Origin of the sequence: Streptomyces sp. NPDC059477, from assembly GCF_042749375.1 — a bacterium.
GTDB lineage: Bacteria > Actinomycetota > Actinomycetes > Streptomycetales > Streptomycetaceae > Streptomyces.
Map to the genome: position 1 here is coordinate 1 of NZ_JBHYUG010000051.1, position 42611 is coordinate 42611.

A 42611-nucleotide genomic window follows, 5' to 3' on the forward strand; every position below is an offset into this window, starting at 1 on the left:
GGTCGGGAATGGGGAGGGGTGGGTGGGGTGGGGCGGGGGGGGGGGGGGGAGCCGTGGGTGGGGTGGGGCGGGGGGGGGGGCGGCGCCGCTGCGTGGTCCCCCCCCCCCACCACCGGCGTCTCTTGGGGCCCGCCGGATCCGGCGGGCCCGGTGCCGGCGGATGCCGTGCCGGCGGAACCCCCGGCGTCAGCGCTCCCGCCGCCGGACCCCCCGCCGCCGGACCCCTCGTCCACGCCGAGCTCCGCCAGCAGCCGGGCCACGTCCGCGCCCACCTCCGACGGGTCGCCGACCAGGGCCATCGGGGCGCCGACGGCGACGGTCGTGCCGCCGGGCACCAGGGTGCGCAGCAGCATGGCGTCCGTCTCGGCGGCCACCTCCACCAGCGCCTTGTCCGTCTCCAGGACGACGATCGGATCGCCGGTCCGGTACGGGGTGTGCTCCTTGACCAGCCATTCGGACAGGACGGCTTCCGTCGCTCCGGCGGCGACTTCGGGTACCCGAAGCAGCGTTGCCATGGGTCTTCTCCTACCTGGGTCTTGGGCCGTGGGCTCAGTACGCGGCGATCTCGCGCAGCGCGGTGACGACTTCCTCGGTCCGGGCGATCGCCGCCCGCTCCAGGACCTTGCTGATGTTGGGCGACGCCTCGCCGCCGGTGACCCGCTCGATCGGGGCGTCCAGCCAGTCGAACAGGCGCCGCTGGATCTCGTCCGCGAGCCAGCCGCCGTACGACGTCCCGCGCGCCCCCTGTTCCACGATGAGGACCCGGTTGGTCTTCCTCACGCTCGCCTCGATGGTGTCCCAGTCGAGGGAGGCCCGGTCCAGCCAGCGCAGATCGATCAAGTCGGCCCGGATCTCCGGCACCTGGTCGAGCGCCTCCTGGCAGTGGCGGACCATCGAGAGGTACGAGATGACGGTGAGGTCGTCACCCTCGCGGCGCAGGGCGGCCCTGCCGACCGGGATGCGGTAGTCGAGGTCGTCGACGGGTGCCGGGCCCGTCGAGGTGTACAGGTCGACGTGTTCCAGGACGACGACCGGGTCCTCGCAGGCCAGCGCGGTGTTCATCAGGCCCACGTAGTCGAAGGGGGTGGAGGGGGCGACCACCCGCAGACCGGCCGCCGTGGTGAGCACGCCCGCCGGGTCCATCGTGTGCTGGGAGCCGTATCCGGAGCCCGCCGCGAGCTTGGAGCGCAGCACGAACGGCACCGCCTCGTTGCCGCCGAACATGTGCCGGGCCTTGGCCACCTGGTTGAACAGCTGGTCGGCGGCGACCCACATGAAGTCGGCGTACATGAACTCCACGATGGGCCGGAACCGCCCGTCCATCGCCATGCCCCCGCCGAGCCCGGCGAACGCGTTCTCGCTGATCGGCGTCCCGAGCACCCGCTCCGGGGCCACCTCCTGGGCCCGCTTGGTGGCCCCGTTGGTGCCGCCGCGCAGCCGGTCGACGTCCTCGCCCAGGACGACGACCCGCTCGTCGGTCTCCATCCGGCGCCCGATCACCTCGCTGACCAGGTCGATGAAGCGCCGCTCCGCGAGCTGCCCGGCGAACGTCCCGGCCTCCTCGTAGCGGCTGTCCGCCAGCTCGCTCAGATCGCCGCGCACGCCGACGTCCACCAGCGCCGGGTCCGGCCAGGCCGAGGGGCGGATCCGGCGTACCCCGGGCTTGCCCGCGGGGTCCTGCTCCAGCAGGGTGTCGCCGATCTCGCGGAGCACGGCGGCGACCTGCTTCTGCGCGGCGGTCACCTCCCGCGCGGTGGCCAGCTTGCGCCGTACGACGTGGCGGCGCAGCTGGTCCAGCGGGTCACGCGCCCGCCATGCCTGCTCCTCCGCCTTGTCCCGGTAGCCGAAGGCGCTGCCCGGGTACGGGCCGTTCTGGTGGAAGTAGCGGTAGACCTCCGCCTCGATGACGGTCGGGCCGTGCCCGGCGCGCATGTGCGCGAGCGCCTCGGTCATCGCCAGCTGCACGGCGAGCGCGTCCATGCCGTCCACCCGCCAGCTGGGGATGCCGAAGCCGGGGCCGCGGCCGGACAGCCGGGCCTCGGCGGTCACCTCGCCGATGGGGGTGGAGACGGCGTACAGGTTGTTCTCGATGAAGAAGCAGACCGGCAGCTTCCAGGCCGCCGCCAGGTTGAAGGTCTCCAGGACCGAGCCGATGTTGACGGCCCCGTCCCCGAAGTAGGTCACGGTGACCGCGTCCGTCCCGGCGCGCAGCTGGTTGAAGGCGAACCCGGCGGCCTGCGGGACCCCGCCGCCGACGATGGCGTTGGTGCCCATCGCCCCGGCCTCCCGCCACTGGAGGTGCATCGAGCCGCCCCGGCCCAGGCAGAAACCGTCGGCGAGGCCGCAGATCTCGGCGAGGGTGCGGTGCAGCACCATGCGCACGTCGTCACTCAGCTCGGGCAGCCCGTCCGACTTTTTCGGCAGTACGTGGGTGAGGGCCTTGGCGAGGAACTGGTGATGGCCGCGGTGGGAGCCGTTGACGAAGTCGTCGCTGCGCAGCGGCAGCACCGAGCCGACGGCCCCGCCCTCCTGCCCGACGCTGGAATGCACCGGACCGTGGATCAGGCCCTGACCGGCCAGTTCGAGCGCGTACTCCTCGAAGGCCCGGATCCACAGGCCCTGGCCCAGCATCCCCAGCAGCAGGGCCGGGTCGGCGGCGTCCCAGTCCCCGGTCGAGGCGCTCAGCTCCACCCAGGGCGAGCTGGGGGACAACGGATCACGGCTGGGCATGGGCCCTCCCTGGAGATGACTGACCGATGAGAAACAGTGGGGAACGGTGGAGAACGGTGAGAAACAGCGGGGTCGGCGGCAATGGATTGGATCCATTGCAAGATGGCCGAACCACACTCGGGGGTTGTATGACCTAGACTATGCGCCCAGTGAGACATGATCGCAAGACCAAATGGATCCAATCGTTCGGATCCATCGAAGAAGGCGGAGGCGACACCATGGCGATTCCCGGACTGACCCGGCTCGATCACATCGGGCTCACCGTGCCGGATCTGGACGAGGCCCATACGTTCTTCGTGGACGTGCTCGGCTGCGAGTACATGTACGCGCTCGGCCCCTACAGGGACGACGGCCACTGGATGAGCACCCACCTGGACGTCGACGACAGGACCGTGATGCGCCGGCTGCACTTCTACCGGCTCGGCGGCCAGGCGGTCTTCGAGGTCTTCGCGTACGAGGCCCCGGACCAGCGCGCCAAGGGCCCGCGCAACAGCGATGTCGGCGGCCACCATGTCGCCCTGTACGTGGAGGACCTGGACGCGGCGGTGGCCGATCTGCGCCGGCGTGGGCTGCGGGTGCTGGGTGAGCCGACCACCAGCCGGGGTGCCAGCGAGGGACAGCGCTGGGTCTACTTCCTGGCGCCCTGGGGGATGCAGTTCGAGCTGGTTTCCTATCCTGGCGGCAAGGCCTTCGACCATGATCCCGGAGCCTTCGCCTGAGCAGGGGAGTGAGTGAGCCAGTGTCCGACGGCAAGGGCGACAAGGTTGGCAAGGCCGATAAGGGTGACAAGGGTGACAAGGGCGGCGGCAACGGCGCGCTGCGGGCCGGAGTGGCCAGCCAGCGGATCGCCGATCAGCTGCGCGAGCGCATCCTGGCGGGCCGGCTGGCCCCCGGGACGCGCATCATCCAGGACGACCTCGCGGACGAGCTGCACACCAGCCGGCTGCCGGTGCGCGAGGCGCTGCGCATCCTCCAGTCCAAGGGGCTGGTCACCCTGCGCGCCAACCAGGGCGCCTGGGTCACCCAGATGGACATGCGCGAGTGCGAGCTGAGCTACAAGATGCGCGAGCGCCTCGAACCGCTGCTGCTCGCCGAGTCCGCCCCCCGGCTCACCGGGGCGGACATCGCCGAACTGACCGGGATCCAGGACCGGATCGAGGAGACCCGGGACGTGGAGGAGTTCCTGGTGCTGGACCGGCAGCTGCACTGGGCGACGTACCGTCACCACCGGGCGGACGAACTGGCGGGGGTCGTGGCCCGGCTGTGGGACACCACCCAGCACTACCGGCGGGCCTTCACCCGGCTGACGCTGGGCCAGCGCGGCTGGATCATCAACGCCGAGCACCGCCTGCTCATCGAGGCCCTGCGCGACGGCGACGGCCGCTCGGCGGAACGCATCCTGGAACTGCACATCCGCCGGACACGGGTGGAACTGGCCCAGCATCCCGACGTGTTCCGCGGCGAGGAAGCGGGCCGCTGAGGCGAGCCGCCCCCCCGGGGGGCCCGCCTCGGCGGGGTGACTCAGGCGGCCTGGTAGGGCGGCGGCTCCTGGCCGGCCGCCCACTGCTGGGCGCCGGCCTTGTCCCGGATGTGGTCACGGGACGCCTCGGCGAGCCGGGTGGCCCGCTTCAGATCGGGGGCGATCAGCGCACCGCCGTACTTGAGCACCCGGCCGTTGACGAGGACCGTGTCCACCTCGGCGCGGCTCGCCTGGAAGACGATCTGGTGAACGGCGTTGGTGAGCGGGACCATCGAAGGGGTGTCGGCCCGCAGCATCACCAGGTCCGCCAGCTTGCCCGGGGTGATCGACCCCAGTTTCGAGCCCAGGCCGAGCGCGTCGGCGCCACCCTGGGTGGCGTAGTGGAGGACGTCCTCGGTACGCAGATCGTTGTTGATGACCGTCTTGCCCTCGGCATGGGCCGCCTGGTGGTCGAGGCCACGGTCGGCGTTGAGGGTGGCCCGCATCGCGGAGAACATGTCCGAACTCCACCACACGCTGGTGTCCATCGACAGCGACACCGGGATGCCGTGCTCGCGCACCTTGCCGGTGGGCGGGTAGCCCTGACCGGCGTTCAGCTCGCTCTCGGCGGAGATCGAGACGTTGCCGCCGGAGTCGGCGATCATGCGGTAGGCGCTGTCCGTGAGCGTTCCGGCGTGCACATAGGTGTTGGTGGGGAGCAGGAAGCCGTTGTCCCGCAGGATGCTGATCCCGGCGTCCGTCGAGAAGTCCCACACGCCCGCGTGCTGGGTGACCATCAGATCGCGGTCGCGGGCGAACTCCCAGGCCGGGCGCTCCGGGAAGGCCGGGTCGCCGGGCGGGTCCCAGGCCAGTTGCAGGGTGACCAACTGGTCCTTGGAGGAGAAGCGGGCGCGCAGCAGCCGGTCCACGTCACCGTCGACGGCCCACTTCTGCGGACCCGCGCTGATGTCGCCGAACGCCAGCCGGGCCCGCCCGCGCGAGTCGAACAGGGCGTCGGCGGCGGCCTCGGCGTGCTCGTAGGTGTACAGGGCGTGCGACCAGTCCAGGCTGGTGGTCACCCCGCTGTTGATGGCCTCCACCATGGAGAGGTAGTTCCCGGCGTACACGTCCTCGGGGCGCCAGTACGGGCCCCACTCCTCGTACATGAACCGGAAGTAGTTCGCGATCGTCCACTCGGCGCCGACCCCGCGCAGCACGGTCTGCCACATGTGCCGGTGGGTGTCGATCATGCCGGGCATCAGGATGCGGTCGCGGCCGTCGACGACCACGGCGTTCGAGGGCGCGGCCAGTCTCGGGCCGACGGCCTTGATGGTCGCCCCGGTGACCAGCACATCGGCGTTCTGCCGGGTGCCCAGGCGCGGATCGCCGGTGACGACGGTCGCGCCGCGGAACAGGATCGGGCGGCCGGGGGCGAAGGACGGGACCGGCGCGGGCGCCTGGGGCCGGGCGGTGGCGGTGGCGGTGGCGCCCAGTCCGAGGCCGGCGGTTCCGAGGCCGGTACCGGCTCCCACGAGGAAGGACCGGCGGCCCAGTCGGGACCGTGAGCGGTGCATGGCGAACTCCAGGTCTGTACCGGCCGTCTGACGGGCCGGAGGGGAAGGGGGTCGCCTCGGACGCTAGCAAAGGTAGTTGATCGTTCATAAGTTGAAATTTGCACTAAGACTTTGGTCGGACGGGTCCGGGGGCGGACCTAGGACCGGGAGCGGTACGGCGGTCCGCGCGCTGCCGGTTCGGTCCGGCGGGCGGTCGCGCGGGGGCCGGCGGGCGGCGCGTGTGCCGGGCCCGCCGGCCATCGCGGGTGGATCGGTGACCGTCATGGGTGGATCGGTGACCGTCGCGGTGGATTGGTGACGTCGCGGCGGATCGGTGACCGTATCGCGGGGGATCGGGACCGTGTCGCGGTGGATCAGTGACCGTGCGGAGCCTCCTCGCCCGTGTCGCCCGACGGCTGCCCCGACGGCTCGCCCGCCGGGCGTTCCCCGGCGCTGACGGTGAAGGCCGCCGTGTGGACCTCGCCGTCCGCCTTGAAGTCGAGGAACAGGCGGTAGTCGCCGGTGCTGGGCGCGGCGGCCGTGAAGGTGACGTCCGGGCTGCCGGACAGGGCGTCGCCGCTCGCCTCGTCGTGCGGGTGGACGTGCAGATACGCCAGGTCGCCGGAGCGCAGGGCGACCAGATGGCCGTAGGCGCCGAGGTAGGGCTCCAGGTCGGTGACCGGCTTGCCGTCGCGGGTGACGGTGAAGGTCAGCTCGCTCTGGGCGCCCGCCGCCAGGGTGCCGGTCAGCGTCACCTCGTAGCCGTCGACCGTCGCGGTGGCGGCGGCCGGGGGCAGCGCGGCGGGTTCGTACGCGCCCGAGACGGCCAGGTCCGCGCCCAGGGTGAGGCCCTCCTTCTCGGCGGCCGGGCGGAAGTCGGCGAAGACGCGGTAGCCGCCGGGCTCGGAGAGCGTGGCGGGTGTGCTCCAGGTGCCGTCGGCCGCGCGGACCGGGTGGAGATGGCGGAACTCCGTCAGATCGCGCGAGGCGACGATCAGATGCAGCTCCTTCTCGTGCTCACGGGCGAACTCGGTCACCGGGCGGCCGTTCGCGTCGCGGATGGTCAGTCGCAGCTCGGTGGGGTCGCCGGCCGCCACCTGCCGGGTGGCCAGGTCGAGGGTGTAGCCGTCCTGGGAGATCTGGAGGCCGCCCGGGGTGGTGTCGGCGGCGGTGGCCTCGGCGGTGGCCCCGGTGGTGTGGCCTTCCTGGTGCGCGGCCGGCTCCGGGTCGGCGTTGATCGGAGAGACCGCGGTGCCGACCCCATAGGCGGCGGCGAAGCAGACGGCGACGGCCGCGCCGAAGGTGCCGATCTTCTGGAGGGGATTCATCTCGGACTCCTGAGGTCGTTGCCGAACGGGGAACGGGTGGTTCCGTGCGGCCGGGTAGTTCCGTGCGTTCCTTGCCTTTGATACCCATGGGGGGTATACATGGGTGGAGCTTATACCCCTAGGGGGTATAAAGTGAAGAGCAAGCGGTCAAGGAGGAGCGATGAGGAGTGAAGTCGCCGTGAGCCCCACCACAGCACCTGGCGCCACCGAGGTCGAACTCGCGATCGGCGGGATGACGTGCGCCTCCTGCGCCGCACGCATCGAGAAGAAGCTCAACCGCATGGACGGCGTCACCGCGACCGTCAACTATGCCACCGAGAAGGCCAAGGTCAGCTATGACGGCGAGGTCGCCGTCGCCGACCTGATCGCCACGGTGGAGGCCACCGGCTACACCGCCCGTGAGCCCGCGCCGCCCCGGCAGGACGGCGGGCCGGGGGAGGGGGCCGCCGAGGCGCCGGACGAGCTGCTGCCGCTGCGCCAGCGGCTGATCACCGCCGTCGTGCTCTCCGTCCCGGTGATCGCCATGGCCATGATCCCGGCGTTGCAGTTCGAGTACTGGCAGTGGCTGTCCCTGACCCTGGCCGCGCCCGTCGTCGTGTACGCCGCCTGGCCCTTCCACAAGGCCGCCTGGACCAACGCCCGGCACGGCGCCGCCACCATGGACACCCTGATCTCGGTCGGCACGTCGGCGGCGATGATCTGGTCCCTGTGGGCGCTGTTCTTCGGCACCGCGGGCACCCCCGGCATGACCCACCCCTTCGAGCTGACCATCGCGCGCAGCGACGGCGCCGGGAACATCTATCTGGAGGCGGCGGCCGGTGTCACCGCGTTCATCCTGGCCGGGCGCTACTTCGAGGCCCGCTCCAAGCGCAAGGCGGGCGCCGCGCTGCGCGCCCTGATGGAACTGGGCGCCAAGGACGTGACCGTCCTGCGCGACGGACGCGAGACGCTCATCCCGGTCTCCGAGCTGGCGGTCGGGGACCGCTTCCTGGTCCGCCCCGGCGAGAAGATCGCCACCGACGGCACGGTCGTCGAGGGCACCTCCGCCGTGGACGCCTCCATGCTGACCGGCGAGTCCGTGCCGGTCGAGGTCGCCCCCGGCGACGGCGTGACCGGCGCGACCGTCAACGCGGGCGGACGCCTGGTGGTCGAGGCCACCCGGATCGGCGCCGACACCCAGCTCGCCCGGATGGCCAGGCTGGTGGAGGACGCCCAGAACGGCAAGGCCGCCGCCCAGCGCCTCGCCGACCGGATCTCGGCGGTGTTCGTGCCGATCGTGATCGCCCTGTCCCTGGCCACCCTCGGCTTCTGGATCGGCAATGGCGCCGGGGCCGCCGCGGCCTTCACCGCCGCCGTCGCCGTACTGATCATCGCCTGCCCCTGCGCGCTGGGCCTGGCCACACCGACCGCGCTGATGGTCGGCACCGGGCGCGGTGCCCAGCTCGGCATCCTGATCAAGGGCCCCGAGGTGCTGGAGACGACCCGCAAGGTCGACACCGTCGTGCTGGACAAGACCGGCACGGTCACCACCGGCAAGATGACCCTGCTGGCCGTCCGCACCGCCGAGGGCACCGACGAGAAGGACGTCCTGCGGCTCGCGGGCGCCCTGGAGCACGCCTCCGAGCACCCCATCGCCCAGGCCATCGCCACCGGCGCCGCCGAGCGCACCGGCACCCTCCCGGTGCCGGAGGACTTCGCCAACGTCCCCGGACTCGGCGTCCAGGGCGTGGTGGACGGACACGCGGTCCTGGTCGGCCGGGAGAAGCTGCTCGCCGAGTGGGCGATGGAGCTGCCCGCCGAGCTGAAGCTGGCCAAGCAGCAGGCCGAGACCGCCGGCCGGACGGCCGTCGCGGTCGCCTGGGACGGTGAGGCACGGGCCGTCCTGGAGGTCGCCGACGCGGTGAAGGACACCAGCGCCGAGGCCATCACCCGGCTCCGCGCGCTGGGCCTGCGCCCGGTGCTGCTGACCGGCGACAACAAGGCCGTCGCCGAGTCCGTCGCGGCCGAGGTCGGCATCGACGAGGTGATCGCCGAGGTGATGCCGGAGGACAAGGTCGACGTGGTCAAGCGGCTCCAGGCCGAGGGCCGCTCGGTGGCGATGGTCGGCGACGGTGTCAACGACGCCGCCGCGCTGGCCCAGGCCGACCTGGGACTGGCGATGGGCACCGGCACGGACGCCGCGATCGAGGCGAGCGACCTCACCCTGGTCCGCGGCGACCTGCGCGCCGCCGCCGACGCCATCCGCCTCGCCCGCAAGACCCTGGGCACCATCCGCACCAACCTGTTCTGGGCCTTCGCCTACAACGTGGCGGCCCTCCCGCTCGCCGCCGCGGGCCTCCTCAACCCGATGATCGCCGGAGCGGCCATGGCCTTCTCGTCGGTCTTCGTGGTGGGCAACTCCCTCCGACTACGAGGCTTCCGCCCCACCGGCTGACCCCGGGACACCCTCGCGCCCGCCACCACCCGACGCTCCGGTGCCAACAGGCCCGGAGCGTCGGGGTGTTCCCCCGTCCGTCGCAGGGCGGGGGCTCGGGGCGTTCCCCCCGGTCCGCCACAGGCTGGTCGGCGCGTTCACCCCGTCGGCGGAGTATCGGGGCGTTCGGCCCGTCAGCCGCAGGCCGGGGCCACCGGGCGTTCGCCCTCCCCGGTACGCCCCGTGCCGGGGGCGTCGCCGCCTCAACCCCGTCGGCCACCGGCCCGGAGCGGCTGCGTGTTCGGCCTGTCCGTCACCGGCCCGGAGCGGCGGGATGTTCCCCTAGGGAGCGGAGCCGACCCGACCCGACCCGACCCGAGCCGAGCCCGCCCGCGTGGCTCAGCCCTCCCGTGCCCGGCACAGGACATCCACCCGGTTCGTCGTGATCGAGTCCACCCCCATGGCGATCAGCCTGCGCATCGAGCGCCGGGTGTCTGGGGTCCAGCAGGAGACCAGGAGCCCGTCCCGGTGGACGGCGGCCACCAGCTCCCGGTCCAGCAGCGTGAAGCGGAAGTTGAGCCAGCGCGGCTTGATCACGGCCAGCAGGGCCGCCCTCGGTGGCGCCAGGGTCGACCGGGTCAGCGCGATCTCCGCCGCCGGGTCGGCCCCGCGCACCGCCAGCATCGCCCGGGCGTCCGCCGTGTAGTACACCCGCTCCCCGGCACCGCGCTCGCGGACCACATCCACGATCCGGCGGGCCGCGCGGACGTCCGACAGCCCGGGCAGATCCAGCATCAGCCGGGCCTCGCCGGTCGCCGTCAGCGCCTCGGCCAGCGTCGGCACCCCGCCCCCGGTCAGCTCCCGCACCTCGTCCGCCGACAGCGCGGACAGCGGCCGGTCGTGCTCCCACAGCCGTTTGAGCGTCGCGTCGTGCAGGACGACGGGCACGCCGTCGCGGGTCAGGCGTACGTCGATCTCCACGGCGTCCGCGCCCCGGGTGAGCGCGGAACGCAGGGAGTCGAGGGTGTTCTCGCGGAAGCGGTAGGGGTCTCCGCGGTGGGCCACGGCGGTCACGTTCTGCATGGCCCTATTGTGGCGGCCCCACCCTTCCGCTCGCGGCTGCTCCCCTCAGGGCGCGAGCCAGGCCGTCGTGTACGTGTCGATCTCGGCCATGATCCGCTCCTTGCCCGCCCGGTCCAGGAACGACGCCTCGACGGCGTTCTTCGCCAGGCCGGCGATGCCGCGCTCGTCCAGGTCCAGCAGACGCGCGGCGACCGCGTACTCGTTGTCGAGGTCGGTGCCGAACATCGGCGGGTCGTCCGAGTTGACGGTGACCAGGACCCCGGCGCGGACGAACTCCTTGATGGGGTGCTCGTCCAGCGTGGTCACCGCGCGCGTGGCGATGTTGGAGGTCGGGCACACCTCCAGCGGGATCCGGTGCTCGGCGAGATGCGCCAGCAGTTTCTCGTCCCGCGCGGAACTGGTGCCGTGGCCGATGCGCTCGGCCCGCAGATACGTCAGCGCGTCCCACACCGTCTCGGGGCCGGTCGTCTCGCCCGCGTGCGGCACCGAGTGCAGCCCGGCGGCGATGGCGCGGTCGAAGTACGGCTTGAACTGCGGGCGCGGCACGCCGATCTCCGGGCCGCCGAGCCCGAAGGACACCAGGCCCTCGGGGCGCAGCCGGTCGTCCGTGGCCAGCCGGACCGTCTCCTCGGCGGCCTCCAGACCGGCCTCGCCGGGAATGTCGAAGCACCAGCGCAGCACCGTCCCGAACTCCGCCTCGGCCGCCTTGCGGGCGTCCTCGATGGCGTCCATGAACGCCCGCTCGTCGATCCCGCGCCGCGTGGAGGAGAACGGCGTGACGGTCAGCTCCGCGTACCGCACCTGCTGGCGGGCCAGTTCCCGGGCCACCTCGAAGGTCAGCAGCCGGACGTCCTCCGGCGTGCGGATCAGATCCACGACCGACAGATACACCTCGATGAAGTGCGCGAAGTCCGTGAAGGTGAAGTAGTCGGCCAGCGCTTCGAGGTCGGTGGGGACCGTGGAGTCGGGGTGGCGGGCGGCCAGTTCGGACACGATCCGCGGGGAGGCGGAGCCGACGTGGTGCACATGCAGTTCGGCCTTGGGCAGTCCGGCGATGAAGGCGTGCGGGTCGCGCACGTCACGGGCGCCGGAAGCGGAGTGCCGCACGGATTGTTGCGCGGAGTGCTGCTCGGTCAAGGGGACCTCCCCGGGAAGGCGCCGGACACCCTGGCGGGGCGCGGCGCGGGTGATCGGCTGATCAGGTGGCAGGGACATCGTAGGACGGAACCGTCCGCCCCCTTCGTGCCGTCGTTCCCGGCGGAGCCATCACGTCCCGGTACCGGCGGCGGCGCCGGCGGATCAAGGCCGTAGCATGGCGGGACGATCGACCCAGGGGGGCACGACATGACGGACCCGACAAAGCCGGGTGGGACGAACGGGGGCGGTTACGACCCCTGGGCACCGCCCGAGAGCCGGCAGCCCGCCGATCCGGACGGCCCCTCCGGCGGCCCCGCCACTCCCGGTCAGCCGCCGTCCGGCACGCCCGCGCCGCCTTCCGTGCACGACCAGGCGACCGTCACCTCGATGCCGTCCACCGGCTACCCGCCGCCCGGCGGCCCCACGCCGTTCGACACGGCCGGCCACGCGCCCTACGACACCGGCGGCCCCGCCCCGTACGGCACGGGCGGTCCCTCGCCGTACGACACCGCGGGCCACGCCCCGTACGACACCACCGGCGCCGTACCGCCCCCGCCCACCGCGCCCGGCGGCCCGCAGCCCGGTGGCTACGGCTACCCCGGCTACCCGCAGGGCTACGGCTGGACCGGCGCCCCGATGGCGCCGCAGAACGGCATGGGCACCGCCGCGATGGTGCTCGGCATCCTGGCCTGCGCCCTGTTCTGTTTCTACGGCGCGGTCTCGATCGTCCTCGGCGTGCTCGCCATCGTCTTCGGCGTCAAGGGCAAGAAGCGCGCCGAGCAGGGCGTCGCCACCAACCGCGGCCAGGCGCAGGCCGGTCTGATCACCGGCATCATCGGATTGATCCTGGGCATCGCGGTGCTCGTCCTCATGGTGATCGGCTTCACCACCGCCTTCAACGAGTTCGAAGAGCAGGACTCGTACTACGACGACCCGTACTACGGCGCCCACAGCGCGCCGCTGGATGTGACGCGCGCCGCCTGAGTCTCCCCGGGGGGGGGCGGTCACCGTATCCGCCTCCCGGCCGGTCGGCGGGGCCACTACGATGCCTTGTCGGTCAACGAGGGGAGACAACTCCATGTCCGGTGCCAATCCCGGTGGGTTCGGACCGCCAGAGCCTCCGCAGCAGCCGCCCGGCGGCTACGGACATCCGCAGGGCACCCCGGGGTACGGCTACCCGAACCCGGCCTATCCGCCCGCCCCGCCCGTCGCCTACCCGGGTGCCTACCCGCAGGTACCCGGCTATGTGATGCCGGTGCAGCCGAGCAACGGCATGGGCACCACCGGTCTGGTGCTCGGCATCATCGGCGTGGTGTGCAGCCTGACCTTCTTCATGTGGTTCCTGGGGGTCATCCTCGGCATCCTCGCGATCATCTTCGGCGCCATCGGGCGCGGCAAGGCGAACCGGGGCGAGGCCACCAACAAGGGCGCCGCGACCGCCGGTCTGGTCTGCGGCATCGTGGCCACCGTGGTGCTGCCGGTGCTGGGCTTCGTGGTCTTCGCGAGCTTCATGAGCGTGGTCTGAGCGAGCCTGGCCCGAGCCAGCCTGGTCCGAGCCAACGTGGTTCGAGCCAGCGTGGTCCGAGCGATCACGCGAGCCTCATGAGCGTGGTCCGAACCGGCGGGCGCGTCCGCTCACGCGCCCGCCGCCAACCGCCCCCGCGCCCCCATCAGCGCGAACCCCAGCAGATTCAGCCCCCGCCAGCGCTCGGGATCCGCCGCGGCCGGATCGTCGGCGGCGAGCCCGATGCCCCACACCCGGTCCACCGGACTGGCCTCCACCAGCACCCTCCCCCAGCCTTCGGCCGGGGGGACCCCCATCTCGCTTCGCTCGCCGGTGGACAGCAGAAACGCCCCCAGCGCCGGGTCCGCGGCGAACTTGTGGACGCTGCCCTCGGTCACGATCCGCAGCCGCTCGCGCTGCCACACCGTCTCGTCGAAGCCGCGCACCAGCCGCCCCGCCTTCTTCGCCTCGGCCGGATGCCCGGCCGCCAGCACCCGCCGCTCCGCCTCCGTGTCATCGAACAGCCGGGCCTTGGCGGCCATCATCCAGTGCTCGGCCGTCGCGTACCGCACCGAGTCGACCTCGAAGGGTGACGGCCACCACTGGCTGAGGCAGCTCGCGCCGAGCCGCCCCGACGGCAGCGGGCGATGCCCCCAGAAAGTCAGATACCGGACGCGGGACCCCGCCCGGACCGCCCTGACCAGGGCGTCCAGCGAGGTCAGGGAGTCGGGGATGTCTGTGATCCGTGCCATACACGCGAGTCTGGCACGCACCACGGACAGTCCGTCCTTCCTTTTCCTGGCGCACTCGACACCTGGTCGACAGATTCCGTTGCGTAACCAAAAGGCAACAACGGAATCACTTGTTGGCCTTACGTCATTCTGTCAGGATCGGCACTCAAATCGAGCTGGAGCTACGCCACCCGCCTCGCAGCGAAGCGGGGCGAAGGCGGAGGAGAGCGACATGCACAACCCGGGCAAGACCACCCCGGACCGATTCCCCGCCCAGGAGCGCTTCGCGGAGGGTGCCCAGTACATCGCGGGCCGCCTCGCGAAGGGCACGTCCGGCCGCTCGTTCGCGGTCGTCGACCCTGCCACCGGGGAGGAGGTCTACCGCTACGACCTGGCCGGTCCCGACGACGTGGACGCGGCCGTCGCCGCGGCCAGGGCCGCCTTCCCGGCCTGGGCTGGGGCGACCCCGGGCGAGCGCTCGGACGCGCTGCACCGCTTCGCCGCCGTCCTCGCCGACCGCGCCGACGATTTCGCCCGCGCGGAGTCCCTCCAGTGCGGCAAGCCGCTGAAGCTGACCCGCGAGTTCGACGTGCCGGGCACCATCGACAACGCCGCGTTCTTCGCGGGCGCCGCCCGGCACCTCCAGGGCCAGTCGGCCGGTGAGTACTCCGGCGACCACACCTCGTACGTGCGCCGCGAGCCGATCGGGGTGGTCGGGTCCATCGCGCCCTGGAACTACCCGCTCCAGATGGCCGCCTGGAAGATCCTCCCGGCCATCGCCGCGGGCAACACCATCGTGCTGAAGCCCGCCGAGCTGACCCCGCTGACCTCGCTGCTGTTCGCGCAGGCCGCGACCGCCGCCGGAATCCCGGACGGCGTGATCAACATCGTCACCGGCACCGGCAAGGAGGCCGGTGAGCACCTGGTCGGCCACCCGGATGTCGCCATGACGTCCTTCACCGGCTCCACCGCGGTCGGCAAGCGGGTCGCCGAGGTCGCCACCGCCACCGTCAAGCGGATCCACCTGGAGCTGGGCGGCAAGGCGCCCTTCCTGGTGTTCGACGACGCCGACCTGGAGGCCGCCGCCAACGGCGCCGTCGCGGGCTCACTGATCAACACCGGCCAGGACTGCACGGCCGCCACCCGCGCCTATGTCCAGCGCCCGCTGTACGAGGCGTTCGTCGCCCGCACCGCCGAGCTGATGGCGTCCGTGCGGGTCGGCGACCCGTTCGCCGCCGGGACCGACCTGGGCCCGCTGATCTCGCACGTCCAGCGCGACCGGGTGGCCGGATTCGTCGACCGGGCCCGCGGCTACGCCCGGGTCGTCACGGGCGGTGAAGCTCCCCTGGGCGATCTGGAGCGCGGCGCGTACTATCGCCCCACGCTCGTCGCCGACGCGCCGCAGGACAGCGAGATCGTCCAGTCCGAGATCTTCGGGCCGGTCCTCGTCGTCCTTCCGTTCGACGGCGACGACGAGGGGATCCGGCTCGCCAACGACACCCCGTACGGGCTCGCCGCCTCCGCCTGGAGCCGCGATGTGTTCCGCGCCAACCGCGCCACCCGGGAGATCAAGGCGGGCTGTGTGTGGATCAACGACCACATCCCGATCATCAGCGAGATGCCGCACGGCGGCTACAAGGCGTCCGGCTTCGGCAAGGACATGTCCACCTACTCCTTCGAGGAGTACACGCAGATCAAGCACGTGATGTTCGACAACACCGCGGTGGCCCGCAAGGACTGGCACCGCACGATCTTCGGGGACCGATAGCCATACCGGCCGCGACCACGGCCTTCCGACCCTCCCGAAAGGGCAGATACGCGCATGGAGCAGTTCGAGCCCGACCGCCTGTCACCGGCCCAGGTGGCCGCCATGCGGCGCAGCCTCCGAGGCGGCCGGGCCGCCCTCAGCCGCCGTTCCCTGCTGCGCGCCTCCACCGGCGGCGCGCTGGCGCTCGGCGGTCTCGCGGCGCTGAGCGGTTGCGGTATCCCCCCGGCGGCCAAGTCCGCCGGGGTGTCGTCCGAGGACCACTCGGCCAAGGAGAAGACCGTCAACTTCTCCAACTGGACCGAGTACATGGACGTGGACGAGAGCGGCACGGGGCGCCCGACGCTCGACGCCTTCAAGAAGCGGACCGGGATCTCGGTCAAGTACACCGAGGACGTCAACGACAACGTCGAGTTCTTCGGGAAGATCCAGCCGCAGCTCGCGGCCGGCCAGGACACCGGCCGCGACCTGATCTGTGTGACCGACTGGCTGGCCGCCCGGCTGATCCGGTTCGGCTGGGTGCAGAAACTGGACGCGTCCAATCTGCCCCACGCGTACAGCAACCTGTCCGCCCAGTTCCGCAACCCGGACTGGGACCCGGGGCGCGCGTACTCCTATGTCTGGCAGGGCATCTCGACGGTCATCGCCTTCAACAAGAAGGCGCTGGACGGCGTGGAGGTCACCTCCATCTCCGATCTGCTGGACAAGCCGCAGCTGGCGGGCCGGGTGGGCTTCCTCTCCGAGATGCGCGACAGCATGGGGCTCACCCTGCTCGACATGGGCAAGGACCCCGGCAAGTTCACCGACGACGACTTCGACGCGGCCATCGCCCGGGTGCAGAAGGCCGTCGACAAGGGCCAGATCCGCCGCTTCACCGGCAACGACTACACCTCCGACCTGTCCAAGGGCGACCTCGCCGCCTGTGTCGCCTGGGCCGGGGACGTCGTACAGCTCAAGGCCGACAACCCGGACGTGGACTTCGTGATCCCGGACAGCGGATACATGACGTCGACGGACAACCTGCTGGTGCCCAACAAGGCCCGCCACAAGACCAACGCCGAACGGCTCATCGACTACTACTACGAGCCGGGCCCGGCCGCCCAGGTCGCCGCGTACATCAACTTCGTGTGCCCGGTCGACGGGGTGAAAGCCGAACTCGCCAAGATCGACGAGGACGCGGCGAACAACCCGCTGATCATCCCCGACGCGGAGATGGCGGCGAAATCCCGGGCCTTCCGTTCGCTCAGTTCGGATGAAGAGACGGCCTACGAAGAGAAGTTCGCAAAGCTCACAGGGGCGTGACGACGATGACGACGACAGACAGCAGCGGCGACGTCCGCCTCACCAAGATCAGCAAGACCTACGGCTCCTTCACCGCCGTGCACCCGCTGGACCTCACGGTCCCGCAGGGGTCCTTCTTCGCCCTGCTCGGCGCGTCCGGCTGCGGCAAGACCACCACCCTGCGGATGATCGCGGGCCTGGAGGAGCCGAGCGGCGGCACCGTCCGCCTCGGCGACCAGGACGTGACCCACCTGCCGCCCTACAAGCGCCCGGTGAACACGGTCTTCCAGTCCTACGCCCTCTTCCCGCACCTCGACATCTTCGAGAACGTCGCCTTCGGCCTGCGCCGCCGGGGCATCAAGAGCGTGAAGAAGCAGGTCGGGGACATGCTCGACCTGGTCCAGCTCGGCGAGCAGGCCCGAAAGAAGCCGCACCAGCTCTCCGGCGGCCAGCAGCAGCGCGTGGCCGTCGCCCGCGCGCTGATCAACCACCCCAAGGTGCTGCTCCTGGACGAGCCGCTCGGTGCCCTGGACCTCAAGCTGCGCCGCCAGATGCAGCTGGAGCTGAAGCGCATCCAGACCGAGGTCGGCATCACCTTCGTCCATGTCACGCACGACCAGGAGGAGGCCATGACCATGGCCGACACGGTCGCCGTGATGAACGCGGGCCGTGTCGAGCAGCTCGGCGCCCCCGCCGACCTCTACGAGAACCCGGGCACCACGTTCGTCGCCAACTTCCTGGGCACCTCCAACCTCATCGAGGCCGAGGTCGACACCCGCTCCGGCGACGAGATCGTCCTCAAGGCGGGCGGCGGCAGGCTCAGCCTGCCGAGCGCGCGATGTTCGGCCCCCGCCGCGCCCGGCGGCAAGGTGCTGCTCGGGGTGCGCCCCGAGAAGATCTCCCTCACCCACGCCGACGCCGCGGGCGAGATCCCGGCCGGCCGCAACCGCCTCACCGGCACCATCACCGACGCCAGCTTCATCGGCGTCTCCACCCAGTACGTGGTGGACAGCCCCGCCTGCCCCGGCCTCGCCGTCTACGCGCAGAACGTCGACCGGGACGCCCGGCTGGTCCCCGGCGCCGCCGTCGTCCTGCACTGGAACCCGGCGCACACCTTCGGCCTGGACGCCGCGCAGGACATCGACGCGGGCGTGGAGAAGGTCGAGGAAGAGGTCTGATGGCGACGACCCTCGCCGAGGCGCCCGCGCCACCGGCGCCCGAGATCCCGGCGAAGCCGCCGCGCAAGCGGGGCCGCTGGACGCCGTACCTCCTGCTGCTGCCCGGACTGCTCTGGCTGATCGTCTTCTTCGCCCTGCCGATGGTCTACCAGGCGTCCACCTCGGTGCAGACCGGCTCCCTGGAGGACGGCTACCAGGTCACCTGGCACTTCGCGACCTACTGGGACGCGGTCTCCGAGTACTGGCCGCAGTTCCTGCGCTCGGTGCTGTACGCCGGGTCCGCGACGATCCTGTGTCTGCTGCTGGGCTATCCGCTGGCGTATCTGATCGCCTTCCGGGCGGGCCGCTGGCGGAACGTGATCCTGATCCTGGTGATCGCGCCCTTCTTCACCAGCTTCCTGATCCGCACCCTGGCCTGGAAGACCATCCTCGCCGACAGCGGACCGGTGGTCGGCGCGCTGAACTCGCTGCACCTCCTGGACGTCACCAGCTGGCTCGGCATCACCGCCGGGGACCGGGTGCTGGCCACCCCGCTCGCGGTGATCTGCGGTCTGACGTACAACTTCCTGCCGTTCATGATCCTGCCGCTGTACACCTCGCTTGAGCGGATCGACGGGCGGCTGCACGAGGCGGCGGGCGATCTGTACGCCCGGCCCTTCACCACCTTCCGCAAGGTGACCTTCCCGCTGTCGATGCCCGGCGTGGTCTCCGGCACCCTGCTCACCTTCATCCCGGCGACCGGCGACTACGTCAACGCCGATCTGCTCGGCTCGACGGACACCCGGATGATCGGCAATGTCATCCAGACCCAGTTCCTGCGGATCCTGGATTATCCGACGGCCGCCGCGCTGTCGTTCGTCCTGATGTTCGCGATCCTCATCATGGTGACGCTGTACATCCGTAGGTCCGGCACGGAGGATCTGGTTTAAATGGCCTTCGTCAACTGGCTCAAGCGCCACTTCGTCGTCATCGCGGGACTGATCACCCTCGGATACCTGCTGCTGCCGAATGTGATCGTCACGGTCTTCTCCTTCAACAAACCCAAGGGCCGCTTCAATTACGAGTGGCAGGAATTCTCGCTGGACGCCTGGAAGGACCCGTGCGGGGTCGCCGACATGTGCGGCTCGCTCTCGCTCAGCCTCCAGATCGCCTTCTGGGCCACCCTCGGCGCGACCCTGCTCGGCGTGATGATCGCCTTCGCGCTGGTGCGCTACCGGTTCCGGGCGCGCGGTGCGGTCAGCTCGCTGATCTTCCTGCCGATGGCGATGCCCGAGGTGGTCATGGCGGCCTCGCTGCTCACGCTCTTCCTCAACATGGGCATCCAGCTCGGCTTCTGGACCATCCTCATCGCCCACATCATGTTCTGCCTCAGCTTCGTGGTGACGGCGGTCAAGGCGCGTGTGATGTCGATGGACCCGAGGCTGGAACAGGCCGCGCAGGATTTGTACGCCGGTCCTTTCCAGACCTTCATCCGGGTGACCCTGCCGATCGCGGCTCCCGGTATCGCGGCGGGCGCGCTGCTCGCCTTCGCGCTCTCCTTCGATGATTTCATCATCACCAATTTCAACGCGGGCTCGACCGTCACCTTCCCCATGTTCGTCTGGGGCTCGGCACAGCGCGGAACGCCCGTTCAGATCAATGTCATCGGCACGGCCATGTTCGTCATCGCCGTACTGTTGGTCATGACCTCGATGGTCATCAGCAATCGCAGAAACAGGCAAAAGGCAAAGGCATAGAGCAAAGGCACCAGGCTTTTGCCGCACGCCCCTGTAGGGAGTTGAAATCATGGCCCCGAGCGCCATGAGCCGTGACAGCAACTGGACGTCCTCGCTCGCCGAGGCCCAGCCGGTCCCGTACTGGCTGGACGACCCCGGCAGGCCGGCCCCCGAGCCCGCCCTCACCGGCGCCGAGACCTGCGATCTGCTGGTCGTCGGCGGCGGGTACAGCGGACTGTGGACCGCGCTGATCGCCAAGGAGCGCGACCCCGGGCGCGATGTCGTCCTGGTCGAGGGGCGCGAGGTGGGCTGGGCCGCCTCGGGCCGCAACGGCGGCTTCTGCGCCGCCTCCCTCACCCATGGTCTGGCCAACGGTATGAGCCGCTGGCCCGACGAGATCCGCAAGCTCCAGGAGCTGGGCGTCCGCAACCTCGACGAGATCGAGGCGGCGGTCGCCCGCTACGGGATCGACTGCGAGTTCGAACGCACGGGCGAGCTGGATGTCGCCACCGAGGCCTACCAGGCGTGGGAGCTGCGCGACTGGCACGAGGAACTGGAGCGCGAGGGCCTCGCCGACGGACTCGAACTCCTGGACGCCGACGCGGTCCGCGCCCAGGTCGACTCCCCGACCTTCCAGGCGGGCCTGTGGGACCGCCGGGGCGTCGCCATGCTCCACCCGGCCAAACTCGCCTGGGGCCTCAAGCGGGCCTGCGCCGAACTGGGCGTACGGGTGTACGAGCACACCCCCGCGCTCGACCTGAAGCCGCACGGCGCCGGGATGGCCGTACGCACCCCGTACGGCTCGATCCGCGCCCGCAAGGTCGCGCTCGGCACGAACATCTTCCCCAACCTGGTCAAGCGGGTCCGCGCCTACACCGTGCCGGTCTACGACTACGCCCTGATGACCGAGCCGCTCACCGCCGAGCAGCTCGGCGCGATCGGCTGGAAGAACCGGCAGGGCCTGGGCGACTCCGCCAACCAGTTCCACTACTTCCGGCTGTCCGCCGACAACCGGATCCTGTGGGGCGGCTACGACGCGGTCTATCCGTACGGCGGTCAGGTGCGCGCCGAGTACGACGACCGGCCGGAGACCTACGCCAAGCTCGCCGGGCACTTCTTCACCTGCTTCCCGCAGCTGGAGGGCGTCCGCTTCAGCCACGCGTGGGGCGGCGCGATCGACACCTGCTCGCGCTTCTCCGCGTTCTTCGGCACCGCCCACCAGGGCAAGGTGGCCTACGCGGCGGGCTACACCGGCCTCGGCGTGGGCGCGACCCGGTTCGGCGCCGACGTCATGCTCGACCTGCTGGCGGGGGAGCGGACCGAGCGCACGGAGCTGGAGATGGTCCGCAAGAAGCCGCTGCCGTTCCCGCCGGAGCCGTTCGCCTGGACCGGGATCGCGCTCACCAAGTGGTCGCTGGCCCGCGCGGACGAGCAGGGCGGGCGGCGCAATCTGTGGCTGCGGACGATGGACCGGGTGGGGCTGGGCTTCGACAGCTGAGCGCCGCCCGGCGGGGTCCGTGTGATCCGCTTCACTCCAACGGTTCGTCAGAACCGGCGTAATGCCTGGCAGGGACCTCCCTCTCCCTCATGACGCGAGCGCGTCGTCTCGACGAGAGGGAGGTCTTTGTCATGACAGGTGCCAAGACGGCGGTCGAATGGCTGGCATCCGTCGCACCCGATCCCGACGCCTGCCGCTGGGAGTGGGAGCGCAACCCCCTGGGGGTCGCCCTGCTGCCGGCGGGCCGGGCCTGGGACGTACTGATCCTGCCGGGCGAGCTGGGCTATCCGACCCTGGACGTCGTCACCCGCATCCTGGCCCGGCCGGGCCCGGTGCTGGTCGACTTCGGCGACGCCCGGATGGGGTTCCTGGTGCCGCCGGGCACCGCCGGCCGCTGGGTCGGCAAGGGCATCCGCACGGTGGGCGCCGGGACCTGGATCGTGGTCCCGTACCCGGGCCGGTCCACCGGCGGGGTGCGCTGGCTGGTCCCACCGGACGGCTCCGGCACCCTGACCGATCCGGCCCTGCTGGAACTCGCCATGCACGAGGCGGCGGCGGGCCTGGCCATGGACGGCGACCGGGACCGGGACGGCTGAGCGGGGGCCAGTCGAACGGGCGCCCGATGGGCCGGTCGGTATGCAGTGAGATGAAGCAATAGCAGTGTGCGGTGCGCGCTGAAGTGGAGCCCGGTTCCGTCGAACCGGGCTCTTTCGCGGTGCCGGTGCCGGTGCCGGTGCCGGTGGGTCGGCGGGTCAGCGGGTCAGCGGGGCCGGGCGGCGTCCGGTGCGACCGCGAGGTCTTGACAACGGAATTGGTCTGGACCAAATTGTGTGCGCGCCCCCCGTTCCGTCATTTCCTCATCCCCTCCCCCCTCTCGGCTTCGCTCCACCCCTCCGCTCCACCCCTCCCATTCCCTGTACGGAGGCATTCGTGGAACGCACATACGCCACACGCGGCACACACCCCACCCGTCGCCCCAGACCTCTCTTCCGGCGCGGCCTGCTCGCACTGCTCATCACCGCGGCCCTGGCCGCCGCCGGACTCACGTCCACCGCCTACGCGGTCGACGTGGACCTCGCCCGCAACGGCGGCTTCGAATCCGGCCTCACCAACTGGACCTGCACCAACGCGACGAACGTCAGCACCCCGGTACGCACCGGCACCTCCGCCCTGCGCGGCACCCCGGCCGGCAGCGACAACGCCCGCTGCTCGCAGACCGTGAACGTCCAGCCCAACTCCCAGTACACCCTGACCGGCCAGGTCCAGGGCTCGTACGTCTATCTCGGCGCCAGCGGCACCGGCACCACCGATGTGTCGGCCTGGACGCAGAACGCGCCGAGCTGGCAGCAGCTCAGCACCACCTTCCGCACCGGCGCGACCACCACCCGGGTCACGATCTACACCCACGGCTGGTACGGCACCCCCGCCTACTACGCCGATGACATCACCCTGGTCGGCCCCGGGGTGGACCCCGGCCAGCCGCCCGCCGTGCCGACCGGGCTCAGGGCCGGCACGATCACCTCGTCCAGCGTCGCCCTGTCCTGGACCGCGGTGACCGGTGCGACCGGCTACGCCGTCTACCGGGACGGCGTCCGCGTCCAGACGCCCACCGGAACGTCGGCCACGATCAGCGGGCTCACGCCTTCCACCCCGTACTCCTTCCAGGTCACCGCGGTCAATGACGCGGGGGAGTCGGCCCGTTCGGTGGTCGTCACCGCCACCACCACCGCCGGGGGCGGCGGCAACCCGGGCCAGCTCCCGCCGCACGCCCTGGTCGGCTATCTGCACGCCAGCTTCGCCAACGGCTCCGGCTACACCCGGCTCGCCGACGTCCCCGACAGCTGGGATGTCATCGACCTCGCCTTCGGTGAGCCCACCTCGGTCACCTCCGGCGACATCCGCTTCGAGCGCTGCCCGGTGACGGAGTGCCCGAACGTGGAGAGCGACGCCGAGTTCAAGGCGGCGATCCAGGCCAAGCAGGCGGCCGGCAAGAAGGTGCTGATCTCCATCGGCGGCCAGAACGGCCAGGTGCAGCTCGCCACCACCGCCGCCCGGGACAAGTTCGTCGAGTCCGTCTCCCTGATCATCGACGAGTACGGTCTCGACGGTCTCGACATCGACTTCGAGGGCCACTCCCTGTCCCTCAACGCCAACGACACCGACTTCAAGAACCCCACGACCCCGGTGATCGTCAACCTCATCTCCGCGGTGCAGACCCTCAAGGCCAAGTACGGCGCGGACTTCGTGCTGACCATGGCCCCGGAGACGTTCTTCGTGCAGCTCGGCTACCAGTTCTACGGCACCGGCCCGTGGGGCGGCCAGGACCCGAGGGCGGGCGCGTACCTGCCGGTCATCCACGCCCTGCGCGACGACATCAGCCTGCTGCACGTCCAGGACTACAACTCCGGCCCGATCATGGGCCTCGACAACCAATACCACTCCATGGGCGGCGCGGACTTCCACATCGCCATGACCGACATGCTGCTCACCGGCTTCCCGGTGGCGGGCAACCAGAACAACGTCTTCCCGCCGCTGCGCCCCGACCAGATCGCGATCGGCATGCCCGCCTCGGTCAACGCGGGCAACGGCTATGTGGCTCCCGCCGAGGTCACCAAGACCCTGGACTGCCTCACCAAGAAGACCAACTGCGGCTCGTACGCCACCCATGGCACCTGGCCAGATCTACGGGGCCTGATGACCTGGTCGATCAACTGGGACCGCTTCGCGAACTGGGAGTTCCAGCGGACCTTCGACAGCTACTTCCCCTGACCTGGATCTGGGTGAGGGTGCCCCCTGTCGCCTTCGGGCGGGAGGGGGCTCTTCGCGCGCGGCTCAGGTGCGCTCACCCAGGGCGGCACGCAGCCAGTCCAGCGGCGCCTGGGCCAGCAACGCATCGGCGAGACGCTGACCGGACTCCGTGACGATCCGGGCCCGGCTGTTGTCCACCCACCGCTGCGCCGCCTCGTACCCCTGTGCCTTGTACTCCAGCCCCTGCACCATGCATTCCAGCTTGTCCGCGTCGCGTGCGCAGACGGCCTCGGGCGTCTCGCCCGCCTCGTACTCGGCGACCACGGCCCGGATGGCACCGCGCAGCACCTCCGGCATGCCGGCCGTCTGGTCCGCCGTCACCGCCTCGGGATCACCGGGAGCCGCGTACTTCTTCCCCAGATGATTCACATCGCCCGTGCGCGTCTCCTGGGAGTCGTGCCACACCGCCAGATGCGCGGCCCGCGCGGCGTCCGCACCCTCCAGGGTCGCGATGACCGAGGCGATGAGGGACGCGCGCCACGCGTGCTCGGCGACACTCTCGGGGTCCCGGACCCCCGCCATCCACCATCCCGTCCGGCGGGCCGACTTCAACGTGCCCGCCTCCCACAGGAAGTGGGCCACGTCCGCCAGATCCTGATCACCCACGGGGGTCCCCTTTCACGCCTCGGCGAGGCGGATCGCGTACCTGATGCCCTCCAGCTCCCGCCGAGCCTGTGGCGAAAGCCGGGAATCTTCGAACATGTCTGCCGTGGCTACACGTCGGTCACCGGCTCCGCACCATGGGCCTGCGCGATCGCGTCGATCCGCCGGGCCAGATCGAAGTCGTCCGCCGTCAGCTTGTGCCCAGCATCATGGGTGGTGATCCCGAAGCGGATCTTGCCCCACCGCAGATCGATGTCCGCGTGATGGCCGATCAGCCGCTCCACATCCGCAACGTGAACGATCATCGCGACCCCGCCGTGATACCGGATCGCGTACGAGCGGGTGATCTCGTCACCAACCCGCCGCCACCCGGGCATCTCCGCCAGCGCGGCCTCGATCTCGGTCTCCGACAGCGGCATCGCATCCGACACGGTCAGCTCCCCTCAGTCCCCGGAGCCACCATCAGGCGCCGGGTCGTCGGCCGATGGCCAGCAGGTGGGAGCTGGCGGCGAGCAGTTCGGGGTACGGCTCGGCCAAGCGGGCCGCGGCGAGCGCCGATTCGAAGAGCGGGCCGTCGCGGAAGCCGGTACCCGTGGTGCGCTCGGCGGCGGCGAGCATGGACCAGGCCGGGCCCTCGATGCCGAACACCTCGGCGTCCTCGAAGGCGGCTTCGGACACCTCGTCTCGCAACTGCTCGCCGCTGTGGAAGTAGGCCGCGGTGAAGGCCCGTCTCCCGTCGTGGATCTGCGAGGCGAGGATGCCACCGACGCTCTCCCGCATGGCCTCCTGGTGAAGGTGTGCAAGGCGGCATGCTCGAAGAGGGACGCGTAGCGGTTGATGCCCGCAGCCGCGAGGACGCCGCCGGGCCTGAGCACGCGGTGGGCCTCGGTGAGGGCCTGAGCGCGGTCCGTGCGCTCGATCAGGTGGTAGAGCGGCCCCAGCAGAAGCGCCACGTCGTACGAGCGATCCGCCGCGGTGAGACGGCGGGCATCGCCGAGTTCGACGTCGGCGCCGGTCCGCACGGCCTGCTCGATGTGCCGGGCGACCGGGTCGACCAGGTGCACGCTGTACCCGTCCTCGACGAGCCAGCGGGCATGGGCCCCAGGCCCGCCGCCGACGTCGAGGATCCGGGCGGGCGGCGCGGGGAGATAGCGGCGGAGCAGTTCCTGGGTGCGTACCATTTCCAGTCGGCCGTCGGCCGTCGTACTCAGCCGGTCCTCCTCGCTGAACGACGTGTAGTACCGCACGATCTCCGGAGCCAACTCGGTTCCCGTCATGGGGGCATTGTGGTGACCGCACGTGCCCTCTGTCATGCCCGGCGTGCGCGCGCCCCCGTACGGGGTGCGCAGCCCACAGAAACCTCACGCCAAAATGGTCCCGCCCCATACTCTGACAGTGCCTGGCCGTTCAGAGATTGGGGCGAGACGATGTCATCGGATGCCACCCCGGAGCCGTACGCAGACCCGCTGAAGTTCGGCCAGCGGGCCCAGATTCTCCGCGAGCGCAAAGGCATGACCCGCGCGCAGCTCGCCGATCTGATCGGTGTCTCACCGCACACCCTGAAGAAGATCGAGAACGGGCAGCAGAAAGCCCCCGGAATCGACACCGTGCTGCGGATCGCCGAGGCCCTGCGGGTGCGCGAACTCTCCGAGCTGACCGGCCATCCGGACATGAACGTCGACCTCTTCATCGGCCCGGGCCACCCACGCCTCGCCGCCGTCAAGGCCGCGATCGACGACTTCTCCCTCGCCTCGGAGACCGAACCCCCGCCGATCGCCCATCTGGTGGCCCGCCTTCACGCCGCGTGGAAGGCCCGCCACGAAGCCAGGAACCACCGTGAGGCAATCGGCCGACTCCTCCCGGAGTTGATGCGCGACGCCCAGGCCCTCGCGCGGAACGCCGACAGCGCGGCCGACCGCCGCCGTACGCAGGCGCTCCTGTCCCAGACGTACTCACTGTCACAGTTCTTCATCGCCTACCAGCCCGACAGCGCTCTCCTGTGGCGCGTGGCCGAGCGGGGCATGGTCGCCGCACAGGACTCCGGCGACCCCCATGCCATCGGGGTCGCCGCCTGGCTGCTCGGCCAGGCCCATCGCGACAGCGGACCCCGGCACTACGACGCGGCCGACGCCGTCAACACGGAAGCGGCGCGGTTTCTGGAACCGCTGCTGCCCGACGCGGACGACGACATTCTCGCCATCGCGGGCGCCCTGGAGTTCGAACTGGGGTACACGGCGGCCCGGCGCCGCGCGACGGGTACGGCGTGGCGGCACTGGGACAAGGCCAACGACATGGCCGCGCGGCTGCCCGCCGGGTACTACCACCCGGTCACCTCGTTCTCGCGGGCCATCATGGGTGCCCACGCCGTCACGGTCGCGGTAGAGCTGCACCAGGGCGGCGAGTCCGTCCGGCAGGCGGCACGTGCCGACGAGATGACCATCCCGTCAAGGCCGCGCCGGGCCCGGCACCGGATCGAGGAGGCGCGCGGCTACTACCTGGACGCGCAGCCCGATGTGGCGATCGCGACGCTGGAGAAGGCGTTCCGGGCGGCTCCGGAGACGATCCGTTACAACGGCTATGCCCGCAGGATCATTCTGGAGGAAGTGGAATCGAAGCAGGCTCCCAGGCGGCGGCGCGCGGCGGCGCTGGCCGCGGATGTCGGGCTGCTCGCGGCGTAGGTGCGAGGGGACCGGATTCCGGTCCTCGGTGAGGTCAGGGCGCCTCTACGGTCTCGTGGGTGAAGGGATCACCACGACCGTGGAGGCGTAACCATGTCGGCCGATACCGCGACCACCCTTGAGGTGACCGCCTTACTTGCTCTCCCACCCTGGGACGCGTTCACCGACGCCCAGGCGCGGGGCGCCGTCTGTGTCTGGGACGCCACCGAGCGGCCCCTGACCGCCGAGTCCGCCGTCGATCTCGGCGAGCGCCGGAACGACGGAGTTCGCTGGTTCCCGCGCGCGTGCCATCACCACGCCGGGCGTCAGGCGTACCGGGCGCTGCTGGATCACGCCCCCGGGTGTGGGCAGTGCACCGCGCACGCGGGTGGCTGCGGGACCGGCATCGGCCTGCGGCGCCTGATGAGGGACGGGCGGCATCTCACGTGAAGCCTCAGGAATACCCCGAGCCGCCCCCGGTCCTGGGGCTCCCCCTGCCGCCTCCGGAGCCGCCCGCCGGGTGCGAGCGGTGTGCCGCCTGGGCGCGCCAGCGCGTGAAGGCAGCCGCCGAGGGCGACGGGGCCCTGGTGTCGGACATGAACGTCCTCATCCGACGCCACCACGCGCCGCCCACCAGTCGCCGGGGGAGGCCGTGAGCGGGACTGGGCGGGACCGTGGGTGCCCGGGTCACGGGCGGGGCGGGGCGGTGGCGCGGTGAACGTTGGCAGCTGGCCCGAGCCGGGCACCTCCCGTATGACCATCGAGACGTACCGGGTCGGCCCGGACGGCGTACGGACCGGTCCTGTCGTGCGGCGCACCTACCGGCCCTCTCCGGGTCCGCCCGCCGTCGTCTCCCACCGCTGGCCACCGTGCCGCTGCCCCCGCTGCCGGTCCGGCGCGGGGGCACGTGCCGAGGTTTCGGATTCCTTGGGGTGGGAGGGGTGAGGCGGTGTCACCCATCAGGGCTTCCGCCGGAAATCCCGTGTCCCGGCTTCGCACGGGTGTACCTGTCCAGCACCCGCACATAGCACAGCAACAGCGCCGTGCCGAGGCACCAACTCGCCACCACGTCCAGCGGCCAGTGATAGCCCCGGCGCATCAGCCCGTACGAGACCCCGGCGACCGCCACCGCGCAGCACAGCACCAGCGCGCGGCGCGCGGTCGCCCGGCGCAGCCAGGGCAGCAGGAGCAGTGCGGCGGCCCCGTAGGCGACGAGCGCGGTCGCCGTGTGACCGGACGGGAAGTAGCCCGTGGCCGGCGGTACGGCCGGGGTGCCCGGCCGGTCGGTGAGCACCTTGACCGGTACGACGATCAGCGGCACCAGCGCCATGAGGGCAAGGGCACCCAGCGCCGGGAACCACCAGCGCGCCGCCCCCGCCGCCCGTGCCCGCCACGCCGCCCAGCCCGCGGCGAGCGCCAGTACCGGCACGGCCACCTGCACATTGCCCAGGTCGGAGAGCAGCTCCGAGAACCGGTCCGGATGGATCAGCCCCCGGCTCAGCCGCTCGTCGAGCGCGATCAGCCATCCGTCGGTCATCACCTGCCAGGTGAGCAGCAGGAAGACGGCGACGAGGACCGGGGGGAGGGCGAGGGCGCGGGCGACGCTGAGCGGTGGCACGGGGTACAGCTTGGCAGCCGAGCGGGACAAGCCGGTAACGGGTCGGGTCGGGCCGCTATCAGGACGAGGCGGCCGGTAACGGGACGAGGCGCTCCATCCCACATCATGAACCGCATCTCCTTACAGTTGACTCAGTCCAAACTGGCCATTAGCTTGGCTTGAAGGAGTCAGGCAGCCCGGCGATGTCAGGGCCCACCCTCCTCCCACCTCCCCGCCGCCCTCGATGTCGAGCGGCGCGCCCCGTCCGGCCAAGTGCCGATCCCCGCAATGGAGTTGACCATGACCTGCTACGACTGTGTCCTGGAGGACCGCACCGGCACGCCCGCCATCGGCGTCTGCGCACGCTGTGGACTGGCCGCCTGCCAGAACCACGCCCGTGTCCTCACCTCCCTCATCTCCCAGGTCAACGGCATGGGGCTGTCCACCGGCCCGGTGCCCGCCCGGCGGTTCGTCTGCACCGCCTGCCACACCGCGGAGACCGCGTACTGACCCGCCCCCGGTGATGTCCGGAACCGAGGGTGCGAGGGCCGCCCCTGCGATATGAACAGGCCGCTTTCTGCGCAATCCTGGACATATCGCCACCGGCTATCGCCGCCGGTCATCGCATCGATTGGAGTTCTCGTGAGTGAGGTCATCGCGGGTGTCGAGATCCCCGACACCACCGTCGTCTCCGAAGCCACCGAACTGATCCGGGCGACCACCACGTCCCTGATCTTCAACCACTCCCGCCGGGTGTTCGTCTTCGGCACCCTCCAGGCCCGCGCCCTGGGCCTGAAACCCGATCCGGAGCTGCTCTACGTCGCCGCGCTGTTCCACGACACCGGTCTGGTGCAGCCCTACCGCAGCGACGACCAGCGCTTCGAACTCGACGGCGCCGACCAGGCCCGCGCCTTTCTGCTGGACCACTCCTTCTCCGAGGCCGACGCGCACCTCGTCTGGACCGCCATCGCCCTGCACACCACCCCGGAAGTGCCGTGGAAGATGGCCCCGGAGATCGCCGCGACCACGGCCGGAGTGGAGACGGACGTGCTCGGCATGCGCCTGGACAATCTCACCGCCGCGGACATCGCCGAGGTGACCGAGGCGCACCCCCGCCCCGACTTCAAGAACCGCATCCTCCAGGCGTTCACCGACGGCTTCCAGCACCGCCCCGACACCACCTTCGGCACGGTCAACGCCGATGTCCTGGAGCACTTCGTCCCCGGCTACCGCCACATCGACTTCGTCGATGTCATCCAGAACTCGGCCTGGCCCGAGTGACTCGTACACTTCGGGCGTGGCATTCGTGAGCACCCCGCACCGCTTCCTGTGACCGGGAGGTCCGAGGGCGACGTCACCCGACGTCGCCCTCTTCGTCGTGCCCACCCGGCGCGACCGCCTCCCCCTCACCTCAGCCCGGAGTGCCGATGCCCACGCCGTTGCCCAGCTCTCAGCCCACCCCGAAGCTCATCCCCCCTCTCCCCGCCCCCCTCGAACACATCCTCGACCTGCTCCGCTGCCCGACCTGCGGTGCCGGACTGCGCCCCGCCGCCCGCGCCCTGCGCTGCCCGGCGGGTCACACCTTCGACCTCGCCCGCCAGGGTTACGCCGCTCTCCTCACCGGCACCCGTGCCACCAGCGCGGACACCCCGGCCATGGTCAGCGCCCGGACCGCCTTCCTGGCCACCGGCCACTACGACCCCCTCCCGCCAGGTCGTCCCACCGTCGTGGACGCCGGATGCGGCACCGCCCACTACCTCGCCGCCGTGCTCGACGCCCTCCCCGGTGCCCGCGGCCTGGGCCTGGACGCCTCCGCGCCCGCCCTGCGGACGGCGGCCCGCGCGCACCCGAGGGCCGCGGCGGCGGCCTGGGACGTCTTCCGTCCGTTCCCGCTGGCCGACGCGGCGGCCGATGTCCTGCTCAACGTGTTCGCGCCGCGCAACCCGGCCGAGTTCCACCGGGTGCTGCGCCCGGACGGGCGGCTGATCGTGGTCCGCCCGACCGTCCGCCACCTCACCGAACTACGGGAGCGGCTGCCGACGGCGGTAACGGTCGACCCGGCGAAGGAGACCCGGCTGAGCCGGACCCTGGACCCGTACTTCGCACCCGTCCGCACCGAGCGGATCGAGTACGGGATCCAGCTGACCGGGCGGGAGGCCCGCGACCTGGTGGCGATGACGCCGAACGCGCGGCATCCGGGGCGCGCGGACCTCGGCGGTGACGGATGGCTGCCGGACGGGGGACGCCTCACCGTCTCCGTACTGGCCGGCGTCTACCGGCCCAGGCGGGACTGAACCGCCGGACGGAGGTCACGACGTCGTACGCGCCGCCGCCTCCGTGAAGCGGCGGCAGTCGCCGCACAGGCCCCACCACGTGATCTCGGCCTCGTCGACGACGAAACCCTTGCTCTCGACGAGGTCCAGGCACGGCGCCGCGCCCACGCTGCAATCGACGTCCTCGATCCGGCCGCAGCTGCGGCACACCAGGTGATGGTGGTTGTCGCCCACCCGCAGCTCATAGCGGGCCGGGGAGCCCGCGGGCTCGATACAGCGGATCAGCTCGACCCTGGTCAGATCCTCCAGCACGTTGTAGAGGCCCTGCCGGGACAGACCGCTCGGGGCGCCCCGGCCCACCCCGATCCGCGCCTCGATCTCCGACGCGGTCGAGTGCGGATTGCCCAGCAAGGCGGTCAGCACAGCGCGGCGCTGGGACGTGCTGCGCATCCCCTTGCCCTTGAGCATGTCACCGGCCAGCTGCTCCGTGTCCATGATGTGCCCCACTTCTCCGACGGACTCATCGTCAAGGATGCGCACCATCTTGATTGTGTCAAATGTGACCGTCCGGCAGTGTCCCGTCCGGCACTGTCCCGTCTGGCAGTGTTTCTTCCAGCAGTGTCCCGAGGATCTCCCGCGCATGAGTCCAGAGCAGCGCCGTACCCGCGTCCGCCAGGACATGCCGCCGCGCGGCGGGGATCCGCGCGGCGAGGGTGGCCCCGAGGTCCGGCGAGTGGAAGGGGTTCCCGTCGTCCGCGCTGTACCAGAGATCCGCCGGCACCCGGATGTCCGCCGGGTCGAACGGCCAGCGCGTCGCCGCCAGTACCGTCTCGCGGGCGTACCCGCCCGGCCCCCGCGCGAAGCCCTCCGCCAGCGCCCGCCGGTACGCCCGCCGGAACCCGGGATCACCGAAGACCCGGCGGTCGTGCTCCCCGGGCGCGCCCGTCACCACCTCGAACAGCGCCTCCGCACTCGCCGCCTCGGCCAGCAGCCGCTCGGCCCCCGCCGGATCCTCCGCCGCCCGCCGCAGGACAAAGCGCGCCTCCGGCTCCAGCAGGCCCGCGAACGCCGGATGCGCGAGCTCGTCCGTCCCGGACACCACGGCCACCCCGGCCGTCAGCCCCGCCGCCGCGCAGGCCAGCGCGAAGGGCGCGCCGATCGAGTAGCCCACGGCGGCGAAACGGCCGAGCCCGCGGATCCGGGCGAACTCCCTGATGTCCCCGGCCCAGTCCCGCAGGGTCCAGCCGGGCAGCGCGTCGGACACCCCCAGCCCCGGCCGGTCGACGGTCACCAGCCGCACCCCGAGCGCGGCCACGGCGTCCGTGTCCAGGCCCAGCCGACGCCCGGTCGCCGAGCCGGAGCACAGCAGCACGGGCACCCCCGACTCCGGCCCCCACTCCGCCCAGCCCAGCCCCCGCCCATCGCCCAGCCGGACCCGCCCCACCCGCTCGGGCGCCCGCACCCCCATACGCCCCGACTCGGGACGCGCACTCGACAATGCCTCGGACATGCCCCCACCGTACGTCCAGATTGGACTAACGCCAATCTAGCCATTCCAGACGTACGTACGGTGACCTGCCGGCGGACGTCCCGCCAGTGGACGAGCCCCCCAAGGTCCCCCAAGGTCCCCCAACGGCCCCTAAGCCCTTTAAGCCCCCGGATGCGGAATCCGCGCCCGCAGATACAGCGACGACGCCCCCTGCCCGCTCCGCGCCTCCGGTATCTCCGACGGCGACTCCCAGTACGAGTGCGTCACCGCGCTCCACCAGATCGCGAAGTTGCCCGCCAGTTCGTCCACCGTGCACTCGCGCGCCACCCGCATCGTCGCCCGGTCGTCCCAGCGGCAGGTCAGCCGCCCCGGCCGGGTCTCCCGCGCCAGCGCCTTCAGCCTGCGCTCCAGGCCGACCGCCGTCAGCGGTTCCTCCGAACCCCGCACGGCATCACCGGGCCGTCCCGACGGCGGTACGTCGTACCGGTACACCCACACCTCGCGCGCCCCGCCCCGCTCGGTGAGCGTCCACCCCCACACCGCCTGCGCGGCGACCACCAGATGCCGTTTCGACTGCTCCCGCCGGCGCGTCGCGTCCCGCTCGGCCCGCTCCCGCCACCGCCGGTTCAGCTCCTGCTGCCGGCGCCGCCGTTCGGCCTGCTCGGCGGCGCGACGCTCCTCGATCTCCGCGATCACCGGCCGGTACGCCCGCACCGCGCCCCGCAGCACCTCACCGCAGCGCTCGGCGGCCAGCGCCCGTCGCCGCGCCGCGCCCGGCAGAAACCGGTTGCGCAGACTCGTACGGGCCGCCGCCCGCGCCCGCTCCGCCGCCACCACCGTCTCCTGGAAGCGCCGGGTCGCCAGCCGCCAGGCACCGTGCTCGTCCGGGGTGGCCGCCACCGAGTCCGCGGGACCCCAGCCGACGCCGCCCGGTGGTCCGTCGGTGAGCCGGGTGAACATCGCGTCGACCGGCTCCCCGAAGCTGCCGCCGACTTGATGGGCCAGTTCCCGCAGGACAACGCGACCGCTCGCGGACATCGCAGGGTCTCCCTCCCGATGGGGTCACGACCCCACAGGGTCCGGCGTCCGGCACGACGCCGGGAAGGGCGGACAGGCGGCGCACAGAGGGCGGCGACGGGGGCATGACCGGGCATGACCGGGCACGATCGGGAGGAGCGCGCGGGGCGGGGCGGCCGACCGTCCAGACCTCTGACGGCCGGAAATCGCCGTCGTACGGGTCCGGCGGCATCCCAGGAACCCAGGGGGGTACCCCAGGAATCCAGCCGGGTATCCCAGGAACCCGCCGCGTATCCCAGGAATCCAGCGGGGACCGGCGCATCGAAGAGCCTGGGACGCCAAAGGGCCGGCACACGGGGGGGTGTGTGCCGGCCCTTCATGGGCGTGCCGTCCGGGGCAACCCCCGTGAGCCGCTCTCGCGGGCGTCACGGTGATTCCGCGTCGGCCGTCCGGAACGGATCGTCGCACGCCCCGGGGGGTGTGGGGCGGGCGACCGTCCGATCCTGAGGAGATTCCGGAGCCGAGGCCCCGGGTGCGTGCGCGAGGCACGACCAGGTCGAAGCTGGGGAGGCCCCGGCCTGATACCGCCCACAGTCCCCTGTGGACGGGTGTCTCTCTCATCCGGGACGAACCTACGACAGGGGATCCGGCGAGGACACCCCGAACCGCGCCCCGCCATCCACCCCGCACACCTTCTTCACACCCTTACCGCCGTGCGGGGCATCCGCGCAGGGCCCCGCACGACGGCTGAGCTGCCCCGACGTGCCTCAGACGCGCGTGAACGCCTGCTCGATGATGTCCAGGCCCTCGGTCAGCAGGTCCTCGCCGATCACCAGCGGCGGCAGGAAGCGCAGCACGTTGCCGTAGGTGCCGCAGGTCAGGACCAGCAGGCCCTCGGCGTGGCACGCCTTGGCCAGCGCACCGGCCGCCTCCGGGTTCGGCTCCTTGGTCGTGCGGTCCTTGACCAGCTCGATCGCGATCATCGCGCCCCGGCCCCGGACATCGCCGATGATGTCGAACTTCTCCGCCATCGCGGTGAGCCGGCCCTTCATGACCGTCTCGATGTGCCGCGCCCGGGCGTTGAGGTCCAGCTCCTTCATCGTCTCGATGGCGCCGAGCGCGCCCGCGCACGCGACCGGGTTGCCACCGTAGGTGCCGCCCAGGCCACCGGAGTGCGGGGCGTCCATGATCTCGGCGCGACCGGTGACGGCGGCCAGCGGCAGCCCGCCCGCGATGCCCTTGGCGGTGGTGATCAGGTCCGGCACGATCCCCTCGTCCTCGCACGCGAACCACTGGCCGGTACGGCAGAAGCCGGACTGGATCTCGTCGGCGACGAAGACGATCCCGTTGTCGTTGGCGTACTTCACGATGGCCGGCAGGAAGCCCTTGGCCGGCTCGATGAACCCGCCCTCGCCGAGCACCGGCTCGATGATGATCGCGGCGATGTTGTCCGCGCCGACCTGCTTGGACATCTGGTCGATGGCCTGCGCGGCGGCCTCGGGCCCGGCATTCTCCGCACCGGTCGGCCAGCGGTAGCCGTAGGCCACCGGCACCCGGTAGACCTCGGGCGCGAACGGCCCGAAGCCGTGCTTGTACGGCATGTTCTTCGCGGTCAGCGCCATGGTGAGGTTCGTACGGCCGTGGTAGCCGTGGTCGAACACCACGACCGCCTGCCGCTTGGTGTACGCGCGGGCGATCTTGACGGCGTTCTCGACGGCCTCGGCGCCCGAGTTGAACAGCGCGGTCTTCTTGGCGTGGTCGCCCGGCGTCAGCTCGGCGAGCGCCTCGGCGACCTCCACATAGCCCTCGTACGGCGTGACCATGAAACAGGTGTGGGTGAAGTCGGCGAGCTGCGCGGCGGCCCGGCGTACGACGGCCTCGGCGGAGGCGCCCACCGAGGTCACGGCGATACCGGAACCGAAGTCGATCAGCCGGTTGCCGTCGACGTCCTCGATGATGCCGCCGCCCGCCCGCGCGGTGAACACCGGCAGCACGGAGCCCACGCCCGCGGCGACCGTCGCGGTACGGCGGGCCTGAAGCTCCTGCGACTTCGGGCCGGGAATGGCGGTGATGACGCGGCGCTCCTGCGGAAGTGCGGTCATGGGGGGCTCCCTGTGATCGTGCGTTCGGGGCAGGTCGAGGGTGGTGCTTTTCGGACGCTTGCCTTCTTTTTCTCGCAGGCTAGGGCGGGGAGCGAGGGCTGGGCATGCTCCATGTGGGCGTTTTCGGCGGGGCGGGTTGTCCGCCGTGGACATACCCGCCACCGGCCGCCGGGCGGGCGGTCCGCCGGGACCCGGCCGCGTATGCGGTGAACTCCCCTTGCGGGGGCGTTAGATTGACTCGCGGACGGTGGACGGAACGGCTGCTCAGGGGGCAAGGCGATGGACAGCGACGGGACCCAGGACGCGCGGCGCACGCACGCCGACCCCGTACCGCGCCCGACGGCACCACCGGACGCGCCCCCGGTACCGCCCCGGCCGGACCGGGCGCCGGGGCTTCCGGGCGATCGACCGGACCGGGCAGGCCAGGGCGTGCCCCCGAGGCCACCCGCCGACCCGTACGGCACCCCCCATCAACGGCAAGCGCCCGACGCGTACGGCAGCATCCCGCCGCCTGCGGGGGCGGCATACGGCAGTATCCCGTACGGGACCACTGCGCCGCCTGCAAAGACGTACGGCACCCCCTCGCCGCCTGCGGAGGCATACGACACCACCCCACCCCCCGTCGGCCCGTACGGCACCCCCCCACCCCCGGTCCCCCCCCTCCCCCCAGACCCGTACGGCACCCCGCCCCGCCCCGGTACGCCCCCGCCCTCCTCCGCCATGGCCGCCTGGCTGGACACCCCCCGGCCCGCCGCCCGCCCCGGGATCTGGCGGTTCGGGGGGTGTCCGGCGCAGGACGCGGGCGGGGCCGAGCGGCTGGCGCCGATCACCGTGGTCGGGCTGCTGGTCCCGCTCGTCGTCGGGCTGCTCCTGTGGTCGCTGTGGCGGCAGGGCGGGGTCCCGTACCAGTTCGCCCCGCTGCGGCTGCTCACGCCGGACGACTGGTGGTGGGGCGGCACGATCGCCTCGCCGCAGGGCATGGAGGGCAGCGAGGCCCGGGTCGTCTACGACGGGGTCTTCTTCGCCGTCCTCGTCTACGGCGTCGGCCGCCTCGGCAGCTGGCCCGAGGTGATCCGGTACTACATCGGACGCCGCCCGCAGCCCGCGCGGGCCCTGCTCGCGCTGCTCGCCGCGCTGATCGTGCTGAGCCTCGTCTTCCCGGACGCGTTCCCCGGCGCGGGCTGGGACCCGCTGCCCGTGGTCGCCCCCCTGTTCTCGCTGGTCGTCCTCATCTCCGGCGGGTACGACCTGTTCACCTCCCAGCTCTTCGTCGACTCCCTGTACGGCCTGATCACCCTGCTGGTGGTGCTGCCCTTCGCCCGGATCGGCGGCTGGCTGCCGTACGCCCGTGCCCTGCTCACCGCCCGCCGGGAGCGGCAGCCGGTCGCCGCCGGGCCCGCCGAGCCGCCCCGCTCGCAGTGGCCCGAGCTGCGCCGCGCCGGACAGCACCAGGCGGCCGACCTGCTCACCGCCGAGGTCCGCACCGGCCGGATGAACGACGTCGACTGCGCCCGCGTCGACCGCGCCTGGACCCGCGCGGGGAAGGACGGCACCGGCCCGGCGGCGTTCACCGACACGGTGCTCCGGCACGGCGCCGCCGCCTGGGCCCACCCCTCCGGCGCCCGCGACCTCCCCGGCCGCACCGCCCTTCACGACCCGCTCGCGGGTCAGGTGCGGATCGGGCGCTGGAGCACCGGGGACCGGGTCCCGGCCGCCCACCGGGGCGCGGGCGCCGCGCTCGGCCCGGATGTGCTCGCCACGTCCCTGCTGGTGGTCGGCCCGTCCGGCGCGGGCAAGACCCGGCGGCTGATCGAGCCGCTCGTCGAGTCCCTCGCGCTCGGCGCGCTCACCGGCGCCGCCTCCGTCGTCGCCGTCTCGGCCGCGGGCACCCGGCTCGGCCCCGACACGTCGTACGACGTCGTGGTACGGATCGGCGACCCCGCCTCCGTGCACGACCTGGACCCCTACGCCGAGGCCGACGACCCCGACGACGCGGCCGGGATCCTCGCCGAGGCGCTCGTCGGCGATGTGGAGACGATCGGCAACCAGAACGCCGCCACCGCCCTCGCCCAGCTCCTCGGCCCGTACCGCGCGGTGCACGGCCGCTTCCCGCCGCTGCCGGTGCTGCGCGAACTGCTCGACGGCGAGCCCGCCGCCCTCACCGCGCTGCGGGACGCGCTGGCCGGCGAGGGACACACGGTCATGCGGCGCGAACTGGACGCCCGGATCCGGCAGAGCGGCACCGCCGCCGACGTCGGCCCGGCCCTCGCCGGGCGGCTGGCCCTGCTGGACCGCCCAATCTTCGCGGACTTCTTCGGCGCGAGCGGCGCGAGCGGTGCTGGTGGCGCGGGCGGCCCAGGCGGCGCGACCCCCCGCCCCTTCTCCCTGCGGGCCGTCGCCCACCACCCCCTCCGGGTCCGTATCGACCTGCCCGAACGCGGCCACGAGGAGGCGTCCCGGCTGCTCACCCGCCTGGTCCTCGCCCAGTTCACGGCGGTCGTACGGGACGGGCGGCGCGCGCATTTCGCCGCCCTGGTCCTGGACGACGCCACTGGCACGGTCACCGCCGAGTCGGTCCGCCGCGTCCAGCGGCTGCGGTCGCAGAACGCCGGGGTGGTGCTGGCGCTGCGCACCATCGGCGACGTACCGGAGCCGCTGCACGGCCCGCTGTTCGCGGCCGTGGGCTGCCGGATGGCGTTCTCCGGGGTGACCACCTGGGACGGCGGCCGGTTCGCGCAGGCGTGGGGCACCGAGTGGGTGGAGACCCGCGAGGTCGCCAAGCACACCGTCTTCGCCGACCAGCCGATGACCCGCGCGATCCACGCCCTGCGCAAGCTGGTCACCGGCCGGGCGGTCACCACGGACGCGGTCACCGTCCGCCAGGTGGAACGCGAACGCTGGTCCGCGTCCCAGCTCGCGCACGAGGTGCCCCCCGGCCACGCGGTGCTGTCCCTGACCGACGCCCGCGGCGAGCACGCGCCCCCGGGCCTGGTGGAGCTGGGAGCCTGACCGGCGGCGGGGCGGAAGTCCGCCCACGGTCCGCCCGCACCCGGATCGTGGGTGGAGGGACCGTACGGTGAGGCAGAATCGAAGAAGGCCGTTCATACACGACGGCCAATCGCCAGCGATACAGCGGGCCCCGCTGACCGCTCACCCGCCGCCGATCTGAAGGCCAGGCCCCGGATGCCCCCGACGCTCGCCTCCCTCGCCCAGCACTCCGCGCTACGGCTGACCGTGCGGGCCGGGCAGGACCGGCTGGACGTCCCCGTGCGCTGGGCGCATGTCAGCGAGCTGGCCGACCCGGTGCCGTACATGGAGGGCGGCGAGCTGCTGCTGATCACCGCCCTCAAGCTGGACGCGGAGAACCCGGAGGCCATGACCCGCTATGTGCGCCGGCTGGTCGGCGCGGGCGTGGTCGGCCTGGGCTTCGCGCTCGGCGTCAACTACGACGAGGTCCCCCGGGCCCTGCTCGACGCCGCCGAGCGGGAGGGGCTGCCGTTGCTGGAGGTGCCGCGCCGCACCCCGTTCGTGGCGATCACCAAGGCGGTGTCGGCGGCCCTCGCCGCGGACCAGTACCGGGCGGTCACCGCGGGCTTCGCCGCCCAGCGCGAACTGACCCGCCAGACCCTGTCCGGCGGCCCCGAGGGCCTGCTCGCCGCCCTCGCGGGCCAGCTGGACGGGTGGGCGGCGCTGTACGACGCCTCGGGCGCCGTCGTCGCCGTGGCCCCCAGGTGGGCGGGGCGCCGGGCGGCCCGGCTCACCGCCGACGTCGAACGCCTGCGCGACCGTCCGGCTCCCGCGAGCGCGGTCGTCGGCGGTCCCGAGCACGAGGACCGCGTCGAACTCCACTCCCTGGGCACCGGCCGCCGCCCGCACGCCGCCCTCGCCGTCGGCACGGCCGCCGCCCTGGGCACGGCCGAGCGTTACGCGGTCCACTCCGCCATCGCCCTGCTCACCCTCACCACGGAACGCTCCCGCGCCCTGCACGCGGCGGAGCAGCGCATCGGCACGGCGGTCCTGCGCATGCTCCTGGCGGGCGAACCGGACCATGCCCGGGCGGTGGCGGGCGACCTGTACGGCCCGCTCCTCGACGCCCCCTTCCGCCTCCTCCTGGCCGAGGGCCCGGCGGCCTCCCTCGCCCCGCTCCCCGAAGCCCTGGAGACGGCCGCCGCGCACGCCGGTGAGGTGATCCTCGTGGTCCCCGAGGGGGAGCGCCTGGTGGTCCTCGCGGCGGACGGGGGAGTGGTGGCGACGTCCTGCGCGGACCAGGTGGGCGGCGCCCAGGACGAGGACGCCGTGCTGTCCATCGGCATGTCGGCCCCCACCGGCCCCACGGCGACGGCCACGGCCTACAAACAGGCCGAACAGGCCCTGTCCATCGCCCGCCGCCGGGGCAGGACCCTGGTCGAACACGACCAGCTGGCGGCGGGCTCGGTCCTCCCCCTCCTGGCCGACGACGCGGTAAGGGCCTTCGCCGACGGTCTGCTGCGCGCCCTGCGCGACCACGACGCCACCGGCCGGGGCGACCTGGTGGCCTCCCTCCGCGCCTGGCTCTCCCACCACGGGCAGTGGGACGCCGCCGCAGCCGACCTGGGCGTCCACCGCCACACCCTCCGCTACCGCATGCGCCGAGTGGAAGAAATCCTGGGCCGCTCCTTGGACGACCCAGACGTCCGCATGGAACTCTGGCTAGCCCTAAAAACAACCCCCCAGCCCAACCAGTAAGACGCCCTTCACCCCCGCAGAACCGCAGGGCCCGATCCCCAGCCACCCTGAATTCCCCGCCCCACCCCCACCCCCCAAGGGGCGCGGGGAACTGCGCGCCCAGCCCCCACGGCCCCGCACCCACCCAACGACCCGCCCCACGCGGGGCCCGATCCGAGCTGCCCTGAATTCCCCGCCCCGCCCCCACTCCCCTCAGGGGCGCGGGGAACTGCGCGACCAGCCCCCACCGCCCCGCACCCACACCACAACCCAACACACCCCCACCCCCACCTCCAGATCCCCACCCATACGACATTCCGGCAAATCCCCCACCCCCACCACTACACATCGGACAACCCCCGCCCCCACCCCCCACCCCTACGGTGGAAGAACCACGCGCACAACCCCATTCGCGGAAGGGCCGGACCCACAATGACCGCCACGCACAGCTTCTGGCTCGCCGGCCGCGAGGCCACCGGCGAAGACACCTTCGCCGTCACCTCCCCCTGGGACAACCGAACCGTCGGCACGGTCAGCATCCCCACCGACGCCCAGATCGAAGAGGCCGTAGCCACCGCCCACGCCGTCCGCGAGGACTTCGCCGCCACCCCGGCCCACCTGCGCGCCGCCGCCCTCGACCACGTGAGCCGCCGCCTGGCAACCCGCGCCGAGGAGATCGCGAAGCTCATCACCGCCGAGAACGGCAAGCCCCTCAAGTGGGCCCGAGGCGAGGTCGGCCGCGCGATCTCCGTCTTCCGCCTCGCCGCCGAAGAGGCCCGCCGCTTCAACGGCGGAGACGCCCAGCGCCTCGACACCGACGCCGGCGGCCAGGGCCGCCTCGCCCTGACCCGCCGCTTCCCCAAGGGCGTCGTCCTCGGCATCGCGCCCTTCAACTTCCCGCTCAACCTCTGCGCCCACAAGATCGCCCCGGCCATCGCCGCGGGCGTCCCGATCATCCTCAAGCCCGCCCCGGCCACCCCCCTCGCCGGCCTGTTCCTCGGCGAACTCCTCGCCGAGACCGACCTCCCGGCCGGCTCCTGGAGCATCCTCCCGGTCCCGAACGACCGCATGCCCGCCCTGGTCCAGGACGAGCGCCTCCCGGTGATCTCCTTCACCGGCAGCGAGAAGGTCGGCTACGCGATCATGGACAGCGTGCCCCGCAAGCACTGCACCCTGGAGCTGGGCGGCAACGGCGCGGCCGTCGTGCTCGCCGACTACGCCTCCGAGGCCGACCTGGACTGGGCCGCGACCCGCATCGCGACCTTCTCCAACTACCAGGGCGGCCAGTCCTGCATCTCCGTGCAGCGCGTGATCGCCGACAGCGCCGTCTACGACCGTCTCCTCCCGAAGATCGTCGCCGCCGTCGAGGCCCAGGTCACCGGCGACCCCGCCGACGACACCACCGACGTCGGCCCGCTGGTCAGCGAGGACGCCGCGAAGCGCGTCGAGTCCTGGGTGGACGAGGCCGTGCAGAAGGGCGCGAGCCTGCTCACCGGCGGCAAGCGCGACGGCGCCTCCTACGCGCCGACCGTCCTCACCGACGTACCGGCGGACGCCACCCTCGCCTGCGAGGAGATCTTCGGCCCGGTCCTCACCATCCAGCGGACCGACGGTGTCACCGAGGCCTTCACGGCCGTCAACTCCTCCAAGTACGGCCTCCAGGCCGGCGTCTTCACCCACGACGTCCAGACCGCCTTCCGCGCCCACCGCGCCCTGGAGGTCGGCGGCGTGATCATCGGCGACATCCCGTCCTACCGAGCCGACCAGATGCCGTACGGCGGCGCCAAGCTCTCCGGCGTCGGCCGCGAGGGCGTCCGCTACGCGATGGACGACTACACCTACGAGCGCGTCCTGGTCCTCACCGGCCTGGCCCTCTGACGCCCACCCCACCCCACGGCCGGAGCCCACAGTGCGGGGGCTCCCGCCCCACCCCGTACCCCACACCCCCCCCCCCCCCGACACCCCCCGCCCCCCCCCGGCCACCGC

Annotated in this window: 34 protein-coding genes and 2 pseudogenes; 21 read left to right on the plus strand and 15 right to left on the minus strand. The window is 72.0% G+C overall.

Annotation, left to right across the window (positions count from 1 at the left end):
• A partial coding sequence (locus tag ACFXAZ_RS24160; RefSeq protein ID WP_384594914.1) for a biotin/lipoyl-containing protein occupies window positions 1-515 on the minus strand: 515 nt, incomplete at its 3' end.
• 34 nt (window positions 516-549) lie between these two features.
• On the minus strand, window positions 550-2730 hold the full coding sequence (locus tag ACFXAZ_RS24165) for a thiamine pyrophosphate-dependent enzyme (RefSeq protein ID WP_384594917.1): 2181 nt from the start codon (window positions 2728-2730) through the stop codon (window positions 550-552).
• Between the two features lie 218 nt (window positions 2731-2948).
• On the opposite strand from ACFXAZ_RS24165, the gene ACFXAZ_RS24170 reads away from it, so the two are divergent.
• A complete protein-coding gene (locus tag ACFXAZ_RS24170; RefSeq protein WP_384594920.1) occupies window positions 2949-3449 on the plus strand; it encodes a VOC family protein in 501 nt (166 codons plus the stop codon).
• An 8-nt stretch (window positions 3450-3457) separates the two neighbouring features.
• On the plus strand, window positions 3458-4210 hold the full coding sequence (locus ACFXAZ_RS24175) for a GntR family transcriptional regulator (RefSeq protein ID WP_384594923.1): 753 nt from the start codon (window positions 3458-3460) through the stop codon (window positions 4208-4210).
• Between the two features lie 41 nt (window positions 4211-4251).
• Here ACFXAZ_RS24175 and ACFXAZ_RS24180 read toward each other — a convergent pair whose 3' ends face one another.
• Together ACFXAZ_RS24180 and ACFXAZ_RS24185 are read right to left on the minus strand one after the other, a co-directional pair.
• Window positions 4252-5763: an amidohydrolase family protein gene (locus tag ACFXAZ_RS24180; protein ID WP_384594926.1), complete on the minus strand. Its 1512-nt coding sequence runs from the start codon at window positions 5761-5763 to the stop codon at window positions 4252-4254.
• 353 nt (window positions 5764-6116) lie between these two features.
• Window positions 6117-7070 carry a hypothetical protein gene (locus ACFXAZ_RS24185; protein WP_384594929.1) on the minus strand — a complete coding sequence of 318 codons (954 nt, stop codon included), beginning with the start codon at window positions 7068-7070 and terminating at the stop codon, window positions 6117-6119.
• Window positions 7071-7230: 160 nt separating this feature from the next.
• Between ACFXAZ_RS24185 and ACFXAZ_RS24190 the strand changes: the two genes are divergently transcribed.
• On the plus strand, window positions 7231-9504 hold the full coding sequence (locus ACFXAZ_RS24190; protein WP_384594932.1) for a heavy metal translocating P-type ATPase: 2274 nt from the start codon (window positions 7231-7233) through the stop codon (window positions 9502-9504).
• Window positions 9505-9882: 378 nt separating this feature from the next.
• On the opposite strand, the gene ACFXAZ_RS24195 is transcribed toward ACFXAZ_RS24190, so the two are convergent.
• A complete protein-coding gene (locus tag ACFXAZ_RS24195; RefSeq protein WP_384594935.1) occupies window positions 9883-10566 on the minus strand; it encodes a glycerophosphodiester phosphodiesterase in 684 nt (227 codons plus the stop codon).
• A gap of 45 nt (window positions 10567-10611) precedes the next feature.
• Window positions 10612-11833, minus strand: a pseudogene (locus ACFXAZ_RS24200) (adenosine deaminase).
• 77 nt (window positions 11834-11910) lie between these two features.
• Here ACFXAZ_RS24200 and ACFXAZ_RS24205 point away from each other — a divergent pair.
• Together ACFXAZ_RS24205 and ACFXAZ_RS24210 are read left to right on the plus strand one after the other, a co-directional pair.
• Entirely contained in the window at window positions 11911-12687 is a 777-nt protein-coding gene (locus ACFXAZ_RS24205) for a DUF4190 domain-containing protein (RefSeq protein ID WP_384594938.1), read from the plus strand.
• Between the two features lie 94 nt (window positions 12688-12781).
• Entirely contained in the window at window positions 12782-13228 is a 447-nt protein-coding gene (locus tag ACFXAZ_RS24210; RefSeq protein WP_384594941.1) for a DUF4190 domain-containing protein, read from the plus strand.
• Between the two features lie 110 nt (window positions 13229-13338).
• Here ACFXAZ_RS24210 and ACFXAZ_RS24215 read toward each other — a convergent pair whose 3' ends face one another.
• Window positions 13339-13959: an NADAR family protein gene (locus ACFXAZ_RS24215; protein WP_384594944.1), complete on the minus strand. Its 621-nt coding sequence runs from the start codon at window positions 13957-13959 to the stop codon at window positions 13339-13341.
• Between the two features lie 211 nt (window positions 13960-14170).
• On the opposite strand from ACFXAZ_RS24215, the gene ACFXAZ_RS24220 reads away from it, so the two are divergent.
• The 8 genes from ACFXAZ_RS24220 (at window position 14171) to ACFXAZ_RS24255 (ending at window position 24144) form a co-directional block, all read left to right on the plus strand.
• Window positions 14171-15706, plus strand: a complete 1536-nt coding sequence (locus ACFXAZ_RS24220; RefSeq protein WP_384594946.1) for a gamma-aminobutyraldehyde dehydrogenase — start codon at window positions 14171-14173, stop codon at window positions 15704-15706.
• A 54-nt stretch (window positions 15707-15760) separates the two neighbouring features.
• Window positions 15761-17005 (plus strand): PotD/PotF family extracellular solute-binding protein, encoded by a 1245-nt coding sequence (locus ACFXAZ_RS24225; RefSeq protein ID WP_384594949.1) that lies wholly within the window; start codon window positions 15761-15763, stop codon window positions 17003-17005.
• Window positions 17002-18162 carry an ABC transporter ATP-binding protein gene (locus tag ACFXAZ_RS24230; RefSeq protein ID WP_384594952.1) on the plus strand — a complete coding sequence of 387 codons (1161 nt, stop codon included), beginning with the start codon at window positions 17002-17004 and terminating at the stop codon, window positions 18160-18162. Before ACFXAZ_RS24225 ends, ACFXAZ_RS24230 begins: the two co-directional genes overlap by 4 nt.
• A complete protein-coding gene (locus ACFXAZ_RS24235; protein ID WP_384594955.1) occupies window positions 18162-19091 on the plus strand; it encodes an ABC transporter permease in 930 nt (309 codons plus the stop codon). Before ACFXAZ_RS24230 ends, ACFXAZ_RS24235 begins: the two co-directional genes overlap by 1 nt.
• On the plus strand, window positions 19092-19898 hold the full coding sequence (locus ACFXAZ_RS24240) for an ABC transporter permease (RefSeq protein ID WP_384594958.1): 807 nt from the start codon (window positions 19092-19094) through the stop codon (window positions 19896-19898).
• A gap of 49 nt (window positions 19899-19947) precedes the next feature.
• The gene (locus ACFXAZ_RS24245) at window positions 19948-21375 is read left to right on the plus strand and encodes an NAD(P)/FAD-dependent oxidoreductase (protein WP_384594961.1); all 1428 of its coding nucleotides are present in this window, start codon (window positions 19948-19950) and stop codon (window positions 21373-21375) included.
• A 131-nt stretch (window positions 21376-21506) separates the two neighbouring features.
• Entirely contained in the window at window positions 21507-21971 is a 465-nt protein-coding gene (locus tag ACFXAZ_RS24250; RefSeq protein WP_384594964.1) for a hypothetical protein, read from the plus strand.
• Window positions 21972-22305: 334 nt separating this feature from the next.
• Complete coding sequence (locus tag ACFXAZ_RS24255) at window positions 22306-24144, plus strand: chitinase (RefSeq protein WP_384594967.1); 1839 nt, start codon at window positions 22306-22308, stop codon at window positions 24142-24144.
• A 63-nt stretch (window positions 24145-24207) separates the two neighbouring features.
• Here the strand turns inward: ACFXAZ_RS24255 and ACFXAZ_RS24260 are convergent, their stop codons facing one another.
• From ACFXAZ_RS24260 to ACFXAZ_RS24270, 3 genes and pseudogenes are all read right to left on the minus strand, one after another.
• Window positions 24208-24789 (minus strand): HD family hydrolase, encoded by a 582-nt coding sequence (locus tag ACFXAZ_RS24260; protein WP_384594970.1) that lies wholly within the window; start codon window positions 24787-24789, stop codon window positions 24208-24210.
• A 107-nt stretch (window positions 24790-24896) separates the two neighbouring features.
• A complete protein-coding gene (locus ACFXAZ_RS24265; RefSeq protein ID WP_384595050.1) occupies window positions 24897-25205 on the minus strand; it encodes a 4a-hydroxytetrahydrobiopterin dehydratase in 309 nt (102 codons plus the stop codon).
• Window positions 25206-25248: 43 nt separating this feature from the next.
• Window positions 25249-26063: pseudogene (locus ACFXAZ_RS24270) on the minus strand (class I SAM-dependent methyltransferase).
• Window positions 26064-26213: 150 nt separating this feature from the next.
• On the opposite strand from ACFXAZ_RS24270, the gene ACFXAZ_RS24275 reads away from it, so the two are divergent.
• The gene (locus ACFXAZ_RS24275) at window positions 26214-27464 is read left to right on the plus strand and encodes a helix-turn-helix transcriptional regulator (RefSeq protein ID WP_384594973.1); all 1251 of its coding nucleotides are present in this window, start codon (window positions 26214-26216) and stop codon (window positions 27462-27464) included.
• Window positions 27465-27557: 93 nt separating this feature from the next.
• Complete coding sequence (locus ACFXAZ_RS24280; RefSeq protein ID WP_384594975.1) at window positions 27558-27893, plus strand: hypothetical protein; 336 nt, start codon at window positions 27558-27560, stop codon at window positions 27891-27893.
• A 502-nt stretch (window positions 27894-28395) separates the two neighbouring features.
• On the opposite strand, the gene ACFXAZ_RS24285 is transcribed toward ACFXAZ_RS24280, so the two are convergent.
• On the minus strand, window positions 28396-29061 hold the full coding sequence (locus ACFXAZ_RS24285) for a phosphatase PAP2 family protein (protein WP_384594978.1): 666 nt from the start codon (window positions 29059-29061) through the stop codon (window positions 28396-28398).
• A gap of 279 nt (window positions 29062-29340) precedes the next feature.
• On the opposite strand from ACFXAZ_RS24285, the gene ACFXAZ_RS24290 reads away from it, so the two are divergent.
• The 3 genes from ACFXAZ_RS24290 (at window position 29341) to ACFXAZ_RS24300 (ending at window position 31334) form a co-directional block, all read left to right on the plus strand.
• Window positions 29341-29550, plus strand: coding sequence for a hypothetical protein (locus ACFXAZ_RS24290; RefSeq protein WP_384594980.1), 210 nt, complete (start codon window positions 29341-29343; stop codon window positions 29548-29550).
• 132 nt (window positions 29551-29682) lie between these two features.
• On the plus strand, window positions 29683-30321 hold the full coding sequence (locus ACFXAZ_RS24295) for an HD domain-containing protein (RefSeq protein WP_384594983.1): 639 nt from the start codon (window positions 29683-29685) through the stop codon (window positions 30319-30321).
• A gap of 146 nt (window positions 30322-30467) precedes the next feature.
• The gene (locus ACFXAZ_RS24300; RefSeq protein WP_384594985.1) at window positions 30468-31334 is read left to right on the plus strand and encodes a putative RNA methyltransferase; all 867 of its coding nucleotides are present in this window, start codon (window positions 30468-30470) and stop codon (window positions 31332-31334) included.
• 15 nt (window positions 31335-31349) lie between these two features.
• Here ACFXAZ_RS24300 and ACFXAZ_RS24305 read toward each other — a convergent pair whose 3' ends face one another.
• From ACFXAZ_RS24305 to gabT, 4 genes are all read right to left on the minus strand, one after another.
• The gene (locus ACFXAZ_RS24305) at window positions 31350-31808 is read right to left on the minus strand and encodes a Fur family transcriptional regulator (RefSeq protein WP_384594988.1); all 459 of its coding nucleotides are present in this window, start codon (window positions 31806-31808) and stop codon (window positions 31350-31352) included.
• Between the two features lie 58 nt (window positions 31809-31866).
• On the minus strand, window positions 31867-32823 hold the full coding sequence (locus ACFXAZ_RS24310) for an alpha/beta fold hydrolase (RefSeq protein ID WP_384594991.1): 957 nt from the start codon (window positions 32821-32823) through the stop codon (window positions 31867-31869).
• A gap of 138 nt (window positions 32824-32961) precedes the next feature.
• Window positions 32962-33840: a hypothetical protein gene (locus ACFXAZ_RS24315; RefSeq protein ID WP_384594994.1), complete on the minus strand. Its 879-nt coding sequence runs from the start codon at window positions 33838-33840 to the stop codon at window positions 32962-32964.
• A gap of 746 nt (window positions 33841-34586) precedes the next feature.
• Complete coding sequence (gene gabT, locus ACFXAZ_RS24320) at window positions 34587-35921, minus strand: 4-aminobutyrate--2-oxoglutarate transaminase (RefSeq protein WP_384594997.1); 1335 nt, start codon at window positions 35919-35921, stop codon at window positions 34587-34589.
• Between the two features lie 720 nt (window positions 35922-36641).
• On the opposite strand from gabT, the gene ACFXAZ_RS24325 reads away from it, so the two are divergent.
• The 3 genes from ACFXAZ_RS24325 to ACFXAZ_RS24335 all read left to right on the plus strand — a co-directional run bounded on the left by ACFXAZ_RS24325 (window position 36642) and on the right by ACFXAZ_RS24335 (window position 42503).
• Entirely contained in the window at window positions 36642-38930 is a 2289-nt protein-coding gene (locus ACFXAZ_RS24325; RefSeq protein WP_384595000.1) for an ATP/GTP-binding protein, read from the plus strand.
• Between the two features lie 174 nt (window positions 38931-39104).
• The gene (locus ACFXAZ_RS24330; protein WP_384595003.1) at window positions 39105-40646 is read left to right on the plus strand and encodes a PucR family transcriptional regulator; all 1542 of its coding nucleotides are present in this window, start codon (window positions 39105-39107) and stop codon (window positions 40644-40646) included.
• A 411-nt stretch (window positions 40647-41057) separates the two neighbouring features.
• Entirely contained in the window at window positions 41058-42503 is a 1446-nt protein-coding gene (locus tag ACFXAZ_RS24335; protein WP_384595006.1) for an aldehyde dehydrogenase family protein, read from the plus strand.
• Window positions 42504-42611: the final 108 nt, after the last annotated feature.

Coding starts and splice junctions, on each gene's coding strand:
- ACFXAZ_RS24165 (WP_384594917.1), bottom strand. CDS start 2,730: ATGCCCAGCCGTGATCCGTTGTCCCCCAGCTCGCCCTGGGTGGAGCTG.
- ACFXAZ_RS24170 (WP_384594920.1), top strand. CDS start 2,949: ATGGCGATTCCCGGACTGACCCGGCTCGATCACATCGGGCTCACCGTG.
- ACFXAZ_RS24180 (WP_384594926.1), bottom strand. CDS start 5,763: ATGCACCGCTCACGGTCCCGACTGGGCCGCCGGTCCTTCCTCGTGGGA.
- ACFXAZ_RS24185 (WP_384594929.1), bottom strand. CDS start 7,070: ATGAATCCCCTCCAGAAGATCGGCACCTTCGGCGCGGCCGTCGCCGTC.
- ACFXAZ_RS24190 (WP_384594932.1), top strand. CDS start 7,231: ATGAGGAGTGAAGTCGCCGTGAGCCCCACCACAGCACCTGGCGCCACC.
- ACFXAZ_RS24195 (WP_384594935.1), bottom strand. CDS start 10,566: ATGCAGAACGTGACCGCCGTGGCCCACCGCGGAGACCCCTACCGCTTC.
- ACFXAZ_RS24205 (WP_384594938.1), top strand. CDS start 11,911: ATGACGGACCCGACAAAGCCGGGTGGGACGAACGGGGGCGGTTACGAC.
- ACFXAZ_RS24210 (WP_384594941.1), top strand. CDS start 12,782: ATGTCCGGTGCCAATCCCGGTGGGTTCGGACCGCCAGAGCCTCCGCAG.
- ACFXAZ_RS24215 (WP_384594944.1), bottom strand. CDS start 13,959: ATGGCACGGATCACAGACATCCCCGACTCCCTGACCTCGCTGGACGCC.
- ACFXAZ_RS24220 (WP_384594946.1), top strand. CDS start 14,171: ATGCACAACCCGGGCAAGACCACCCCGGACCGATTCCCCGCCCAGGAG.
- ACFXAZ_RS24225 (WP_384594949.1), top strand. CDS start 15,761: ATGGAGCAGTTCGAGCCCGACCGCCTGTCACCGGCCCAGGTGGCCGCC.
- ACFXAZ_RS24235 (WP_384594955.1), top strand. CDS start 18,162: ATGGCGACGACCCTCGCCGAGGCGCCCGCGCCACCGGCGCCCGAGATC.
- ACFXAZ_RS24240 (WP_384594958.1), top strand. CDS start 19,092: ATGGCCTTCGTCAACTGGCTCAAGCGCCACTTCGTCGTCATCGCGGGA.
- ACFXAZ_RS24245 (WP_384594961.1), top strand. CDS start 19,948: ATGGCCCCGAGCGCCATGAGCCGTGACAGCAACTGGACGTCCTCGCTC.
- ACFXAZ_RS24250 (WP_384594964.1), top strand. CDS start 21,507: ATGACAGGTGCCAAGACGGCGGTCGAATGGCTGGCATCCGTCGCACCC.
- ACFXAZ_RS24265 (WP_384595050.1), bottom strand. CDS start 25,205: ATGCCGCTGTCGGAGACCGAGATCGAGGCCGCGCTGGCGGAGATGCCC.
- ACFXAZ_RS24275 (WP_384594973.1), top strand. CDS start 26,214: ATGTCATCGGATGCCACCCCGGAGCCGTACGCAGACCCGCTGAAGTTC.
- ACFXAZ_RS24280 (WP_384594975.1), top strand. CDS start 27,558: ATGTCGGCCGATACCGCGACCACCCTTGAGGTGACCGCCTTACTTGCT.
- ACFXAZ_RS24290 (WP_384594980.1), top strand. CDS start 29,341: ATGACCTGCTACGACTGTGTCCTGGAGGACCGCACCGGCACGCCCGCC.
- ACFXAZ_RS24300 (WP_384594985.1), top strand. CDS start 30,468: ATGCCCACGCCGTTGCCCAGCTCTCAGCCCACCCCGAAGCTCATCCCC.
- ACFXAZ_RS24305 (WP_384594988.1), bottom strand. CDS start 31,808: ATGGACACGGAGCAGCTGGCCGGTGACATGCTCAAGGGCAAGGGGATG.
- ACFXAZ_RS24310 (WP_384594991.1), bottom strand. CDS start 32,823: ATGTCCGAGGCATTGTCGAGTGCGCGTCCCGAGTCGGGGCGTATGGGG.
- ACFXAZ_RS24315 (WP_384594994.1), bottom strand. CDS start 33,840: ATGTCCGCGAGCGGTCGCGTTGTCCTGCGGGAACTGGCCCATCAAGTC.
- gabT (WP_384594997.1), bottom strand. CDS start 35,921: ATGACCGCACTTCCGCAGGAGCGCCGCGTCATCACCGCCATTCCCGGC.
- ACFXAZ_RS24325 (WP_384595000.1), top strand. CDS start 36,642: ATGGCCGCCTGGCTGGACACCCCCCGGCCCGCCGCCCGCCCCGGGATC.
- ACFXAZ_RS24330 (WP_384595003.1), top strand. CDS start 39,105: ATGCCCCCGACGCTCGCCTCCCTCGCCCAGCACTCCGCGCTACGGCTG.
- ACFXAZ_RS24335 (WP_384595006.1), top strand. CDS start 41,058: ATGACCGCCACGCACAGCTTCTGGCTCGCCGGCCGCGAGGCCACCGGC.